The following is a 57,094-nucleotide window of genomic DNA, read 5'->3' on the forward strand; positions in this document are numbered from 1 at the left end:
CCGCGGGCGGACGTCGGTCGCGGTGCGACACGATCCACACTTGCCGTTCGCCGAGGTCTTGCACCGCCGGGCGCAGCCGCACGGCGAAGCGGTCGTCGACCGACCTCGGCGTCGACAGCGCGAGTCCCAATCCCTCGGCCACCAGTCCGTGCGCCATGCCCAGATCGTCGGTGCGCATGAGCACTCGGGGCTCGTACCCGACGGAACGGCAGACGCGCCGGATGGCGCGGTCGCTGGGCTCGACATCGCTCCGGCTGAACACCCAGGGGTGGTCGCGGAGCGCCGCGAAATCGAGGGGGCCGTCGGAGGGGAGGTTCCCGTTCGCCGGCGTGAGCACGTGGTACTGCTCCCCGAGCAGGCGGCGGGTGACGAGGCTGTCGGGCAGCGCGAACGGGTCGACGGCGTAATCGAAGATGATGCTGACGTCGACGTCGCCGTCGTCGAGCAGGCGCACCGCATCCGTCGGCTCGGCCTCCACGATCTCGACGTCGATCGAGGAGCGGCGCTGCAGGCGGGCGATGGCGGAGGGGAGCAGCTGCGCGCCGATCGACGAGAAGGTCGCGACGCGAAGGATGGGCAGCCCCGCCTCGCGTCGCTTGCGCAGCGACCGTTCGGCCGCGCTCATGCGCGCGAGCACGACATCGCCGTCCGCGGCGAAACCGGCGCCCAGGGGCGTGAGCCGCGTGCCGCGTCGCTCGCGCTCGACCAGCCGCACGCCCACCTCCCGCTCGAGCGCGTCGAGGTGGTGGGCGATGCTCGGCACGCTGTAGCCGAGCTGCGCGGCCGTGCGCGTGATGCTCCCCGTGTCGCGCACGGCACTCAGGATGCGGAGCTGCAGAAGCGTCGTCATGTCAGCCTCAGTATGACACTGCGACTGAAATCATGCTCTTCTGCCGAACTCTGCACTGCCCGAAACTTCCCGTATGACCGTGACCACACCGCCCCTCCCAGCGTCCGCGGCGGCGCCGGTGGACCGCTCGCGGCTCTCGGCCGACCAGGTCCGCGCGCCCTACGCCGACGCCGTGTCGCGGCTGGCGGAATACGACTGGCAGCACCTGCACGTGCCGGCGCACAACCGCGATCCTCGGAACGTCCCGGCGCTGACGTCGCTGGTCGGCGAGAAAGCGCTGTCGCTCGAGTTCCCGATGCTCTTCAGCCAGATCGACCAGGAGACCTGGACGCTGGTGAGCCCGGGCCGAAAGACCCCGCTGATGCAGGCGCAAGACCTGGCATCCGAACTCTGGGGGGCGAGCCGTACGTGGTTCCTCACCAACGGGGGATCAGGGTGCAACCACATCGCCACGACGGTCGCCCGTGCGCTCGGACGCGAGAGCATCGTGCAGCGGAGCGTGCACTCGTCGGTGATCGATGGGCTCGCGCACGTGGGAATCGACGCGCACTTCGTGCAGGGGTCGGTCGACCTCGGCCTCGGCGCCGCGCACGGCGTGACCGCCGCGCAGGTGGAGGCCGCCCTCGACGCGCACCCCGACACCGCCTCGGTCTTCCTCGTGAGCCCGAGCTACTTCGGTGCGGTGTCCGACATCGCCGGCATCGCCGCCGTCGCCCACGCCCATGGCATCCCGCTCATCGTCGACGAAGCGTGGGGTTCGCACTTCGGTCTGCACGACGACCTGCCGATCAACGCGATCCGCCTCGGCGCCGACCTGGTGATCTCGAGCGTGCAGAAGACCTCGGGCTCGCTCGCGCAGACCGCGATGCTGCACCTCGGCACGGGCCCTCACGCGCAAGAGATGGAGGCGCTGGTCGACCGCGTCGTGCGGTCCTACCAGTCGACCAGTTGCAGCCCGATTCTGCTCGCCTCCCTCGACGTCGCCCGACAGCACCTGGCCCGTCACGGCGACGCGGCCATCGGTCGCGCCCTCGACTCGGCGGCCCGGCTCCGAAGCGCGCTGGCCGACAGCGCGCGGTTCCGGGACGCCACCGCGGATGTGCGGGCGATGCCGGATGCCGTGACCCATGACCCTCTGAAGATCCCCATCGACCTGCGCGGCAGCGGGATCGGGGGCAACGACGCGCACAACGTGCTGCTGCGCGAACACCGCATCTACGTCGAACTCTCCACCCCGACAGCTCTGCTGCCACTGATCCCGGCCGTCTCGGAGGCCGATGTCGAACGCTTCATGACCGCGCTCGAGAGCCTGCCGGTGCGCGAAACCGGTGCGTCCGCGCCGCTGCCGCTGCCGTCGCCGTGCGTGTCGGCCATGCCGTTGTCCGAGGCGTTCTATGCCCCGGTCGAGCTCGTTCCGCACCGGGAGGCGGCCGGTCGCATCTCGGCCGACTCGCTGGCGGCGTACCCGCCGGGCGTTCCGAACGTGCTCCCCGGGGAGGTGCTCTCGCACGAGGTCATCGCCTACCTGCGCGACACCGCCGCGGCGGCATCCGGCTACGTCCGCGGTGCGGTCGACCCGGCCCTCGAGACGTTCCGGGTGGTCGCGCGATGAGCGGCGCCGGCCCCACCTTCTTCCACGGAGGGGTGGTGCGCACCGGCGCGGGCGACACCGATCGCCTCCTCGTCGTCGACGGGGTCGTACGCCCCGCCCCGCAGACAGCCCCGGCCGGTGCCGAGATCGTCGACCTCCGAGGCGGCTACCTCGGCCCCGCCTTCGCCGACGGACACGCGCACCCGCTTCTGGCGGGGATGGAGGCGGCCGGCCCGACGCTGCGCCATCTGGGCAGCGTCGCGCAGATCGCCCGCGCCGTCGAGCGCTGGGCGGACGAGCATCCGGATGCCACGTGGATCACCGGCGCCAGCTACGACGCCACGATCGCCGCCGACGGCCTGTTCGATGCCCGCTGGCTCGATCACACCGCTCGACCCGTCGTGCTGCGGGCGTGGGACTACCACACGGTGTGGTGCAACTCCGCGGCGCTCCGGCTCGCCGGAATCGACCGGCACACCCCCGACCCGCCCCTGGGACACATCGTGCGGCGGCCAGACGGCGAGCCGCTCGGAACCCTGCGCGAGGCCGCGGTGTCGCTCGTCTGGAACCTGGTGCCCCAGCCCGGACCGGAGGAGCGCGCAGCCCGGCTCGGCGAAGCCAGCCGCACCCTCGCCGCGTACGGCATCACCTGGGCGCAGGAAGCATGGGCCGAACCCGACGATCTCGACGCGTGGGCGCACGCGGCCGAGCGTGACCTGCTCGCGATCGACGTCGATCTCGCCCTGCGCGCCGACCCGCTGCGCTGGCCGGGACACCTCGAAGAGCTGGTCGCGGGCGCTGCGCGCATCGAGGGGCTTCCCGGGCTGACCGCCCGCACGCTGAAATTCTTCGTCGACGGCATCGTCGAGAACCGAACGGCCTCGCTCCTCGACGACTACGCCGACACCTGCACGCGCGGACTGCCGAACTGGCGCGACGGCGACCTGGCTGCCGCGCTCGTGGACGCGCAGCGTGCCGGATTCGACATCCATCTGCACGCCATCGGCGACGCCGGCGTGCGCACGGCCCTCGACGCCGTCGCGCACCTGCGATCGGTCGAGCAATCGCGGCCCGCGCGCGTGACCATCGCCCACGCGCAGCTCATCCACCCCGACGACCTCCAGCGCTTCGCGGCGCTCGACGTCACCGTCTGCTTCCAACCCCTGTGGGCGCAGTACGACGCCGTCATGCGGGATCTCACCCTTCCGGCGGTCGGGGTGAACCGTGCCACGCAGTATCGGATGGCCTCCGTTCTGGCATCCGGCGCCCGCCTCACCTTCGGCAGCGATTGGCCCGTCACCAGCCCCGACGTGCTGGCCGGTATCGCGACGGCGGTGACGCGCCAGACGCCCGACGGGATGCCGGAGGGCGGGTGGAGCCCCGAGGAACGGCTCACCATCACCGACGCGCTCGACGCGGCGAGCCGCGCCGCCACGGCGCAGGGTCGCCGGGGGACACCGGACGCCGCGCTCGCACCGGGGGCGGCCGCTGACCTCGTGTGGCTGTCGGACGACCCGCGCACGACGCCACCGACCCAGCTCCGCGACATCCAGGTGCTCGGCACCTGGCGGCGCGGACGACGTATCCACGCCTCCGCGGAGGCTCGTTCTGCGAAGGAGCAGAGATGACTGTTCGAAGGAGCACCGATGCGTGACCTGACCGCACGGAAGGAGGAGTTGACCGCCTCCGAGAAGCACAGCGGCCTGCGGCGCACGCTCAGTCGCCGTCACATCCAGATGATCGCGATCGGCGGCGCCATCGGCACCGGCCTCTTCCTCGGGTCGGGCCGGACCATCGGCTACGCCGGCCCGTCGATCATCTTCATCTACATGATCATCGGCTTCTTCGTCTTCTTCATCATGCGCGCCCTCGGCGAGATGCTGCTGTCGAACCTGCACTACAAGACCTTCGCCGACCTGGCGAAAGACCTCATCGGCCCGTGGGCCGGATACTTCGTCAACTGGAACTACTGGCTGGCGTGCGTGGTCGCGGGGATCGCCGATGTCGTCGCGATCACGGCGTACATGAAGTTCTTCGACGAGGACGTCCCGGTCTGGCTCGTCGCGGTCGTCACATCCGCGGTGCTGCTGTTCTTCAACCTGCAGCCCGTGAAGTGGTTCGGCGAGCTGGAGTTCTGGTTCGCCGTGTCGAAGGTCGTGACCATCGTCGCCCTGCTCGTCGTGGGCAGCATCATGATCGTCACGGGGTTCACTCCGGCGGGCCGATCGCCTGCGTCGCTGACCCACCTGTGGGACGCGGGCGGCATGTTCCCGATGGGCGCCGCAGGTTTCGTGCTCGGGTTCCAGATCGCCATCTACGCCTTCGCATCCGTCGAGCTCGTCGGCACGGTGGCCGCCGAGGCGAAGGAGCCGCACAAGACGCTCCCCAAGGCCGTGAACTCGGTCGTGCTGCGTGTGCTGTTGTTCTACGTCGGAGCCCTCATCGTGATCATGTCGGTGACCCCGTGGAACCAGATCGACCCCAACCAAAGTCCGTTCATCACCGTGTTCTCGACGGCCGGATTCCAGGCCGCGGCCGCCGTGATCGGTCTCGTCGTGATCGTGTCGGCCGCATCGAGCGGCAACTCGCAGATCTACGCCGGCGTCCGCATGCTCTACGGCCTCGCCCGAGACGGGCACGCCCCCGCGGTCTTCGCGCGCCTGAGCAGGGGCAGGATCCCCGTCGCCGCGGCCGTGCTGACCGGCGGACTGGTCTTCCTCTCCGTCCCCCTGCTGTATGCCGGCGACTCCGTGCTGAGCGCCTTCTCGTTCGTGACGTCGGTGTGCTCGGTGCTGATCCTGTTCACCTGGAGCTCGATCCTCGTGTCGTACCTGCGGTACCGCCGCCGCCACCCCGACCGGCACGCGGCCTCGGCATTCAAGATGCCGCTCGGCAGGGTCATGCCCTGGGTCACGTTCGGGTTCTTCCTGTTCATGCTCGGCGCCATCGCCTCCAACCCCGACACGCTTCCGGCGCTGCTCGCCGCGCCGTTCTGGTTCGCCTTCCTCGCTGTGATGTGGACGCTGCGCCGTCGCGCGCTCGCGCGGAGCGGCCGACCCATCACCGGGCACATCCCCCTGCCCGACTTCGACCCCGACCGTGCGCCGTCGTCGGCCCGCCCGTCGGACCACCGCTCGGAGGACGCATCATGAGCGACACCACGACCACAAGCGACACCACGACCACGGACTGGCTCCGCGCGCGTCCGGAGGTCGACCCGACGCAGGCCGTAGCCCTGGCGCGCGAGCATTACGCGGTAGAAGGGCACGCCCGCGAGCTCGGCAGCCAGCAGGACCGCAACTTCGCCGTGGGGACGGCGGGCGACGGCATCCTGCTGAAGATCAATCACCCGTCGGTCACCGATGCCGAGCTCGACCTGCAGATACACGCGTCGGACGTGCTGCGCCGAGCGGGTGTGCGCACCCCCGCGGTCGTGCCCACCCTCGACGGTGCGCGTCGCTTCGCCTGGAACGCCGGGGGCGACACGCCCTCCGCCGTCTGCGCCTTCGAACTGATCCCGGGCACCTCGCTCTTCGATGCGGGCGCGCTCACCGGGGCGCAGGCGGAGGAGCTCGGTCGGCTGTGCGCCCGGGTGGATGCGGCGTTCGCCCCGGTGCGCCACCCCGCCGCCGAGCGCACGCTGCAGTGGGAGATGGGGCAGGCCTTCGAGGTCGTGCAGGCCCTCGCGCCCAGCCTCCCCGACGCGGAACGCGCGTATGTGCAGGCGCAGACTCGCGAGGCGTGGGCTGCCGTGGCACGTCTCGCCGACGACCTGCCGCGTCAGTTCGTGCACGGCGATCTCACCAGCGACAACGTGATGCAGGACGACTCCGGGCGCCTTTGGGTCATCGACCTGGGCGACGCGGTCGAGTCGTGGCGGGTCGCCGATCTGGCGATCCTCGTGGCCGACGTCTTCGGACGAACGGGCAGCCTCGCCCACGCCGCCCGCGCCGTGCGGGGCTACTCGTCGACCACGCCCCTGACCGAGGCGGAACTGGCGGTCCTGTGGCCGATGGTGGTGCTGCGCGGCGCGGTGCTGTGCGCGAGCGGCTGGAGTCAGCAGGAGATCGACCCGGACAACGCCTATGCGAAGTCACGGATGCAGCACGAATGGAACGTGTTCGCGCAGGCCGCGCGTCGGGATGCCGATGAGGTGACGGCGCAGTTCCGGCTGGCCGCCGGACTCCCGCACCGCGCGGACATCGAGGCGTATCGACCCCTCGTCGAGGGGCTCGCGCTCGCGGAGCCGGTGGATCTCGGCATCCGCAGCGCTCTTCTCGACCGTGGGGAGTGGACCGACCCGTCGACGGAGCTCACTGCGGCGCGATCGGCGTTGCGCCGCGGGGTGGCGCTGTTCCGCTTCGGCGAGATGCGCCTCACGCGCGTGTCGTGGGACGTCGCCCGGCCTGCGCCGGCGCGCGCCCGCATGGTCGACGTGTGGACCCGCCCGGGTGCGATCGTGCGTGCACCGTTCGCCGGGGTCGTGAGCGTTCAGGGCCGGCGCCTCGACCTGGCCGACGCGGGGGTTGTGCTCGGCATCGAGGGCGTCGACGACCCGGCCTCGGGGCCGGTCGAGGCGGGACAGGTCATCGGGTCCGTCGCGGCGACGGCCCCCGGGGTCGGGCGACTGCGGGTGACCCGGCGGATGCTCGGCGCACCGGCCGACGCCCCCTTCGTCGACGCGGACGGTGAATACGAGACGGACGGCAGCGCAGACCCGTCGGTCTTGCTGGGCACCCGTCCCGTCGCCGATCCGGTGTTGGCATCCCGCGAGCAGCAGCAGCGCCGTGACCGGGTGATGGCCAGCTCGGCCGAGCGTTACTACGACGACCCGCCGCAGTTCGAGCGCGGGTGGGACACCCGTCTGGTGTCGACGACCGGTCGCGCCTACCTCGACATGGTCAACAACGTCACCGCGATCGGGCACTCGCACCCTCGACTGGCGGATGCCGTGGGGCGGCAGTTGCACGTGCTCAACACGAACTCCCGCTTCCTGTACGAGGCTTTCGCAGACGTGTCGGAGAAGCTTCTCGCGCACGCACCCGACCCCTCGCTCGACGCCGTGATCCCGGTCAACAGCGGGTCGGAGGCCGTAGAGCTGGCCCTGCGGCTCGCGCGCGCGGCGACGGGACGGCGGGACGTGATCGCCGTCGACGAGGGCTACCACGGTTGGACGACGGGCGCGGACGCCGTGAGCACGTCGGCCTTCGACAATCCGCACGCGCGGGGGTCGCGGCCCGACTGGGTGCACCTCGTGGACGCTCCCAACGCGTACCGCGGACCGTTCGGCGGCGAGGACGCCGGTGCCCGCTACGCCGCGCAGGTGCGGGAGGTCGCCGCGCGGCTGAGCGCGGAGCGCGAGGGACCGGCGGCGTTCATCTGCGAGCCGGTGCTGGGCAACGCCGGTGGAGTGGTTCCGCCCGCGGGGTTCCTGGCCGCCGCCTACGCGGCCGTCCGCGCCCACGGCGGACTCGCGATCGCCGACGAGGTGCAGGTGGGCTACGGGCGGCTCGGCGCCGCCTTCTGGGGTGCCAGCACACAGGGCGCGGTGCCCGACATCATCACCGTGGCGAAGGCGGCGGGCAACGCCTTCCCCTTCGGTGCCGTGATCACGAGACGCGAGATCGTCGACGCGCTCGCGCGGGAGGGGATGTTCTTCTCCTCCGCCGCCGGGGCGCCGGCCAGTGCCGTGGCGGGGGCGGTCGTGCTCGACGTCATCCGCGACGAAGGGCTGCAGCGCAACGCCGCCCGCGTCGGAGAACACCTGTTCGACCTGCTCGAAGGGTTGCGCCGACGGCATCCGCTCATCGGGGCCGTCCACGGGATGGGTCTCTACCAGGGGGTCGAACTCGTGCGCGACCGCGACACCAAGGAGCCGGCGACCGAGGAAGCGGCCGAGATCTCGCGGCGCCTGCTCGCGCGCGGGATCATCGTGCAGCCGGCGTCGGAGCGGCAGAACGTGCTCAAGGTGAAGCCGCCGCTCACCTTCTCGAGGGAAGACGCCGAGACGTTCGTCGAGGCGCTGGACATCGTGCTGAAGGAGTACGCGCGGTCGTAGCCGGCGACGTGAGAGCGGCCGACGCACGGCGCAGCCGCGGCTCGAGGCGGATGATCCTCGAGTCGCGGCCCGTCGTGCGGCCGTCAGCGCCGCGCGCCTCCTGCGCAACCCTCATCCGCGGCCCCGCGAACCGGTCCTACGGTGTCCGGCGTGACGACGCAGCACCACTCCGTGACCAATCTCGCCTTCCGCTCCTTCTCGACCCGGCGGCCGGGGGCTCCGGTGTACGTGCTCGTGCATGGCATCGGCATGTCGCACCGCTACTTCCGGCGCCTCCAGGCCGAACTGGCGACGGATGCCGAGGTGCGCGCCGTCGATCTGCCCGGCTTCGGCGGGGTGCCGAAACCCGGACGGACCCCCGGCATCCGCGAGACCGCCGATGCCCTCGGCCGCGTGCTCGACGAACTGGGAGTGCGTGACGCCGTGATGGTCGGGCAGTCGATGGGTTCGCAGTGGGTGGTCGAGCTCGCCCGTCTGCGCCCCGACCTGGCGCGGGGCGTCGTCGCGCTCGGGCCGGTGGTCGACAGTGCGCGGCGGGAGGCGGTCACGCAGGCGCTGCTGCTGGCCCGCGACTCCGCGCTCGAACCCCCGCGGCTGAACGGCATCGTCGTCAGCGACTATCTGCGGTGCGGACCCGTCTGGTACGCGCGGCAGGCGGTGCACATGCTGCGGTACCCGATAGAGGAGCGAATATCGGGCCTCGGGGTGCCTCTCCTTCTCATGCGCGGTTCGAACGACCCGATCGCCTCGCAGGAGTGGGTGGAGCGGCTCGCCGCACGGGCGCCGATCGCCGAGGTCGCGGTGATCGAGGGCCACCGGCACCTCGCCCACTTCACCGCACCGCGCGAGACGGCGGAGCGGATCCGCGACTTCAGCTCTCGTGCACGACGGCGGTCAGCTCCGGCAGCAGGTCCCGCGCGAGAAAGCCCACACCCACCCGCTCGGTGAGCCGGTCGCCGGCGCGGGCGTGCGTCCACCCGCCCCAGACGGCCGCACGCTCCGGCTCCATGCCGAGGGCGGCGAACCCCGTGATGGCGCCCGAGAGCACGTCGCCGCTGCCGGCGGTGCCGAGACCCGACCCACCCGGCTCGGCCTGCCAACACCGCCCGTCCGGGTGCGCGACCGTGCCGAAGCAATGTACGACGGCGTCGTACCGTCGTGCGATCTCCACGATGTCGGCCTCGCGATCGGCGCTCAGGTCGCGTTCGAGCAGCAGCTCCGCTTCCTCTTCATTGGCGTTGATGAGCAGGTCGGAGGGCAGGATGCCGCGATCAAAGGACGGCAGGATGCCGAGCGCGAACGCATCGAGCACGAGGCGGTCGATGTCGGCGCCGGCCACGGTCTGCAGCGCCGCGCGGGTGGCATCCGGATCATCGAAACCCGGGCCGAGGAGCACGGCATCCGCCGACTCCAGCCCCGAGCGCAGGGCGTCGTCGAGGGGGCCCGACCCGGTCGGCAGCTCGTACACGCCCGCCTCGGGCATGGCGGGGCCGAGACTGGGGGCGAGTGCCGCGGGAACCGCGAGGCCCACCCGGCCCGCGCCCACGCGCAGGGTCGCCTCGGCCGACAGCAGCACCGCGCCGGGGGAGCGGGGCGAACCGCCCACGACCACGACCTGTCCGCGCGACTTCTTCGAGCCGCCGGCGTCGGGCAGGCCCCACTCGCGCAGCAGCTGCAGGGTTACGGGTTCAGACATCGTCTTCTCCGGAGTGCACGGTGACGTCGGCACCCTGGCTCTCGAGGTGGTCGACGGCCGAGAAGGTGACGAGCTTCCACCCCTCGTCGTCGCGGACCAGCTCGGTCACCGAGGCGTTGCGCACGGTGTGGCTGGAGGCGAAGGCGAGCAGTTTCGCCTCGTCGAGCGGCAGCAGGACGTACAGCATCAGCATGATCACGGCGTCGTGGGCGACGACCACGACGGTCGGCGCGGGTCGCTCGAGCGCGTCGCGGAAGAACGACCGCAGGCGCAGGGCGACATCGGCCCACGACTCCCCGCCCGGCGGCCGGTGGTAGAACTTGCCGAGGTGGCGCCGGCGTGCGGCCTCTTCGGGGTGCAATTCCTGCACGCCCTGCCAGGTGAGCAGATCCAGGATGCCGAGCTCCCGGTCGCGCAGCCGCTCATCGACGAGCGCCTGGGATGCCGCGGGCACATCGTTCAGCGCGATCGCGAGGGTCTGCCGTGCGCGGCGGTAGGGCGACACCCAGTACTCGTCGACGTCGTCAGCGACGGAGCGGAGCCACGTGCCGAGGGCTCCGGCCTGCTCCCGGCCGGTCGCCGACAGCTCCACGTCGGCATCGCGGATGTCGAGCGCGATCACGGGGGAACCGGCCCGCTCGGCCTCCGACGCAGCCACGTTGCCTTCGCTTTCGCCGTGTCGGATGAGCAAGAGTCGCGTCACTGCCATGGCGGCACGTTACGTCGCGGAGTGGATGCAGCGCTCGGGCGTTGACAGGGTCGGCGGGGCTGACGAAGGGGCGGGGTCGCGGTCCGCCGGAACCGGCGCGCGGGCGGTGACCGCCCGGGCCGCTCGCGGGGACGGGAGGAAATCGTGGGAAGGGAGGATGCCGCGCGGCCGGAACGTCCTCCCAACGCCGGATCACCTCCCCGCGCGCTCCCCGCAACGCCGCGGACGCGCCCCCCGCCCAGGGCCCTGTGACGCAGCGCCGCGACCGCCGGGGAGGTGGCGGTCGCGACGCGGTGCTCTCCTGGTGCGATGGGCACCCCAGCCGGATGCCGTCACGCGGCGAACCGGATGACGCCGGCGATGATCAGCGTGATCACGGTCGTCCAGAGCGCGATCGCGGCCGCCTGCCACGCGATCACGCGCGCCGGGGAGACCCCGGTCGAGGTGAGGGCGGCGGCGGTGAACTGGGTGGGCAGCAGCAGCGGGCCGAGCAGGCTCACGCCGGGGGTGCCGTAGCGGTGGTACGCCCGTTCGAACTTCTGGCGGCGGGCGGTGACGGGCTTCTCGGGCGCCCCGCGGCGAGTGGTGACGGCGGTGCGCACCCGCGAGGTCGCCAGCACGACGATCGCGACGCAGATGAGGTTGCCGACCGCGCCGGCGACAGCGGCGACGAGGGGGTTGATGCCGCCGATGATGCCGATGGCCGCGGCGCCCTCGCCCTCGATGAACGGCACCGCGCCGGCGAGGGCGACGATGAGCGGCTGCACGAGGTCGGGCACGTCGGCGACGAGGCCCTGGAAGCCGAGGACGAGATCGCTGATGGGGTTCGACATGACTGCTCCTGGGGGATGGGCCGCGGCGTGTTCCGCGGTGATTCCATCCCACCGATCCGGGCCTGTCGGCGGCAGTGTCGCGGTGTCACGACCGCGCGGGAGGATGCGCCGGGGCGTGCATGACGAATGTCACGGCGCCGCGGATGCCGTGGCGCCGGTGCTCCGGACGTTCGCGGAGGGGAGGACTTTCGGGGAGGGGAGGACGGTGGCGCGGGGTTTTCTCCTCCGCAGCGCGAATCTCCTCCCGCCGCCGCGGGCGCGGGGTGTGGGGAGGAGTCTGGGCGAGGGGAGGACGGTGTAGCCCGGGATTCTCCTCCGGCCGCGGGTTCACTCTCGCGGCCGGGGCCGCAGGAGCGGAGGAGTTTCGGGGAGGGGAGGACTCGACCGCGCGGGGTGCTCCTCCGCGACGCGAATCCCCTCCTGCCGCCGGGGTTGCAGGAGCGGAGGAGTTTGGGCGTGGGGAGGACTTTCGGGGAGGGGAGGACCCCGCCACGCAGTCTTCTCCTCCGCAGCGCGAATCTCCTCCCGCGGACGCGGACGCGGGCGCGGGCTCTGAAGGAGCTGGGGCGAGGGGAGGACTTTCGGGGAGGGGAGGACCTCGCCGCGCAGGATTCTCCTCCGCAGCGCTAATCACCTCCCGTCGCGGAGTCGCAGCCGATCGCGAACCGGGCGGGTGGGCCCCCAGGCCTAATCCCTCCTGCAGCCGCCGAAGGCCGCCGCGCTACCGCACGACGCGCAGACCGGGTAGCGTCGCTCACCCGCAACGGTTGCGGCGGAAGGAGGACACAGCATGCCCCCCGCCTTCGCCTGGATCGAGTACGCCTTCTGGGGCGTGCTGGCCGTCGGCATCCTGGTCCGCCTGTCGATCGCGCTGTTCCGCCGCCGCGCGGGCCTCCGGAAGGACGCCGTGCGTTCCGCCTTCGGGCCCGTCATGAGCGCCGGTGCCGCCCAGTCCGCGGCGTACGGATGGACCCCGCCCCGGTCGATGGATGCCACTCCGATGGACCGTTCCGCCGAGACCAGCGAGTTCTGGGACCGCGCACCGACGGACCTCCCCGACAATCACCGCGACCGCCCGTTCCCGAGCTGATCCCCGACCCGACCGATGCCGCCCAGACCCCTCCCACCCTGGCCCACGACGCCGCCCGCGCACGGTGGCATCCGGTTGCGAGAGGTCGACGATCGCGACGTGGCGATGGTGCTCGAACTGTCGACCGACCCCTACATCGCGCAGACGGGCACGCTGTCGCCCGACGCCACCGAGGCGCACGCGCGCGCCTGGATCGAACGTCAGCGCGGCCGCCACGGCGAAGGTGTCGGATACTCCTTCGCGATGGTGGATGCCACGACCGGCGACGCCGTCGGCCACTGCGGGCTGTGGCTCGCCGAACTCGGTGAGGGCCGAGCGACCGCGGGCTACGTCGTCGCCCCCTCCGCCCGCGGGCACGGTCGAGCGGCCGACGCGCTCACCGCCCTGACCGCCTTCGGGGCGACCGTTCCGGGCCTGCACCGCATCGCGCTGTACATCGAGCCGTGGAACGCCCCGTCGATCCGCACCGCCGAACGCGCGGGCTATGAACGCGAGGGATTGCTTCGCAGCTACCACCGCATCGGCGGGCAGCGGCGCGACATGCTGCTGTACGCGACGGTTCTGCACAGCCCCTGACCGTGACGAATGTCACGGCCGTACGATGGCCGGGGTGAGCACTCCCTCCGCCGCCACCTATGCCCGCGACGTGCGCGTCACGTGGTGGTACACCGTCGCCTCGGTCCTGTCGCTGCAGGTGTTCGGCCTCGCGATCTGGGCCGTGGCCGTCGTCGTGAACGACGCTCCGCTCGCCGTCGCGCTGTACCTGGTCGGCGCGGTCGGGTCGACGGCATCCGCCGTGCTTCTTCTCCTGCGGTACCGCCGGGAGCCGCTCGACGACGGCGACGCCCGTCACCCCGTCTGGCCGTCGCTCGTGCTCGGCATCGCGTCCGGATCCCTCGCCGGCGCGGCCGTCGGCTCGCTGCTGCTCGCGGTGGCCCTCGCCGCGCAGGCGCTGTGTCTGGTGCGGTGGCGGAACGGCATCCGCCTGCGCCTCGTGATGCTGCTGATCGTGGTCATCGTCGCCACGTGGATCATGGATGCCACCCGCCTGAACCCCGGTGGCTACGTCGCCGCGGTCTTCGGGCTCGCGCTGTTCGTGGCGATGCTTCCGCCGCTGTCGGCGACGTCGCTGTGGTGGTGGGACATCGTGCGCGAACTCGACCGCGCGCGCCGCGCCGAGGGACGTCTGGCCGCCGCGCAGGAGCGCCTGCGCCTCGCGAGCGACCTGCACGACCTGCAGGGCCACCACCTGCAGGTGATCGCCCTGCAGCTCGAGCTCGCCGAGAAGATGATGGGGCGCGATCCGGATGCCGCGGTCGAACAGGTGCGGGCGGCCCGCGCCAGCGTCGACGAGGCGCGCCGGGGCACGCGCGATCTCGCCGCACGGTTCCGCGGGGTTCCGCTGCCCGACGAACTCGCCAACGCCGCCGATCTGCTGCGCGCCGCGGGCCTGACCGTCGACCTGCTCGTCGACGCCGAGGCCGGCCGCGCGCCCGCCGACGTGCTCGGCCCGGTCGTCCGCGAGTCGACGACGAACGTGCTCAAACACGGCGGTGGGGGCTCGGCATCCCTCTCGCTCGCCCGCCACCGGGGAGCGTGGGTGCTGACGGTCGAGAACGACGCGCGCGGCGCGGCCTCGCCCGTGGGCGACGGCGCGGGGCTCTCGGGCATCGCCGAGCGCGTCGGTACCGTCGGAGGAACGATGGATGCCACCCGCCTCGGCGACCGGTTCCGACTCACCGTCCACGTGCCCGAGGGGGTGACGGCATGATCCGCGTGCTCATCGCCGACGACGAAGACATGATCCGTACCGCGCTCGCCGCCCTGCTGCGGCTCGAAGACGACCTCGACGTCGTCGCCGAGTGCCGCGACGGCGAGAGCGCGCTCGCCGAGGCCGAGCGCCTGCGGCCCGACGTCTGCCTGCTCGATCTCGAGATGCCCGGCCTCGACGGCGTCGACACGGCCGCGCGGATCCTCCGGCGCGTGCCCTCGCGCTGCGTCATCGTCACGCGCCACGCCCGACCCGGCGTGCTGCGGCGCGCGCTCGGTGCGGGCGTCGACGGCTTCCTGCCGAAGTCACGGCCCGCGGATGACGTGGCCGCGGTGATCCGCGAGGTCGCCGCCGGGCGTCGCTACGTCGACCCCGAGATCGCCGCGGATGCCCTCAGCGATGAACGCAGTCCCCTCACCGACCGCGAGCTCGACGTGCTGCGCGCCGGTGCGCGCGGGGAGACGGTCGCCGAGATCGCCGCGATGCTGCACCTGTCGGCCGGGACGGTGCGCAACCACGTGTCGTCGGTGCTCGGCAAGCTCGGTCTCGCGAGCCGGCAGCAGGCGACGATCCACGCGCGCGAGCGGGGGTGGATCTGATGGACGGCAACCTCCCTCACATCGAATTCGTGTTCCCCGGCCCGACCAGGGACAGGATCGTCGCCGCCGTGCAGGCAGGTGACAAGACGGCGACGAGCTCTCTTCTGCGCGAATACGAGATCGCGGGCGATCCCGTTCCGTCAGTCGGAGACACCGGCGCGGTCCTCGACTCGGCCGGTGAGCCCGTCTGCGTGATCCGGACCGTCGACGTCGACATCGTGGCGCTTCGCGACGTCCCCCTCGCCCACGCTCTTGCCGAGGGCGAGGGGTACGAATCCGTGCGTGATTGGCGTCGCGGTCACCTCCGGTTCTGGACATCCAAGGCGATGCGCAGAGAACTCGGGACCGAATTCCCGGTCGACGGCGACACGCTTGTCGTGCTCGAGCGGTTCGTCGTCATCGGCTGACACGGAACCGCTGGAGCTCAGTCGACGACCGCGGCCACCGCCTCGATCTCGACCAGCTGGTCGTCGTATCCGAGAACGGTCACGCCGAGCAGGGTGCTCGGCACGTCGTGCGCACCGAATGCGTCGCGCACGACTTCCCACGCCGCCACGAGGTCGGCCTGTCGTGTGGAGGCGACGAGCACGCGCGTACTGATGACGTCAGTGAGCTCTGCGCCGGCCTCCGTCAGAGCGGTGCGCATGTTCTCCACGCACATGGCCGCCTGCGCCGCAAAGTCGCCGACGCCGACCGTCGCGCCGTCTGCGTCGAGCGGACAGGACCCCGCGAGGAAGATGAGGCGGGCGTTCGCCGGTGCGGTGGCGGCGTAGGCGTACTCCGCGCTCGCCGAGAGCGAAGACGACCGGATGAGCGTGACGGCGGTTGGCATGCGGAGCCTTTCGTGTGGGTGGCAGTGGTGATGGTGTCGCGGTTCGGGGGATGGGGCGCAGAGGTCGGGGGACGAAACCGGGGCGGTGGCACAGCCCGCCGGGTGCTTTACCGGTCGAGCAGTGCTGGCGCTGGGCAACGCTTCACGTCACGATGCCCAGCGCACGGCGTGCTGATAGTGCCCCCGCCCGAGGCGGGGGCGCGTGTACGTGACGCCTCTGACGCGGGCGAGATGGTTGTCTGCGAAGACGCGGAGCAATTTGATCGAAACTCCCAGCTCGTCTGCGATGGCCTCATCATCGAGGCCGATCGACTCGAGCTCGGCGAAAAGGACCGGATCGACCAGAACCGCGGCGGCGAAGGCGTCGGCCGCGGCCTCTGCATCGGGGTCGTCACGGCCCTGATGGCCGTAGAACGCATGCCCCAGTTCGTGCGCCAGCACGCAGGCTCGTTCTATGGGAGTGAGCGAGAAGTCGTAGACGACCCGGCGTCGACCGTGGTCGTAGAAACCTCGGAAGGGCTCTGGCAGGTGGGCCACGTGAACGGAGACCTCGAGGCGCGCTGCCAGCGCGAGCAACTCCTTCACGGATTCTCCTTCAGTCTGACGTCGGCCTTCGTTCATCGGTGTTCGCGGCATCGCGCGCCGCGGGGGCGACGTGGCCGATATAGGTCACGTTGTCCGCGTCGTCGATGGTACGAGGGGCATCCGACACCGATGCGAGGAGCTTCCGCAGGCCGTCTTGAGGACCGCCTGGTCGATCGGGTTCGTGCGAGGCGTAGTCGCTGAGTGCCATGTCGACGATCTCCCGCGCGGGAACTCGGAGGACCGCAGCGATGCGCTCGAGTTCGGAAACCGTCGTCTCGTTCGCCCCGTCCTCTCGACGCTTGAGATTGGACAGGGCGATCCCCGTCTGGGTCGAGAGCACCTCGCGACTGACGTCTCTGCGCGCCCGTGCCGCGCGTATTGCTGCGCCGAGATGCCTGTCGAACGGGTGAGGCGTCTTCTTCGCGCGAACCATGTGCCCAGCGTAGGTCAGCCCCTCACGGCTTCGACCGGGTGAATTGGCTTTGAAAGGCCAAACATGACTGGTTAGCATCCATTCATGGGCACGTCAGGTCGCAAGATCACCCGCGTAGACCTCGGCGCGGTCGATCGTGACCAGCGCGAACCGGAGCGTCGAGCGAACGACGTTTCTGTGCGCGAGTTCCTTACGGCTGGGGCGGAACGGGGGTTGACGACCGGCCAGATGTTTCCGGGTCACGCCGCGAGTGGCGCCCGGCCGCCCGAATCGGGTGCCCCATCGACACCGTGAGGCGGCGGACGCCGACGTCTCGCGACTCCCGGAGAGACTGCTCGGCGGTGTCCCCGGTCCCATTCACCACACAGCAAGCAGGAGTAGTCCGTGTCTATCCAGGTGGAACACCTCCGAAAGAGCTACGGCTCGCTCGAGGCCGTTCGCGATCTATCTTTCGACGTCCCCACGGGGTCGCTGTTCGCGTTCCTTGGGGCGAATGGTGCGGGCAAGAGCACGACGATCGGCTGCATCACGACAGTTCTCCGTCCGACTTCCGGTCGGATCCGCGTGCATGACCGTGACGCGGTAGATGACCCATACGGGGTACGCGGGGTCATCGGCGCCGTCTTTCAACAATCGCTTCTGGATCCATTGCTCTCCGTTCGCGAGAACCTGGCGACCCGGGCAGGCTTCTATGGACTCCGCAGGCGTGAAGCATCGGCGAGGATCGGCGAGCTGGCCGAATTGATCAACCTGGGAGACTTCCTCGACCGGCGCTACGGCGTGCTCTCCGGCGGCCAGAAGCGCCGGGCCGACATCGCGCGTGCGATCATCCACCGCCCCCGCGTCGTCTTCCTCGACGAGCCCACCGCGGGCCTCGACCCGCAGTCGCGGGAACAGATCTGGTCTGCAATCGACCAGCTCCGCGCAAACCATGCGACGACTGTTTTCCTGACTACTCACTACATGGAGGAGACCGAGCGGGCCGATCAGGTCTGCATCATCGCGCGGGGCGAGATCGTCGCAGAGGGGAGTCCGGCACGACTCCGTTCCGCTTACAGTCGCAGCGTGCTCACCGTGAGCGCCTCCGACGTGGCATCCGTCCTCGCCGAGTGCGAAACGCGGGGCCTCGTCGCGGCACGATCCGGTGACCTCGTACGCGTACACGTCGACGACATCGAGCAGGCCCGGTCAGTCCTGGTCTCGCCGTGGGTCACGGACTTCGAATTCCGACACGGAACGATGGACGACGTCTTCCTCAACGTGACGGGGGGCCAGGCGGCATGAGAACGATCGCGATTCTCACCGGGCGGAATCTGCGCCTCTTCTTCCGAGACCGCGCAGGGGTGTTCTTCTCTCTCCTGTCGGCCCTCATTCTCATAGCGCTGTACGCGCTGTTCCTGGGCAACCTGCAGGTCGACAATCTGACCGAGCGCTTTCCGGACGCAGCGAGCAGCGACATCCACTGGTTCGTGAACGCGTGGGTCTTCGCCGGAATCACCATGATCACGACACTGACGACGGCATTGGCCGCCTTGACGGTCTTCGTCGACGATCGCGCGAGCGGACGCTTCAGCGACTTCCTGGTCTCACCCATTCGCCGCGTCGAGCTGATCCTGGGCTACCTCTTGTCGAGCTTTCTCATCTCGCTCAGCATGACAGTGGTCATCCTCGCCGTGGGGCAGGTCTATCTGCTCACGCAGGGCAGTCCCATGATGACCGCGAGCGAGGCAGCAGAGACGCTCGGCTACGTCGCTCTTTCGAGCGTGGCGTTCGCCGCGCTGTCGAGCTTCGTGGTCACCTTTCTGCGCACCGCCGGCGCGTTCGCCGCGCTGTCGACCGTGGTGGGAACGGTCATCGGCTTCCTCGCCGGAGCGTACATCCCTGTCGGGACGCTCCCGGACGGCATCGTGAATGGGATCAACGCGCTCCCCTTCGCGCAGTCGGCGATGCTGATCCGTACCCCCATGACCGCGCAGGCACTATCCGCGCTGGCTGGCGAAGAGGGGCAGGCGGCCGACGCGGTGAAGGCGTTTTACGGCATCTCGGCCCACGTCGGTGAATTCGAGGTCACTGCCGGCTTCGCCGTCGCAGTTCTGGTCGCGGTGTTCGTCGTCTTCGCGTCACTCGGGGCGCGTCAGCTCGCTCGCCGGATCCGCTGATGTCGGGGACTTTTCTCGCCGTGCCAGGGCAGGGTAGCCAGTCCCTCGGGATGGGAAGGCAGCTGGCCACCCGACATTCCGCCGCGCGGGCGGTTTTCGACGAAGCCGCGGACGCGCTCGGCTTCGATCTGCGCGACGTGATGTGGGGTGATTCCGCCAGCCGACTGATGGCGACCGATCATGCTCAACCCGCCATCGTCCTCCTCGCCATCGCCGCCCTGCGAGCGTGGGACGCTTCGACGTCGTCCGCCCTCGACATCCGGTGGGCCGTGGGTCACAGTGTCGGATCGATCGCCGCGGCGATTGCCGCGGGGGCCCTCGCTTTCGCTGACGGGATGCGGCTCGCACGCACCCGGGGTCTCGTGATGAGTGCCGCTCCCGGACCGGGGGCGATGCTCGCGGTCGCGGTCACCTCTTCACACGCTCACGGAGACATCGCCCGCGTCGCCGCCGCGCTGGGGCTGGACATCGCATGCATCAACGGTCCTCGGCAGATCGTGCTCGCGGGACCCCGCGCGGGCATTCTCGAAGCGCGCACGACGTTCGGGGCGCGATCCCGACTCCTCGATGTGAGCCACGGCTTCCACTCCTCTCTGATGGACCCTGTCGCGCAGCGATGGGCACGGGAAGTGGCGACCACACCATTCCGCGACCCTCGGGTGCCCTTGCTATCGGCGATCTCGGGGGAGCTCCTCCACACGGCCGAGCACATCGCCGAGGACGTCCGCCGGGGAGTTCGCGAGACCGTGAGGTGGGATCTGGTCACCGCGGTCGCACACGACAGCGGATGCTCAGCAGTCATCCTCGGTAATGGCCACACCCTGATTCGCTTCTGGCGGGGGGATGCCATCGCGGACGGGGCGATCGTCGTCGACGACGCTTTCCGTGGAGGCGTTCGTGCAGCCTGACCGGAGCGTCGTCGTCACCGGCGGATCCCGAGGCATCGGCCGGGCGTGCGTCGAGACTCTCGCCGACGCGGGATGGCATGTCATCGTGGTCTTTCGCCGAGCCGCCGACGAAGCCGCGGACGTCGTGCGCACCGTGACGGAGCGAGGGGGGTCCGCGTCGGCGGTGCAAGCCGATGTGGCATCCGAGACGCAGGTCCGCGACGTGTTCCGGGCCATGCGCGCTGAGCACCCCCGCCTGGCGGGGGTCGTGTCGAACGCCGGGATCACGCGTGACGGGCTGACACCGATGATGTCTCTCGCGACGTGGAACACCGTCGTCGAGACGAATCTCACAGCCTCGTTCCTCGTCGCCCGAGAGTCACTGAAAGCGATGCGCCGGACCGGGGGATCCCTCGTCTTCATGAGCTCGGTATCCGGCTTGCGCGGTCAGGTGGGACAGGCGAACTATGCCGCCAGTAAGGGCGCGGTGAACGCGATGACACGTTCACTGGCGCGCGAGGCCGCGGCGGTCGACATCCGCGTCAACGCGGTCGCACCCGGGTTCACCGACACCGATATGGTCCGCCGGATGCCGCGCGGGGACCTCGAACGGCTCGTCGATGCCGTCCCGCTTCGACGGATGGCGCGGCCGCATGAAGTGGCATCCCTGGTTCGCTTCCTTCTCAGCGATGACGCCTCGTACATCACCGGACAGACCATCTCGATCGACGGCGGATTGACCGCCTGAGGCCCCTACGGAGACGAAACATGGAATACCGAGAACTGGCGCAGCAGGCTGTCACCCGGCGCGAGTTGAACGACCGCGTCAAGGCGCTGATAGCCGAGGGGCTTGGGCTGCCCATCGACGCGAGCCTCATCGACGACGATCAGCCCCTCTTCGGGCGTGGACTCGAACTCGACTCGCTCGACACCCTCGAAATCGTGAGCCTGATCGACGAGAACTTCGGCGTTTACATCACCGACGACGACAAATTCGTCTTCGGTTCGATCAACACCATCGCAGACTTCATCGAACAGGCGCGAGCGCGGTGACCGGCCGACGAGGTGTCGCGCTCGCGTCTGCCGAGGTCGCGCGGCGACTCCCGCACCGGCACCCGTTCTTACTGCTGGATCGCGTCGATGATCTCGAGGTCGGTATCTCTGCGGTGGGCACGAAGAACGTATCCATCGCTGATCCGGTGTTCGCGGGCCATTTTCCGGGCAACCCGGTCTACCCCGGCGTTCACATGGTCGAAGTGGCGGCACAGCTCTGCGGTTTGATCGGTTCCTCCGACGAGCCGGAGCCCGTCCTGGGGTATCTGGCATCGATCAAGCGGTTCAAGTTCGTCGCGGTAGTCGTCCCGGGTGATCAGATGAGAATCTCGGCGCGAGCCGGAGCGTCCATCGGCGCGCTGACCGAGTTCGCCGTCGAGATCACTGTCGCCGGCCGAGTCGTGGCGAGCGGCGTTCTCGCCATCGCCCGCGCCCGAAGGTGAGAGCGTCGTATGTCCGCAGAGATCCGTGAACTCACCGGCGAAGACGACCTCGGGCGAGTTGCTGACTTCTTCATCCGGAATCACTACGGCCCTACGGGCGTGGTCCTGTCAGGACACGCGCTCGAACGCGTGTTTCGCGAGCGTGGTGTTCGCCTCTTCCTCGTCGCAGAGGAACGGGGCGAAATCGTCGCAACCATCGGATACGCGACCATGTCGGGCCGCCGGGTGGCCCCACCGGGTCAACTCTTCGCCGGGATGTTCGTGATCGCGCCGAGCCACCGCACGGGGATGCTGGCGGGGCGTCTCTTCTCCGATTCCTTCGAACGACTGGTCGCCCGCGGGATTCGCGGTCTTCGCGTCGAGGTCGACCCGGCGAACTCTCGGGCTTTCCCGCTCTACGTCAGGGTGGGATTCAGAGCCCTCGAGGGAATGACCCCGGACGAGGACGGCTATGTCGAGCTCGTCAGTGTCCTTCCGGGGGTGACGACCGATCTGTCGAACAACGCCGTCGCCTGGACCGGTCGGTCCCTCAGCGGCGACAGGCGCAACTGGCGATCGATCCGCCGCTCACGGACGCAATCCGTCGACAGCGGGATCGTCCGGCTCCCTGGGTGCGGTGATGCGATCCGATATGACTTCGAGCTCCCCGGCCTCCTCGTCTCGGCGGTCGGACGTGTCGACGATGCCGCGCTCGTGACGCTCTCCGTGAACGGCTCCGCCGCGCCGGGATTCCCGCCGCCCGGCGACTGCGAGCAAGCGCATCCAGCCCGAATCGTAGTGTCGAGGGCGCTCGGGCTCTTCACGGTGACGCTCGACGAACGTGGCACGCTCGTCGTTTCGCACCCCGGGCACCTCGGCTCTGTCGTCGTCGATCCACATCCGGTCGCATCGGGCGGAACCGCGGGCCCGCGACGACCCTCCTCCCGTCCTCTTCACGTGGATGCCGCCGACGAGATGTGGCGAATCGACGACGGAGACGTGGAGCGCGTGGTGGAATTCCTCCCCGCGGGAGTGCGAGTGACGGCGATGAGTCGGAGCGCGAGCGAAGTCGTCTGCTTCCCCTGGATGGGACTACGCGTCGCACGTCTCGCGCTGTCGCTCGAGGGCGTCGAGGCGCGCGCCGCACACGCTGTGCGCGGACGCTGGCCTGTCGATCTGGTCGACTTCGAGGCATCCGCCGACGGGGAGAGTTCGTGGCCGGCAGCGGGGACCGAGGTCGTCTGGAGTGACGGTGCATCCGGCGTCACGATCGCCGCCACGCGGCTTCGTGCGGAGAAGGCGCGCCTCGAGGGATGGCACTTCGTGCGCCTCTCGGGCGAGACGAGCGTGGGATACGACCTCTCGGTGTCGTCATCCGGGTGTTCATCGCGGGTCCGCAACGGACGCGGTGGGCGAGTGATCGACACGTGGTGGCGCTCGCGACGAGCGCTGGCCGATGTCCTCCAGACGACAACGGATGCCGGAACACTCATCGTCGCGCCAGAGGCGGGTCTCGTGGAATGGCGTCGTGACGGTCGCCCGGTAGTGTGCTCGTCCTTCCCTTCCCGGCGGGCGATCGGCCCGCTCACGACGGTGTCAACAGCGCTCTGGGCGTGCGCAGAGCCGGATCGTACGGACCTCGACCTGGGCGCTGCATGGCCGACCGACGACGCCCGGCTCCCGTTCCAGCCGAGTGGCGACACCCAGGGTGCGGGGTGGTCGTTGACCTCGTTCGACTCGCCGAGCGAGCTCGGCGTGCGGGTGATCGCGATCGCCGAGGAGCGCAGACTGGAGGCGGTCGTCTTTCTGGCGCTCGCCAGGGCCACTCGCGTCAGAATCGCGGATTCCGACGGCGGGGTGCTCGAACTCGACGTCTCGCCGGACCCGTGGCGCACATGGACGCGCGCAGCCAGCTTCTTCATGGACGGCGGCTGGCTCCACTTGACGTCCGTCCGCGGCATACACCCCGAGATCTTGATTCGTTCTACCGCGCAGGGCCTGATGGTCGCCGCCTACTCGCGACTCGCCTCAGAGCCCACGACGACGGTCTGGAGCGTCCGATGGGACGCCCTCTGACGCCGTCGTCCCCTTCCACGACCCACGCAACCCGACCGATGATCATCTAAGGAGACCGATGTCCACGAACTCGGAGTATCACGCACTTCGTCGATCCGCCGGCGTCTACGCGCGCGGCACGAGCATTCATTCGATCGGCGGCGCAGGTCGTGAGGCCCTCCTGTCTCACGTCATCGCCCGGCCCACAGAATTCGCGCAGCCAGGATCGGTCGTCGATTCGCTCGTGCTCGACGACGCCGGCCGTGTCATGGACTTCGTGCTCGCCGTCGTCGACGAAGACCGCACTCTCGTGATCTCGGAGAACAGCAAGAGTGCCACCTCCGACATGAAGGCGGTTGCGATCGCACTCGGCATGCGCGACGTGACCATCGACGCCCTTCCAGGATGGGGAGCAATTGCCGTCGAGGGTCCCCGCGCGTGGGAGGTCGTGCGCGGTCTGATCGCGGACGACATCGCGAGCCTGCTATTAAACGAATGGCAGTCCGTGGAGATCCCCGGGGCTTCGTTCGCGCTCCTCGCGCGCACCGGCACCACGGCCGAGTACGGGTACGTCGTGGTCGCAGACGTCGCCTCGGACGTTCTCATCGACAGCCTCCGGTCACCCCTCGAAGACGTGGATGGTGCCCTCGTCGGTCCGCCGGCCCTTCAGCGCGCGCGGATCGAAGTCAACCACCCGGTGGTACCCGACCAGTTCACCGGCGTCACCGCGCTCGAGGCGGGGGCCGGGTGGGCCGCGGGTATCGGTCGAGAAGACTCATACCGGGGGGCCGGTCACGCTGAGCGGACGCATCGTCGCCTGGTCGCCATTCGATCAACGCGTCCCCTCGAGAGCGGACGCACCGTCGAGGCGGGCGGGGTGACGGTCGGTCGCGTCCACCTCTGCGCGGCCGAGATCGACGGCGAGACCAGCTATGCGCTGGCGTTGCTCGACGCACCCTTCGACGTGCCGGGACTCGAGCTCGCCGTCGATGGCGAGACGGTGAGAACCGTCTCGCGACCGGCGGTCCAGCCCGTGTCCTGGACCGAGCCGATCGGATGACCCGCTCCGATGTCGCTGTGACCGGCGTCGGGTTACTGGCGGCGGTCGGTCTCGACGCGCGAGACAGCTGGAACGCCATCAGACGGGGCTCCTCGGGCATCTCCCGGGTGACGTCGGTCGATGCCAGCGGGTTCATCTCGCAACTCGCGGGGGAACTGCCGGGCGGAGCCGACTGGAAGGGTGCGGCGCCCCGTCGAGAGGGGAAGGGGATGGTCGACCGATGCCACGCCATGGCCTTGGATGCCACCACCGAGGCGATGGCAAGCGCCCGGCTCGGGGCGGAGGAGTACTCACTGGACCGTGTCGGCATCTCATTCGGGACATCGTTGGGCGGCGCGCGCTCCGGCGAATCCTTCCATCGCCAGTGGCTCGAGCAGGGGTTGCGCCGCGCGGATGCGAGCCTTCTCCGCCAGTACCCCCTGCACTCGGTCGCGGATGACATCGCCGAGCAATTCGGCTTCACCGGGCCGCGCACCGTGCAGTCGAATGCGTGCGCCGCGGGTGCCGTCGCCATCGCCTACGGCGTGGAACTCATCGAGAGCGGGCATGCCGACGTCGTCATCGCGGGAGGAGTCGATCCCCTCGCGTACTTCTCCTTCGGTGGGTTCTCGTGCCTGGAGGCGCTGGACCCCCTGCATTGCGCCCCCTACACGCGCAGCAGCGGACTCAACCTCGGCGAGGGCGCGGGTGTCGTCGTGCTCGAGAAGCGGGCCGCAGCCCACGCTCGCGGCATCCCCGTTCTCGCTGTCGTCCGTGGGTACGGCCTCAGCGCGGACGCGCATCACCCCACGGCGCCGGATCCGACCGGACGGGGGGCGTTGCGCGCGATGAAGGCCGCGCTCGACATGGGCGGGCTGGCGCCCGACGATGTGGACTACGTGAACGGGCACGGCACCGGAACCCCGGCGAACGACAGCACGGAAACGCGGGCCGTCGCTCAGCTCTGTCCGGCAGCCCCGCCTCCCCTCAGTTCGACCAAGTCGATGATCGGGCACACGCTCGGTGCGGCCGGAGCGGTGGAAGCCGTCACAACGGTGCTCGCGCTTCGCGACGGCGTGCTCCCGCCGACGGTCGTTCCGCCGGATGCGATGGATGCGCCGCACGGCCTCGATATCGTCCCCGCCGCCGGGAGAACGGGCACCGTGGAGGTGGCCCTGTCGAACTCTTTCGCCTTCGGGGGCAACAACGCGTCCCTTCTGCTCACCCGTGACGCCTCCACGGCACAGCGGGAGCGGTCCGATCCGACGGGGCGGGCCGTGCTGATCACCGGCGCCGCGGCCATCGCGGCCGACGCGAAGGACTCCGACGACGTGCGGGCTGCTCTTCGGGCCTGGACACCGGCGTACGGCGCGCGACACGTCACGCTGGACGGATACGGTGACTTTCCTGTCGCCGAGATTCCCGAGAAGCACCTCACCCGCGGCGTGAATCCACAGATGCTGCGCCGAATCGACAACCTCGGACGCCGTGCCGCCGTGGTCGCTGCGGACCTGCTGCGCGAGCGCAAGCTGAGCCGAGAGGAAGCCTCTCGAACGGGTCTCATCTTCGCCACGGGGACCGGCCCGCTGTCGACGGTGGAGGCTTTTCAGCGCGAACTCGTCCGAACGGGTTCCGGCAACACGAGACTCTTCCCCAACACCGTCATGAATGCGGCCGGCGGTCACGTCGCACTGCTCAACCGGCTACAGGGGCCCACAGCGACGATCTGCGCGGGTGGGACCTCCGGCATCACAGCCCTGCACTTCGCGACCCGACTGATTCAGCGCGGCGCTGCCGACCGAGTCGTCGTGCTGTCGGCTGACGAGGCGCCCGTGGCGATGCTGGCCGCGCACGCTCGCATTCCCGGCTTCCTCTCGCGCGAGCGCTGTCTGCCGTTCCAGGATTCGGGCAAGGTCTTCGGTGGAGCCGGCGTCGCTCTGCTTCTGGAGGCAGCCGAGGCGGCCCCGCCAGGGAGGACGATGGGACGCATCGAGGGATTCGGCATGACCGGCGACACGAGCGGCCCCGGGCGCCTCGACCCCTCGAGCGACGGCTGGTTACGAGCGTTCCAGGAAGCCCTGATCAACGCCGAGGTCACCCCGCGCGGCGTGGACCTCGTCGTGTCCGCTGCGTGCGGTCGCGCGGCGATCGACAACATTGAGGCGGCGGCCCTGCGGGACGCGGGTCTGGGCGCGGCCGTCGTGTCAGCCCCGAAAGAGATCTTCGGCGACGCGGGATCGTCGTCGGCGCTGCTGGGCGTCGTGCAGGCGCTCTGGATGGGCCGAGAGGCGGATGCCGACACCTTCGGTCGCACAGTGTCGGAGCGCCGGATCCGTCCGACCTTCCGGAGTGCGCTCGTGTCTTCGTACGAAGTGGGGGGCAGCTATCAGTCCGTCGTGGTTCGAGCTCACGACGCCTGAAGGCCTGGCGGTGGCGGTGTGGTCCGTGACGATTTCGTCGTCTGCGACCGACACGCTCGGAAGAGCTCTCGACCCGTCCGCGACGCAGGTCCTGCGGCGCATCGTCGAGGCGACTTCGTGCGCTCGCGGAGGTCACTGCCGGCCATCGGGGACGAGCACCGGACGCTGGGTGTGTCCCGGGTGCGCCGCTCACTGGAGCACGGCGGCGACTCCCGGGCGGGCCATGGTGAGCCGATCGGACATCCCGTGCGGCATCGACGTCGAGTGGGCGTCCCGTCATCGACCCGCCGCGTTCCGAGCTGCAGGCAGGTGGTGTGGAACACCGGTTCGGAGTGCGCGCCAGTGGACTCAGGCCGAGGCGATCTGGAAGGCGGCACGTCCCGCCCCGCGGCTCGGATCGGATCTCATCCCGATACCGACGTCGACCGGCGAGGGGTGGCAGTTGAGCGCCGACTCATCGTGGTGGGTCTACTCGCCAGCAGTGGACGGCGATTTCGTCTGGACGGTGGCTGTCGCGCGACAGACCCCTCGACGCGCGTCCGGCGGTCGGCCCTCGTGCTGACCCTCGTGTCGGTCGTGATGACGTGCCGCGCGCGAAGGCATGAAGGCGGCGACCCGAGCGAGGAACCCGCGCCGGCCCGTCGAGCACTGGCCGAGGCCGATGCCGGCTCCCAAGCGTCACCGCATGGGCGAGACGGCGACAGAAGACGCAGGACTCACGCGCTCCCTCATCATCGGTGTCGTCGTCGGCACGATCGCCGGCCCCGTCCTCGGCCTGCTCGTGCCCTCGATCGGCGTCGGCTGCGGCATCTCGATCGGGTTGATGGTCGGCATCCTGGGCGCCGTCACCACGTGGTTCGTGGTGCGTCCAAAGAAGGAGCGTCCGGCACGAGCACCAGGCGCCCGACGAAACGGCCAGCGGTGCGCGGCAGGTCGCCCGCTTCCATGCGGCGATGGGCCTCGGCGGCATCCGCGAATCCGCGCACCTGACCGACGTGAGCGGTGAGGGGTCGTCCCTCCGCCCAGCGTGCGTTCACCTGGTCCGCGACCTCCCGCAGTTCTGAGGCGTCGAGCGCGCTGAGAATGAACCCCTCCACCCGCAGTTCGCGCACCTGCAGTGTCCACAGGTCGAGCTCGGCCGAGGTGCGTCCGGCCAGCACGATCGCCCGTCCGCGCGGGGCGAGGCGTCTGACGGCGGAGGCCGTGTCCGCACGACCCGTGGTGTCGATGAAGACGTGGATGCCACCCGGCCGGCGGTCTGCAATGGCATCGGCCGCCGACCCCGCCTCGGCGACGACCACCTCGGCGCCCCACTCCTCGAGCGTGGCGACGCAACGGGCATCGCGGACGACCGCGATGACGTCGGCCCCGGATGCCACGCCCTCCTGCACGAGCGCCGCGCCCACCGCGCCGTTGGCTCCGACCACGACGAGCGTCTCGCCCGGCTGCAGGTGTGCGCGCAGGTGGAGCGCGGCGACGGCCGTGGTCGCCGGGTGCAGCGACGCGACGAAGGCGACGGGATCGGCGGCATCCGGAACCGCGTACACACGGTCGCGCTCGACGGCGACCAGCTCCGCCGTCGCTCCAGGGCGCCCGGCGTAGCCGGCCGAGCTCGTCCAGACGCGGTCGCCTTCGCGCAGTCCGGTCACGCCCGGCCCGATCGCGTCGACGACCCCGACCAGATCGCGGCCCACCGCGACGGGAAACGTCAGCGGGGTGCTCCAGCGACCGGAGCGCACCAGCGCGTCGACGGCATCCACCGCCACCGCCAGCGTGCGCACCCGCACCTGGCCGGGACCGGGCGCGGGATCGGGGAGCTCACCCCACTGGATGACGGACGGATCGCCGGTGCGCGAAAAGAAGGCAGCGTGCACGGTGGCTCCCATCGTCGGTGGGGGAGAGGCTAGTCCCGGGCGGTCCGCGGCGCACCGTTTTCCAGTGCGCGAGGTGCTTGCATCCCTCCGTTCGAAGGGGCAAGGGGCGGGGGGTTTCAGCCCCGTCGGGTAGGGTGGACGATTGGCGCAGATCTCTTGATATCGAGAGACTTTCGCCTCCTCCCACCACCGATCGCCCAGCGAAGGATTGTCCGTGGATCTCTACGAGTACCAGGCACGTGATCTGTTCGAAAAGTACGAGGTGCCGGTGCTCGCCGGCATCATCGCCGACACCCCTGAGGAGGCGAAGGCGGCCGCAGAGAAGCTCGGTGGTGTCGTCGTCGTCAAGGCTCAGGTCAAGACCGGAGGCCGCGGCAAGGCCGGCGGCGTGAAGGTCGCCAAGACCCCCGACGAGGCCTTCGAGGCGGCTCAGGCCATCCTCGGTCTCGACATCAAGGGCCACGTCGTCAAGCGCGTCATGGTCGCCGCCGGCGCTCGCATCGCCAAGGAGTTCTACTTCTCGGTGCTGCTCGACCGCGCCAACCGCTCCTACCTCTCGCTCTCGAGCGTCGAGGGCGGCATGGAGATCGAGGAGCTCGCCGTCGAGCGTCCCGAGGCGCTCGCGCGTATCGAGGTCGACCCGATCGAGGGCATCACGCCCGAGAAGGCCCTCGAGATCGCCAAGGCCGCGAAGTTCGACGACGAACTGGCCCCCAAGGTCGCCGACGTCTTCGTCAAGCTCTTCAACGTCTACAAGGGCGAAGACGCCACGCTCGTCGAGGTGAACCCCCTCATCCAGAGCGAAGACGGCGACATCATCGCCCTCGACGGCAAGGTCTCGATCGACGAGAACGCCGGCTTCCGTCACCCCGACCACGAGGCGCTCGAAGACAAGGATGCCGCTGACCCCCTCGAGGCGAAGGCGAAGCAGCACGACCTGAACTACGTCAAGCTCGACGGCCAGGTCGGCATCATCGGCAACGGCGCGGGCCTGGTCATGTCGACCCTCGACGTCGTCGCGTACGCCGGTGAGAAGCACAATGGCGTCAAGCCCGCCAACTTCCTCGACATCGGCGGCGGCGCCTCGGCGACCGTCATGGCCGCCGGTCTCGACGTCATCCTCGGCGACGAGCAGGTCAAGAGCGTCTTCGTCAACGTCTTCGGTGGCATCACCTCGTGCGTCGCCGTGGCCGAGGGCATCGTCAAGGCCCTCGAGATCCTCGGTGACACCGCCACCAAGCCGCTCGTCGTGCGCCTCGACGGCAACCAGGTCGAAGAGGGTCGCGAGATCCTCGCCGCCGCCAACCACCCGCTCGTCACCCTCGCCGCCGGTATGGACGAGGGCGCCGACAAGGCCGCCGAACTGGCCAACGCGTAAGGGATAGGGACAGAAACATGTCGATCTACCTCAACAAGGACTCCAAGGTCATCGTCCAGGGCATCACCGGCGGCGAGGGCACGAAGCACACCGCCCTCATGCTGAAGGCGGGCACCCAGGTCGTCGGAGGCGTGAATGCCCGCAAGGCCGGCACCACGGTCTCGCACAAGGATGCCGACGGCAACGACGTCGAACTCCCCGTCTTCGCGTCGGTCGAAGAGGCCATCCGCGAGACCGGCGCCGACGTGTCGATCGCGTTCGTGCCCCCGGCCTTCACCAAGGACGCGATGGTCGAGGCCATCGATGCCGAGATCCCCCTCCTCGTCGTGATCACCGAGGGCGTGCCCGTCGGCGACACCGCCGAGGCGTGGGCGTACGCAAAGTCGAAGGGCGAGAAGACCCGCATCATCGGCCCGAACTGCCCCGGCATCATCACCCCCGGCGAGGCGCTCGTGGGCATCACCCCCGCGAACATCACCGGCAAGGGCCCCATCGGCCTCGTGTCGAAGTCGGGCACCCTGACCTACCAGATGATGTTCGAGCTGCGCGACCTCGGCTTCTCGACCGCCATCGGCATCGGCGGCGACCCGGTCATCGGCACCACGCACATCGACGCCCTCGCGGCGTTCGAGGCCGACCCCGAGACCAAGGCCATCGTCATGATCGGTGAGATCGGTGGAGACGCCGAAGAGCGCGCCGCCGCCTTCATCGCCGAGAACGTGACCAAGCCGGTCGTCGGCTACGTCGCCGGCTTCACCGCCCCCGAGGGCAAGACGATGGGCCACGCCGGCGCCATCGTCTCCGGCTCGGCCGGCACCGCCCAGGCGAAGAAGGAGGCCCTCGAGGCCGCCGGCGTGAAGGTCGGCAAGACGCCGTCCGAGACCGCCGCCCTGATGCGCGAGATCATCGAAGCGCTCTGACGTTTCGCATCGAAAGGGCCCGGATGCCATGGCATCCGGGCCCTTCCGCGTTCGTTGGGGACGGCGGGTGGCGCGTGCGGGTCGCGCGCACGCGCCGCGAAACCGCACGCGATCGCCGAGAACGCAGGGGATCCGCGACAAACGCATGCGGCCTGGGCAAACGCGTGCGATTTCGGCGCTTTCTGTTGCGCGCTGGCCACCGAGCAGCGAGGAAGAAGGGCCTGGATGCCATGGCATCCAGGCCCGTTCTGCGTTCGGTCGCGGGCTGGCGCTGAGATGACCGGTGATTCGCGAACTGACGCGCGTTTCGCGGTGATCACGCGTCATCTCGGCGAACGGCGGTCATCTCGGCAGCGGGCGCGCTCGAACTCCTACATGCCGTCGGCGACCATCGCCTCGACGAGGTCGACGTGGCGGTCGGCGTTGAGCTCCGACCACTCGTTGTCGTAGTTCAGGCCGTACGGCCAGAAGTGTCCGCCGCCGCACGAGATGGTGGCATCCGGACCGTCCCAGCTCTTGATGAGGGCGTTGGCCTGGGGGCCGGTCCAGGTGCCGGAGCCGCACAGGTTGAAGAACCCGCCGCTCTGACCGACGCCGATCGTGTGCGAGATCTCGTGCAGCGCCGTGCGCTCGGTCATGTACGACCGGTTCTCGCCGAAGCGCAGGTCGCCGTTGATGTTGGCCTCGGCGGTGGGGACGCCCGGGGCGTAGTACACGTTGATCTGCTTGGTGAGGTCGGACAGGTTGTTGTACCGGCCGACGGCGGCGTTCATCGCCGCGGTGATGCGGCCGTAGGCGTCCTGCTCGTCGGCCGACGGCGTGCTGTTCTGATGCAGCGTGTAAGTGATCTCTCCCTCGGCGGCGATCGCGGGTGGGGCGGCGAGTGCTCCCGTTCCGAGGATCCCCGCCACCGCGAGCGCGGCGGCCAGGGAGGTGCGACGACGACGGGGGGACATGTTCGTCTTCTGCATGGGTCTTCTCCTTCGAAGCGGCGGACGCGGTCATCGCGTCCGTGCGACGACGCTAGATCCGGATGGCCGCGTTAGCGCAAACATGAGAGACGTTTCACGCACTTCTCATGAACCGCGAGCATGTTTGAGGCGGGCGGCCGGATCCATCGCCTGCGCGCCCAGCCGCTCGCCGCTGCGGGATACGGTTGCAGCGGCGAGCGGGGGAGCGGGCGGCGCGGCCCCCGCCCGATTCTCACTTTCGCGGCGCGCGCAGCGTGGTGTGGTGGGCCCCGTCGCCGCGAGCGGACGCTGGCGACCGTAGTAAGCGGGGCGCTCGGCGAGCGCTGCCTGCGTCTGGACGGGTGAGCCGGTCCCCTCTTCCACGGCCTGAGGGGGTGAGAACGCCCTGCCTGCAGCGGAACGGGAACCGGTTCGGTTCCTTCAGCGTCATAGCATCGGCGAGAGTCACATCGGAAGGGTGTTCGCGCGCATGTTCAGAAGCGCCTGGCAGCTGTTGAGCCCGGGACGACGGGCTTTGATCGCCCTCCCCGCGTGCGCGTGTTCGGTGACCGATTCGGTGTCGACGCTCCTCGGGCAGCCCGCTAGCTACTGGTCTGATCCTGCGACCGGTTACGAAAACAATCCGATGTTCGCTTGGCTTCTGCACGCGGGGCCGGGGTGGTTCATCTTGGGAGAGCTCGTCTAACGCGCCGTCATCATCGGCGTGGTGACGATGCTGCCAGGCGTCCTGAGTCTTCTCGTCGCGGTGGCCGTCTCGATCGGGCACACCTACGGAGCGCTGACCTGGATCATCACGGTGGTGCCGATCCTCGGGTTGTATCCCGTATTCGGCTTGTTCGGGTTGGCGCCGATTGTACAGACGGCGATCTATCTCCGACGGCACCGCCGAGACGCGCACGGAGTCCCCGCGACGCGCACCTAGCGGCATGCTCGAGCCCGGCCTCGCCCGGATCACGTGCTCTGGTCGTGTTGCCGCCGCGGCGCGTCTGCGCGCCTGTCATCGCCGTCGAATGTCCAGAACACGCCGTTTATGCGACGCGGCTTTGCGGCGTGTTCTGGTCACTCGACGGCGTTGCAGCGGAGCCGCGGTGGGAGGCGGGACGACATGCTCGCGGAACGGGGAAGGGGCCCGGATGCCATGGCATCCGGGCCCTCCGCTTTCCTGAAAACGTGCGGACGGCACGGGCGGGCCGCGAAACCGCACGCGATTGCCGGGAACGCACGCGATTGGCGGCAAACGCTTGCGGTCTCGGCAAACGGGTGCGGCCTCGGCGCTCGTCGCGGCCGGCGCCCGCCCGCGTACCGCGCGCTCAGCCGAGCAGCGCCTCCACCGGACCGCGGGCGAAGAAGACGACGAAGCCGATGGCGACGATCCACAGCAGCGGGCTGACGCGGCGCGCGCGGCCGGAGAGGGCCTGGATGAGCACCCAGCTGACGAAGCCCGCACCGATGCCGTTGGCGATCGAGTAGGTCAGGGGCATGACGGTGACGGTCAGGAACACCGGGATCAGCACCGACAGGTCGCTGAGGTCGACGTGACGGATCTGCGCCATCATCAGCGCGCCGACGATCACCAGGGCCGCGGCGGCGATCTCGGTGGGGACGACGCTGGTCAGCGGGGTGAAGAACATCGCCAGAAGGAACAGGCCGCCGGTCACCACGTTCGCGAGGCCCGTGCGGGCGCCCTCGCCGATGCCGGAGCCCGACTCGATGAAGACGGTGTTCGACGATGCCGAGGTGGCGCCGCCGGCGACGGCGCCGATGCCCTCGATCACCAGCGCGGAGCGCAGGCGCGGGAAGGTGCCGTCGGGGGCGGCGAGGCCGGCCTCGCGGGAGAGGCCGGTCATGGTGCCCATCGCGTCGAAGAAGTTCGTGAACACGAGCGTGAAGACGAGCATGAGGGCCGCGAGCACGCCGATGCGGCCGAACGAGCCGACCAGGTCGACCTGTCCGACGAGCGAGAGGTCGGGCAGGCTGACCAGCTGCGCGGGCAGCGTCGGGACGCTGAGTCCCCAGCCTCCCGCGTTGCCGTCGGCGCGCGAGCCGAGGTGCGCGACGGCCTCGACGATGACCGCGCTGATCGTGCCCGACAGCAGGCCGATGAGCAGGGCGGCCTTGACCTTGCGCACGAGCAGCACGGCGGTGATGACGAGGGTCAGCACGAACAGGGCGGTCGGGACGGTGGCGATCGACCCACCGACGCCGAGGCCGACCGGCGGAGAGTTCAGGCCGGTCGAGGTGACCAGGCCGCTGTCGACGAAGCCGATGAAGGCGATGAACAGACCGATGCCGACGGTGATCGCCGTCTTGAGGGCGAGCGGCACCGCCTCGAAGATCATGCGGCGAAGGCCGGTGACGGCCAGCAGCACGATGATGAGGCCGTTGATGACGACGAGTCCCATCGCCTCGGGCCACGTGACGCCGCCGACGATGCCGACCGCGAGGAACGAGTTGATGCCCAGGCCCGCGGCGAACGCGAACGGCATCCGGGTGACGAGACCGAACAGCATCGTCATGACGCCGGCGGTGAGGGCGGTGACGGCCGCGACCTGCGGGAAGCCCAGGGCGTTGCCGGCGACGTCGGGGGTGCCCGACAGGATGATCGGGTTAAGGATGACGATGTACGCCATCGTCACGAACGTGACCACGCCACCGCGGATCTCGGCGCCGACGGTCGAGCCGCGGGCGGTGATCTCGAAGAAGCGGTCGAGTGCGTTCTTCGGTGCGGGGGCGGCGGTGGTCTCGGGAGCGGAAGCGCTCATGAAGGCTCCAGAAAAAAGGGGGAGGGGGCTAGACCGGAGGGAAACACGCCGACGTATCGTGGGAGACATGTCGCTCTCAGGAGAGTATCTGCCCAGCACCAGCGAGTGGGCCCGTCAGCAGGCCGAGACGTTCGAGGCCTCGGGAGGCCAGGAGTCCGCCGAGCTGCGGGGCGTACCCATCATCGTCCTCACCACCGTCGGCGCCAAAACGGGCGGCCTGCGCAAGACCGCTCTCATGCGCGTCGAGCACGACGGGAAGTACGCGGTCGTGGCATCCATAGGCGGTGCTCCCGAGCACCCCGCGTGGTTCTACAACCTCGTGAAGAACCCGCGCGTCGCCTTGCAGGACGGCGACACGAAGAAGGAGTACGACGCGCACCAGGCCGAAGGCGCCGAGCGCGACGAATGGTGGGCGCGTGCCGCCGCCGTGTGGCCCGACTACGACGAGTACCAGAAGAAGACCGAGCGCCGCATCGAGCTGTTCGTGCTGGAGCCGGTCGACTGACCCATCCCCATCTCGCGCGTGAGTCGCCAGATTGTGTCGCTTCGATGGGTGCCGGAGCGACGTTTTCTGGCGACTCACGCCCGGAGGGGGAGGGATGCCACGGCGCAAACCTCACACGAACCCCGCCGCCGCGTGAGAGAAACGTTCGCGGGGAGTAACGCCGGGGCGACGGCGGGGGAAACCTCGGCTGCTTAGCGTCGGGGCATGGCCCGATCACACACCGCAACCGGCACGAAACGTGCTGCTGACGCCGACGCAAAGTCCGCCGCGTACCGTGACGGAATGCTCCACCCCGCGTCATCCGGCTCCGTCGTCGTCGTCGGCGCCGGCATGGTGGCGCACCGCTTCGTCGAGAGCCTGACCAGCCGCGACACCGACGGCCGCTGGTCGATCACGGTGCTCGGCGACGAGTCGCGCGGCCCCTACGATCGCGTCGGGCTCACCGGCATCTTCAGCGGCAAGACGCCCGATGACCTCGCCCTCGACCCGGCCGTGCTCGAGCACGAGCGGGTGACGGTGCGCACCGACGCGCGCGTCACCAAGATCGACCGCGCGAAGCGCACCGTCACCACGGCGGCGGGTTCCACCTACGACTACGACCGTCTCGTACTCGCCACCGGCTCGTACGCCGCGCGTCTCGCGCTCGACGGCTTCGACCACCGCGGATGCTTCGTCTACCGCACGCTCGACGACGTCGCCGGCATGCGCGAATGGGTCGCGAAGCGCTCGGCTCAGCTCGGCCGGCCCCTGCGCGGCGCCGTGGTCGGCGGCGGGCTGCTCGGCCTCGAGGCCGCGGGAGCGCTGCAGGCCGAGGGCGTCTCGCCCTTCGTGCTGCAGTCCAACGAGCGGCTCATGTCGGCGCAGCTCGACCTGGGCGGCGCGAAGGCGCTGCAGCGGCTCATCGAGGCGCGCGGCATCGAGGTGCGCACGCAGTCGGTGACGACCCGAGTGGATGCCGACAAGTCCGGCGCCGTGTGCGGCCTGGAGCTGCGCGACGGCACGTGGGAGGCCGTCGACATCGTCGTCTTCACCGTCGGTGTGCGCCCTCGCGACGAGCTCGCCCGTACCGCCGACCTCGCCGTCGACGCCCGCGGCGGTGTCGTCATCGACGCCGGCTGCGACACGTCGGACCCCGCGATTCTGGCGATCGGCGAGGTCGCCAGCTTCGACGGGCAGTGCATCGGTCTGGTCGCCCCCGGCTACGCGATGGCCGAGGTCGCCGCGACGCGTCTGCTGGGCGGCGAGGCGGCGTTCGACGGCTTCGACACCTCGGCCAAGCTCAAGCTCTCGGGCGTCGAGGTCGCCAGCTTCGGCGACGCGTTCGCCGAGACCCCGAACGCCCTCGACGTCACCTACGCCGACCCGGTGTCGGGCGTGTACAAGAAGCTCGTGTTGAGCGATGACGCGCAGACGCTGCTCGGTGGCATCCTCGTCGGCGATGCCTCGGCGTACACCTCGCTCCGCCCGCTCGTCGGCCGCGCGCTCGGCGGCGACCCGGCCGCCTACCTCATGCCCAGCGACCTCGCGCCGGCCCCGCAGGGCGACCTTCCCGCCGATGCCATCGTCTGCTCGTGCAACGGCGTGACGGCGGGGACGGTTCGCGATGCCGTGACAGAGCACGACTGCGCGGATGCCGCCGAGGTCAAGGCGTGCACCAAGGCGGGAGCGGCGTGCGGTTCGTGCTTCACGCTCGTGAAGAAGCTCGTGGCGACCGAGCTCGCGGCATCCGGAAAGGAAGTCTCGAACGGCCTGTGCGAGCACTTCTCGTTCACCCGTGCGCAGCTCTTCGACGCCGTGCGCGTGTCGGGCCTGAAGACCTTCACCGCGATCGTCGAGCGCTTCGGCACCGGTCGCGGCTGCGACATCTGCAAGCCGGCGCTCGCGAGCATCCTGGCGAGCCTGTACTCCGAGCACGTGCTCGCGGGCGAGCTCGCGACGATGCAGGACACCAACGACCACGTGATGGCGAACATCCAGCGCGACGGCAGCTACAGCGTCGTGCCGCGCATCCCGGGAGGCGAGATCACCCCCGAGGGACTCGTCGTCATCGGCGAGGTCGCGCGCGACTTCGGGCTGTACACGAAGATCACCGGCGGTCAGCGCATCGACCTGTTCGGTGCCCGCCTCGACCAGCTGCCCGACATCTGGAAGCGCCTCGTCGACGCCGGCTTCGAGTCGGGCCACGCCTACGGCAAGTCGCTGCGCACGGTGAAGTCGTGCGTCGGGTCGACCTGGTGCCGGTACGGCGTGCAGGACTCCGTCGGCATGGCCGTGCAGCTCGAGCTGCGCTACCGCGGCCTGCGCTCGCCGCACAAGCTGAAGTTCGGCGTCTCGGGCTGCGCGCGCGAGTGCGCCGAGGCCCGCGGAAAGGACATCGGCGTCATCGCCACCGAGGCCGGCTGGAACCTCTACGTCGGCGGCAACGGCGGCTTCACCCCGCGCCACGCGGAGCTCTTCGCCGAGGGGCTCGACGACGACGCCCTGCTGCGGGCGATCGACCGCTTCCTGATGTTCTACATCCGCACCGCCGACCGGTTGCAGCGCACCGCGCCCTGGGCCGCGGAGTACGAGGGCGGTCTCGAGGCGCTCAAGGCCGTGGTGTTCGACGACTCTCTCGGCATCGCCGAGGATCTCGACCGGGCCATGGCATCCCACATCGACGCCTACGAAGACGAGTGGGCCGCCACCCTCGCCGACCCCGAGAAGCTGAAGCGCTTCCAGAGCTTCGTCAACGCCCCCGAGGCCGCCGACCCCTCGCTCGCCTACGTCGCCGAGCGCGGCCAGGCCCGCCCCGCCACCGACGAGGAGCGCACCTCGGGCGCGGTCTTCATCGGCGGTACGACGCTGGCGGTGCGCTCATGACGATCGTGGATGCCACGAGGACGGATGCCATGACACCCGACGCCATCACCCTGTCGACGCCGTCGGCCGCGACCGACTCGGCGCCCGCCGCTGCGGCTGAGGCGGCAGACGCGGTTGCTCCCGCGCCCGCCCAGGCTGCGCCCGCCGCTTCGGCGCCCGCCGAGGTCCGGCCCGCGCCGGCCGGGGCCGCGGCTCCCGCATCCGGCCAGGCCCCCGCCTCCGGATGGGTCCGAGTCTGCCGCGTCGACGATCTCCTCGTCGAGCGGGGAGCGGCCGCCCTCATCGGCGACCGGCAGATCGCGCTGTTCCGCACCTACGACGGACGCCTCTACGCCACCGACCAGATCGACCCCTTCAGCGGCGCGGCGATCATGTCGCGCGGCATCGTCGGCGATCGCGCGGGGGCCCCTACCGTGGCATCCCCCATGTACAAGCAGGTCTTCGACCTGCGCACCGGGGCCTGCCTCGACACGCAGGGCAAGGACCCCCGGTCGCTCCGCGTGCACCCGGTCGCCGTCGACGGCGACGTCGTGCTCGTCAAGCTGCAAGGAGACCCCCGGTGATCGCTCTCGCCGGCCTCGACCTCACCGACCGTCTCGTCGTCTGCGTCGGCGGCGGCTCCGTCGCCGAGCGCCGCATCGCGCGGCTGCGGGCGGCCGGCGCACGGGTGCGCGTCGTCGCCCCCGAAGCCACCGACGGCCTCTGCGCGCTGGCCGCGTCGGGCGACATCGAGTGGCTCGCGCGCCCGTTCGAGGCGTCCGACCTCGACGACGCCTGGTTCTGCCACACCGCGACCGGTTCGGCATCCGTCGACGCCCTCGTGGTCGACGCCGCCGAGGCGCGCCGCGTGTGGTGCGTCAACGCCGGACACGGGGGCAAGGGCACCGCGCGCCTGGCCGCCGAGACCACCAGCGGCGATGTCATGGTCGGGGTCGTCTCGACCGCCGGCGCCGACCCGCGTCGCAGCGTCGCCGTGCGCGACGCCATCGCCCAGCGCCTCGCCGAAGGCGCCCTTCCGCTCCGCCGCCGACGTCGCACACCCGTGGGGGGTGTCGCGCTCGTCGGCGGCGGCCCTGGCCCGATCGACCTGCTGACCGTGCGAGCTCGCGCGCTGCTGGCCGAGGCCGACGTCGTCGTGCACGACCGGCTCGGACCCACCGGCATCCTCGCCGAGCTCGGCGACGACGTCGAACTCATCGACGTGGGCAAGCGCCCCCAGCACCACCCCGTGCCGCAGCACGAGATCAACGAGATCATCGTCGACCGTGCCGCCAAGGGCATGCGGGTCGTGCGGCTCAAGGGCGGCGACCCGTTCGTCTACGGCCGCGGCGGCGAAGAGGTCATCGCGTGCCGGGCCGCCGGCATCCCCGTCGAGGTCGTTCCGGGCATCTCCAGCGCCATCGCGGTGCCCTCGGCGGCGGGTGTGCCCGTCACGCACCGCGGCGTGGCCGGTACTCTGCACGTTGTGAACGGTCAGGACGCGCCCACCGAGGCCACCCTCGCCGCCCTCCGCGACGACACCGCCACGGTGGTCGCACTGATGGGCGTGAGTGCGCTGCCGCGCTTCGTCGCCGCGGCCCGCGCCGCGGGTGCACCCGACACGCGTCCCGTCGCCTTCGTCGAGAACGGCCACACGCCCGCGCAGCGCACGATCCGCACGACCCTCGGTACGGCGATCCAGGATGCCGAGACCCACCGACTCGCCAACCCCGCGGTGCTCGTGTTCGGCGAGGTCGCCCGCGCCGACCTGCTGCTGCCGGTGGCGGCGCTCCAGGGCGAGGGGATCGGGTGACGACACCCCCGCGGACGATCAGCACGGTGCTCCAGGGGTGCACCGTGCTGCTTCCCGTCGACCGGCGGTCGGGGGAGTTGTCGGCGGCGCTCGAACGGCATGGCGCACGCGTCCGGGTCGCGCCGGCGCTGACGATCATCCCGCACGTCGACGACGAGGAGCTCATCGCCCAGACGCGTCGCCTCGTCGGTGATCCGCCCGATGTCGTCGTCGCCACGACGGGCGTGGGCTTCCGCGCGTGGATGGAGACCGCCGACGAGGCGGGGCTGCACGACGACCTCAGCGCCGTGCTGGAGCGGGCGCGGATCGTCGCCCGCGGTCCCAAGGCGCGCGGCGCGATCCAGCAGGCCGGGTTCGAGGCCGACTGGGTCGCCGAGAGCGAGACGGCGGCCGAGCTGCGCGACTTCCTCGTCGCGGAGGGCATCGAGGGGCTCCACGTCGCCGTCCAGCATCACGGCTCCGGCGCCGACGGCCTCGACGAGGCGTTCGAGGCGGCCGGTGCCCGCGTGACGAGTCTCACCATCTACCGGTGGGGTCCGCCGCCCGACCCCGAGGTCGTCGCCGCCTCCACCCGGCAGGTCGCCCGCGGCGAGGTCGATGCCGTTCTGTTCACTTCGGCTCCCGCGGCCCGAGAGTGGATCGTCGCCGCCGAACGCGCCGACGCGCTCGAGGGCGTGGCATCCCGTGCTCGCGACGGACGGGTGCTCGTCGCCGCCGTCGGTCCCATCACCGCCGGCCCCCTGCTGGATGCCGGCATGGTGCCGCTCGTGCCCGATCGCGGACGCCTGGGCGCACTGGTGCGCGCCGTGGTCACGCATTACGGCGGACCGGATGCGCCCGTGATCCGCACGACCGTCGGGCGTCTCGGCATCCGCTCGTCCGGCATCGTGCTCGACGGGGCGTTCACGGCCCTGCCGCGGACGGGCGTCGAGATCCTGCGGGCGCTCGCGCGCAATCCCGGGGCGGTCGTCTCGCGCGCCGACCTGGTGACGGCGCTCTCGAATGCCGAGGCCAGCGGACACGCGGTCGAGGTGGCGGTCGCGCGCACCCGTGAGGCGCTCGGCGGAATCGACCTGATCCGCACGGTCTACAAGCGCGGCTACCGGCTCGACGTCGTCGACGAGGAGGACTGATGACCGCCGTACTCATCGCCTGCGCCCATGGCACGCGCTACGAAGAGGGGCGCGTCGTCGTGCGCGCCCTGCTCGACGTGCTGCGCGAGACGGCGCCCGAGGGCGTCGAGGTGCTCGAGGCGTACGTCGACGTGCACGGGCCGTACGTCACAGACGTGGTCGCCGCGGCGCGCGAGCGCACGGACGACATCGTCATCGTGCCCCTGCTGCTGTCGACCGGTTATCACACCGAGGTCGACCTCGTGGAGGCCGCCGGCGGTCTGCCGATCGCCCGGGCGCTCGGACCGCACCCCGTGCTCGCCGAGATCCTCGCCGACCGGGTGCGCGCCACCGGCGCGGACGCGACCGACACGGTCGTGCTCGCCGCGGCCGGGTCGACGCGTCCCGGCGCCGTCGTCGACGTCGAGCGCATGGCCGCGCTGATGACGGACGCAGGCGTGACAGCGCCCATCGTGACGGCGTACGCCGCGGCATCCGAGCCCACGATCCCGGATGCCGTCGAGGCCGCGCGCTCCGCCGGGCGGCGCACCGTGGCCGCGAGCTACGTGCTGGCGCCCGGACACTTCTCGCGAGTGATCGAGAGGGCCGAGGCCGACCTCACGTCGGCACCGATCGGCGCCGACCCGCGGTTGGCCGCGGTCGTGTGGGAGCGCTGGCGCTGCGCCCGCGGGGCGGGCGCGCGGTGCGCCGGGTGCGATTCGAGCTGCCCCTTCGGCGCTCCCGGACGTGCGGTGGCTGAGCCTGTCGAAGCCACCGCGCATGCGGCGTCGGAGAAGGCCGAGCCTGTGGATGTCGCCGGGGGTGCGGGGTCGGAGGTGGCTGAGCCTGTGGATGTCGCCGGGGGTGCGGGGTCGGAGGTGGCTGAGCCTGTCGAAGCCACCGGTCGCACGGCGGGCCCCGACCCTTCAGCGGGCTCGAGGTCGTCAGCGCGGAGGCTGCTCGCGAAGATCGGCGCGTTGCTGCCGAGCCGACGATGACCGCCGCGGATGCACTCTTCGCACGACGCTCCCTCACCGTGATGATCGGGTCCGTGCTCTCGGTGGGCGGTGCCGTCGTGGCGGCCACGTTCTTCCTCCAGCCCTGGCGTTCGTGCGAGGGCGAGGACACCTCGGTGGGGTGCGCCATGCTCCCCGGCGACGCCGCCGTGATGCAGGTGGCGGGCCTGGTGTTCCTGACCGGCGTGATCGTCGTCGCGGCGGGCCTGCTCGCCCCTCGCCCCGAACGGCGGTGACCCCGCCGCGCCTGAGAGGCGGGCTGGGGCGGCGCGGGTAGGGTTCCTCTCGCCCATGCATCGCCTTCTCGTCGCCCTCCTCGCCGCCCTCGACGCCGTGCTGGCCGCCGCGGGCGGCATCGCGGTGATCCTCGCGCCCCTCGCCCTGCTGTGGGTGTTCGGCGTGGGAGATCCCGACTGGGGCGCCCTGTGGCCCGCATCGGCCGCCGTGTGGCACCTGGGTCACCTCGTGCCGATCACGGTCACGCTCCCCGACACCTACCTCGCCGCGACGGGCATCGACCCGAGCCTCTCGACCTTCACGCTGTCGCTCGCGCCGCTGGCTCTCGCGGCCTTCACCGCCCTGTTCGCCGCGCGCTCGGGAGCCCGCGCGGCCGAGGCGGGAGCCGCCGTCACCGGCTGGCTGTCGGGCTCGGTCGTCTTCGCCGGGCTCGCCGCCCTCGTGGGGGTGAGCGCCAACGCCGAGCTGGTGGCATCCGAGGTGTGGCTGGCCATCCTGCTGCCCTCTCTGCTCTTCTTCGTGCCGTCGTTCATCGGCGCCTTCGTCGGCTCGTGGCGGGTGGGCGACGACGGACCGGTCGACGTCCTGCGCGAGCGCATCGAACGCCTTCCGCACGCCTGGGCGGAGGTTCCCGCCCTCATCGCGCGGGGTCTCGCGCTCACCACGCTCGGCCTGATCGCCGTCGGCGCGGTCGTGGTGGTCGCCGGGCTCATCGCCGGTTCCGGGCAGGTGATCGGGCTCTACCAGGCGAGCAACGCCGACGCCATCGGTGCGATCGTCATCGCCCTCGGACAGCTCATGTACCTGCCGACGCTGGTGCTGTGGGCCGTGGCCTTCACCGCCGGCCCCGGCTTCGCGCTGGGCACCGACACCGCCGTCACCCCGGCGGCGACGCAGGTCGGCGCGCTCCCCGGCATCCCGGTGCTCGGCGCCGTGCCCGACACGACGTCGTCGTGGCTGCTGCTGCTCGCGCTGCTGCCCGTCGGCATCGGCGCGACGACGGGGTGGATGCTGCGATCCCGGATGCCGCGCACCACCGGCCCCGAACCCTTCGGCCCGCGACTGGTGGTGGCGGTCGCCGTGTCGGTGCTCACCGGCGGCGTCGGCGCGCTCTTCGCGCTCGCGTCCACCGGGTCGATCGGCCCCGGACGCCTCGCCGACACGGGCCCCGAGCCCGGCCCGCTCGCCCTCGCCTTGGGCCTTGAGGTGCTCGTGGGTCTCGCGATCCTGTTGCTGAGTCCGCGGCTCGGCGGTGACACCGACGAGCCGTCGCAGAGCGCCTTGGTTTCCGGCGTCGAGTCGGCGGGTTCTGACCTGTTGCCTTCGGCGCCCAGGGCCGATCGTGGAGTGCCGGCTCGGCTCGCCGCGCCGGGGGGTTCTGACCTTTGGCCTTCCGCGCCGAGGGCAGACCGTGACGTGCCGGCTCGGTTCGCTGGGCCGGGGGCCGGTCGCGAGATGCCGGGATGGTCGTCCGCCGCGGCGTCTCAGCATGACTCGGATGCCCGTCCCGCCACGGACGAGCGGCCTGACTCCGCCCGCCCCGTGCCCGGGGCGGGCGCGGCATCCACCGACGCCGCGGGCGAGGAGCTCGGCGAGTCGGCATCCGTGTCCGATGACGACGACGTCCACGCGCGCATCCGTGCCGCGTGGGCCCGCGAGCCGGACCGGGGTATCGACGACGGCCCCCTCGCACCCTGACCGGCGTCAGCGGGTCTCCTTCCCCGCTGACTCGCCGGCCCCCGCGCGCCCTGACCGGCGTCCGTTTGTCCCCTTCCCCGCTGACTTGCGCCTCGTGTACGCCGCGAAGCGTTCTTCGCGTGCACAAGGCGCAAGTCAGCGGTGGGGTAGGGGCGGCGTCGGGCGCCGGGGCGGCGTCGGGCGTCAGGGCGGGCAGGGGCGCGAGGGCTCGGGGCTGGGGCGCTCGGGCCGAGCACGCCCCCGGCTAGACTGACCTCCGTGCTCACGGTCGCCGTTCTCATCTCCGGCACCGGCTCCAACCTCCGCGCCCTGCTCGAGGCGGCTTCCGCCCCCGACTTCCCGGCGCGCGTGGTCGCGGTCGGTGCGGATCGCGAGGCCGACGGCTTCGCCCACGCCGAGCACTTCGGCATCCCGACCTTCCTCGTGCCGTTCAGCGCCTTCGCGTCTCGCGAGGAGTGGGGCGCCGAGCTGGGTGCGCAGCTGTCGGTGTGGAACCCCGATCTCGTCGTGCTCAGCGGCATGATGCGCCTGCTGCCCGCCGATCTCGTCGCCGCGTGGGAACCGCGCATCATCAACACCCACCCGGCGTACCTGCCCGAATTCCCGGGAGCGCACGGGGTGCGCGACGCCCTCGCCGCGGGCGTCGAGCAGACCGGCGCGAGTGTCATCGTCGTCGATTCCGGCGTCGACACGGGGCCGATCCTCGCGCAGGAGCGCATCCCCGTGCTGCCCGGTGACGACGAGCACGCCCTGCACGAGCGCATCAAGCCCGTCGAGCGACGTCTGCTGATCGACGTCGTGCGGCGCATCGCCGAGGGCGAGCTCGACCTCGCCGCCGCGGCATCCCGAACCGCCTGACCCGCGAGGCGGGCGCCGGCCCGTCTCGTACCCGAACCCGACTCGAGACACAGGAGCCGTACGCCATGGCCGGACCCCGCCACGACCCCGCCGACTATCGTCCCCGCGACATCGTCCCGATCCGCCGCGCGCTGGTGTCGGTGAGCGACAAGACCGGCCTGCTCGAGCTCGGCCAGGCCCTCGCCGCGGCCGGTGTCGAGATCGTCTCGACCGGCGGCTCGGCCACGCTGCTGCGCGACGCCGGCTACGAGGTCACCGACGTCTCCGCCGTCACCGGCTTCCCCGAGTCGCTCGACGGCCGCGTGAAGACGCTGCACCCGAACGTGCACGCGGGACTCCTCGCCGATCTCCGCCTCGCCTCGCACGAGTCGCAGCTCGACGAACTCGGCATCCGCCCCTTCGAGCTCGTCGTCGTGAACCTGTACCCGTTCGTCGAGACCGTGGCATCCGGTGCCGAGGGCGACGACGTCGTGGAGCAGATCGACATCGGCGGCCCCGCCATGGTGCGCGCGTCGGCGAAGAACCACGCCAACGTCGCCATCGTCGTCTCGCCCGAGTCGTACCCGGCGATCATCGACGCCCTCGGCACGCAGGGCGGCACCTCGCTCGTGCAGCGCCGCGAGCTCGCCGCACGCGCCTTCTCGCACACCGCCGCGTACGACACCGCCGTGTCGACGTGGTTCGCGGAGGGCACCCTCGGCGATGACATCGACCTGCCCGCCCACCTGACGATCCAGGCGGAGCGCCTGTCGACGCTGCGTTACGGCGAGAACTCGCACCAGCGTGCCGCGATCTACTCGCGCGTCGGCGGCCACGGCATCGCCCAGGCCACGCAGCTGCAGGGCAAGGAGATGTCGTACAACAACTACGTCGACGCCGACGCGGCTCTTCGCGCCGCTTTCGACATGGTCAAGCCCGCGGTGGCGATCATCAAGCACGCGAACCCCTGTGGCATCGCCGTCGCCGCCCCCAACGCACTCGACCCCATCGCCTCGGCGCACCTGCGCGCGCACGAGTGCGACCCCGTGTCGGCGTTCGGTGGCGTGATCGCGGCCAACCGCACGGTGACGCTGAAGATGGCGGAGAACCTGCGCGACATCTTCACCGAGGTCATCATCGCCCCCGACTTCGAGCCCGAGGCGCTCGAGGTGTTCAAGCTGAAGAAGAACCTGCGCGTGCTGCAGCTGCCCACCGATTGGCAGCAGGAGCGCATGGACGTGCGCCTTGTCTCGGGGGGGCTGCTGCTGCAGGACGCCGACCGCTTCCCCGACGACATCGAGTCGGTCGCGAAGAACTGGGAGCTCGTCTCGGGCGAGCGTCCGGCCGACGCCGACATGGAGAGCCTGATCTTCGCGTGGAAGTCGTGCCGCGCGGTCAAGTCGAACGCCATCGTGCTCGCCCAGGGCTCGGCCACCGTCGGCATCGGCATGGGCCAGGTCAACCGCGTCGACTCGTGCCGCCTCGCCGTCGAGCGCGCCGGTGACCGTGCGCGCGGCTCGATCGCGGCATCCGACGCGTTCTTCCCCTTCGCCGACGGCCCGCAGGTGCTGATCGACGCCGGGATCTCGGCGATCATCCAGCCCGGCGGTTCGGTGCGGGATGCCGAGGTCATCGACGCCGCGCGCGCCGCGGGCGTCACGATGTTCTTCACGGGGGAGCGCCACTTCTTCCACTGACACCCGCTGCCCCGCGTCGCGGGGCCGGTCACGTGAGGCGCCGCCGCGACTTCGGTCGTGGCGGCGTCGTCGCGCGTGCGGGGTGTGCGGGGTGTGCGGGGTCGGGCGGGGCGGGGCCGTCGTCTGGTCGCTGTGCTGCGTGTGGTTCTCGGGGCGAGAAACGCTTTCCGCGTCGAGAAACGGCATACGGGCGCGTTTCTCTGTGCGGATGCCGTTTGTCGCGGGGGTTGCGGCCGGGTGGGCGTCGTCGTCTTGTCGCGGTCCTGCGTGTGGTTTTCGCGCGAGAAACGCTTTCCGCGTCGAGAAACGGCATACGGGCGCGTTTCTCTGTGCGGATGCCGTTTGTCGCGGGGGTTGCGGCCGGGTGGGCGTCGTCGTCTTGTCGCGGTCCTGCGTGTGGTTTTCGCGCGAGAAACGCTTTCCGCGTCGAGAAACGGTGTGTGAGGGCGTTTCTCTGTGCGGATGCCGTTTCTCGCGGAGCGATCCAGTCGCGCGGGCCCCCGGCCGGGCGAAACTGGCGCTCCGGGGAAACGCTCTCCCGGCACACGGTGGGCGATCCCGTGGTCACCGCCTGCGCGGCGATGCCAGAGACGATCGCTCAGCGTGCGACGTCCGTCCCTCTCGTCGCGCCGGAAGCCGCTGCGCTCACCGGCTCATTTCGACGAGCTTGGCGACCGTGTTCGCGTTGCGGGCCGTGCCGGTGACACCGAGTCGCTTCTCGAACCATCCGGCTTGCAGCTTCGAGCCGCCGATGCCTTCGGGGTAGCGCACGAAGATCTCGCGACCGTCGAGCACGGCGTCTTCGGGGGAGTCGGCCGGGATGACCACCGTCGTCCCCGCGGGCGGAGTCTCGGAGAGGAACACCGTCTGCACCCACCGACCCTCGGCGGCATCGGCGAACGGGTTGCACGCGTGGGCATCGGCGAGCTCGGCGTGCGTCCGCACGATCACGGGCAGGTCGAACCCGAAGGCCCCGCGCACCGCTTCTCGCACGGCGCCGGCGATCTGATCGGGGGACCGCCCCCCGTCATCGAGCACGACGTTCCCCGCGACCTGCAACGTCTCGACCTCGCCAAGACCCGCGGATGCCAGGACCTCGCGCAACGCGGCCATCTTCAACGCCGTGGGTCCTCCGACTCCACGGATCAGGGCGATCGAGCGTGACATGGTGCGACCCTATGCCCTCGGCCGACCGGGCCGACGGCTCCGCGGTGCAAGACGCCGTTGGGGTTCAGGCGGAGTCGCGCCCCAGCGTCTCGAGCAGACGCAGCCACACCTCGCTGACGGTCGGGTACGACGGGACGGCGTGCCAGAGACGCTTCACCGGCACCTCGCCCACCACCGCGATCGTCGCCGAGTGCAGCAGCTCGGCGATGTCGGGACCGACGAACGTCGCGCCGACCAACACGCCCCGGTCGAGATCGACGATCGCCCGGGCCTTGCCGACGTAGGCGTCGGACTGCTCGCTGGAACCGGCGATGCTCGCGAGGTCGTAATCGAGTACCTTCACGTTCAGGCCCTTCTCCTCGGCCTTCTTCGCGGTCATGCCGACGGATGCGACCTCGGGGTCGGTGAAGGTGACCTGCGGCACCGCGTCGTGGTCGGCGGTGGCGACGTGCGCGCCCCACGGGGCGTCATCGATCTCGTCGCCCTTCGCCCGGGCGGCGATGACGTCTCCGGCGGCGCGGGCCTGGTATTTGCCCTGGTGCGTGAGGAGCGCGCGGTGATTGACGTCGCCGACGGCGTAGAGCCAGTCGGAGCCCCGCACGAGCAGGGTGTCGTCGACGTCGAGCCAGGCGCCGGCCTCGAGCCCCACGGCATCCAGCCCCAGGTCATCGGTGCGCGGCGTGCGACCGATCGCGACGAGCACCTCGTCGGCCGTCACGGTGGTGCCGTCGGAGAGTTCGAGCACGACCCGGCCGTCGTCGTCACGGCGCGCGGACGTGGCATCCGCGCCCGTCTTCACCGTCACGCCGCGGTCGCGGAGCGAGGACGCGACGAGCTCACCCGCGAACGGCTCGTTGCCGCCGAGCAGACCCGAGCGCGCGATGATCGTGACCTCGCTGCCGAGACTCACGAACGCCGTGGCCATCTCGGAGCCGACGACTCCGCCGCCGATGATGGCGATCGAGCCGGGGATCTGCTGCACGGCGGTGGCCTCGCGACTGGTCCAGGGCGACACCTCGGCCAGGCCGGGGATGTCGGGCAGGAGCGCGGCCGACCCGGTGCAGACCGCCACCGCGTGACGGGCGACCAGGTCGGTCGTGGCGCCGTCGTCTGCGGTGACCCGCACGGTCTTCTGCCCCGTGAGGCGCCCGTGTCCGCGCACGAGATCGATGCCCGCGCCCTGGAGCCACTCGACCTGGCCGGAGTCGTTGTAATCGCTCGTCATGGCGTCGCGACGACGCAGGACCGCTTCGACGTCGAGACCGCCGGTGACGGCCTGCTTCGCGCCATCGACGTCGCGGGCGGCGCGCAAGGCCGCGGCACTGCGCAGTAACGCCTTCGACGGCATGCAGGCCCAGTACGAGCACTCGCCGCCGACTAGTTCGGACTCGACGATGACGGCGGTGAGACCGGCCTGCACGGCGCGGTCGGCGACGTTCTCGCCGACGGGGCCGGCGCCGATGACGATGAGGTCGTATTCGCGTTCGCTCATGCCGCCACGCTACCCACGGCCTCCGACATCGCGCGGGGGTTGCGCGACGACTGTGCGGGGGCGACCTTCGGGAGGGTCGAGGTTCTCACGCTGGCCCGGCGTCGCGGGTACAGCGTGGTCTCTCCGTCGACGGGAGGCCCGGCGCGCGTCCCCCACGGTCGTGTCCGATTTCCGCCAGCCGATGTCGGAGGTCGGTGGCAGGGTGGATGCCATGACCCCCACGACCGTCGACTCCCCGGCCTTCGCCGAGCGATACCGCGTCATCCAGTCGCGCGATCGCCGCTTCGACGGGCAGTTCGTGACGGCGGTGCGTTCGACCGGCATCTACTGCCGTCCGAGTTGCCCGGCGCGCACGCCGAACGAGGCGAACGTCGCGTTCTACGCCACATCGGCCGCGGCGCACGAGGCGGGTTTCCGCGCGTGCAAGCGGTGCCTGCCCGAGGCCGCGCCCGGGTCGCCACTGTGGGACGTGCGCGGAGACGTCGCGGCGCGAGCGATGCGACTCATCGCCGACGGCGTCGTCGACCGCGAGGGCGTGCCGGGCCTCGCCCGCCGGCTGGGCTACTCCTCGCGGCACCTGACCCGGCTGCTGCACGCCGAGCTCGGCGCAGGACCCCTCGCTCTCGCCCGGGCGCACCGCGCGCACACGGCGCGAGCCCTGCTCGTCGGCACCGATCTGTCGTCGGCCGACGTCGCCTTCTCATCGGGGTTCTCCAGCATCCGCCAGTTCACCGAGACCATCGGCGAGGTGTTCGGGATGCCGCCGCGCGAGCTGCGGGCGCGCCGCTCGCGGTCGGCGGGGGCGGAGGTGTCCGCCGGCGAGATCGATCTCGCTCTTCCCATCCGGGGGCCCATCGACACCGTCGGACTCTTCGGATGGATGCGTGCGCACGCGATCCCCGGGGTCGAAGTCGGTGACGACCGATCGTTCGCGAGGGTCGTGCGACTGCCCGGCGGGCCCGCGTGGTTCGAGGTGCGCCGTGCCGACGACGGCCGCCTGCGCCTCCGTGCCCGGTTGGCGGCCCTCGCCGACCTCGGCACGCTCATCGCACGCGTCCGACGGCTGTTCGACCTCGACGCCGACCCGCAGGCTGTCGACGAGGAGTTGTCCCGACACCCCGAGCTCGCCCCGGCCGTCGCGGCCATCCCGGGCGTCCGCGTGCCGGGAGCCATCGACGCGCACGAGATGCTGCTGCGCGCGATGATCGGGCAGCAGATCAGCGTCGCGTCCGCGCGCACCATGCAGGGGCGGCTGGCGGCCGAGCTGGGGCAGACGGTCGAGGTCGGACCCGAGGCGATGACCCTCTTCCCCGAGCCCGCCGTGATCGCCGAGCGGGGACTCGAGGTTCTTCGCGGTCCCGCCGCGCGCATGCGGGCGATCGTCGAGGCCGCGGCGGCGCTCGCCGACGGGTCACTCGACCTGGGCCCGGGCGACGACGGCGCTGCGCAGCGGGAGCGGCTCCTCGCGATGCGGGGGATAGGGCCGTGGACCGCCGATTACGTGCGCATGAGGGTCCTCGGCGACCCCGACGTGCTGCTGCCCGGAGACGTCGCCGCACGCGCGGGGGCGGCCGCCCTCGGCCTGCCGTCCGACCCGACCGGCTTCACCGCCTGGTCGGAGCGACTGGCGCCGTGGCGCAGCTACGCCATGGCGCACTACTGGTACGCCGCGCCGGTGACCCAGGCGTGGCGTTCCCCGGCCGAGACCGCGGCGGCTGCGACCGTTCCCCGACGGCGACGACGATCGGATGCGACGCCCGTCGACGTCGTCGCGAGCGCGGTGACGGTCGAACGGCACGCTGCCGGGGCCGTGGTCCCCGGTGACGCGACCGCCGCCGTTCCCGGTGCGGTGCCTGCGGTCGACGGATCGCGCGGGGACCCCGCGGCCGGCGTCGCCGTTCCCGCCGGTTCTCCCACCGCCGCCGCTTCCCGCGGCTCACGCGCCGCCGCCGATGCGGTCGGTTCTCCTGCCGCCGCCGCTTCCCGCGGCTCCCGCACCGCGGCCGTTCCGGCCGGTGCCGGCGCTGCCACCGCTTCCCGCGGCTTCCGCACCGCCGTTCCCCGCGACTCGCGCGCCGCCGCCGCGCCATCCCCCGATCCCGAAAGAGAGAGCGAGACCCCCGCATGACCCGCGCGACCCTGCAGTTCGTCGACACCCCCGACGGTCCGTTCGCCATCCTCGTCGACGCCGCCGATCGCGTCATCGTGTCGGGCTGGACCGCCGACGCCGACGCGGTGCTGGCGCGTCTGCGTCCCGACCGGCGGCCTGCCGAGGTGACGGCGGGGGAGACGTCCGCCGCCGATGCCGTCCGTGCCTATTACGCCGGAGACGTCGCCGCGATCGACGCCGTCGCCGTCGCCCAGAGCGGCACGACGCTCCAGCTCGCCGGCTGGAACGCGCTGCGCGGCATCGTCCCGGGTTCACCGCTGACCTACACCGGCTTCGCGGCCGCCCTGGGGTCGCCGACCGCCGTTCGTGCCGCGGCATCCGTCTGTGCACGCAATGCGGTCGCGCTGTTCGTTCCATGTCATCGCGTGCTGCGCGGCGACGGGACGATGGGCGGGTTCGCATGGGGAACGGGGGTGAAACGGAGTCTGCTGGCGCGCGAATCCGCCGTCTGATCTGGGCGAGAAGCAGAGCGACTCTTGCCGCGGGCGTTCGGTCGAGGATACGCTGGAGGGCTGCCGTCCCCCCGGCGGAAGCCCCATCGATGAAGGAGGATGCCATGCACCGAATCGACGCCCTCGTCGCTCTGGTCGCCGCGTCCTCCCACGCGACGCGCCCCGTCCGACGCTCGTAGGGCCCCGCGTCGCGCTCCGGCGCAGCCGCATCGCCCCGACCGACGAGCTTCGCCGCGCCTCCGGCATCCCTCTCCGCGCCTCATCCCGGCGTCCGCTTCGACCCCACGAGGATCATGACCACCGCTTCGCCGCCACCCCGCCTCTCGACCCCGCGCGCGCTCGCGCGTCTGCTGCCCATCGCGCGTCCGGTGCTGCCGCGCCTGATCGCCGGCGCCGCCACCGCGCTCGTCGCGAGCCTGCTGGCGCTCGCCATCCCGCTCGTGCTCGAGCAGATCGTCGCCGGCCCCATCGCCTCCCTCGACCCCGCAGCGCTGGTCTGGGGTTCTCTCGCCGTCCTCGGTCTCGGTCTCGCCGAAGCCGCGATGGTGTGGCTGCGGCGCTGGTTCGTGCTCGCCCCCGCGACCAAGGTCGAGTACGACCTGCGCCAGTCGTTCTACTCGCGCCTTCAGCGCCTGCCCGTCGCGTTCCACGACCGTTGGCAGTCGGGGCAGCTGCTGTCGCGCATGATGCAAGACATCAGCATGCTGCGCCGCTGGCTCGCGTTCGGCGTCATCCTGCTCGTGGTCAACCTGCTCACGATCGTGATCGGCGCCGTGCTGCTCTTCCGCTGGCACTGGCTGCTCGGGGCGCTGTTCCTGGTCACCTCGGCGCCCGTCATCTACGTGGGCTTCCGGTTCGAGAAGCGCTACGGGGCGTTGACACGTCAGAGCCAGGACCAGGCGGGCGACCTCGCCACCTCGGTGGAAGAGAGCGTCCACGGCATCCGCGTTCTCAAAGCCTTCGGGCGCGGAAAGCACGCGTTGCAGAAGTTCACGCGCCAGGCCGAGTCGCTGCGCGAGACCGAGATCGACAAGGCGCGCGCCATCGGGTGGATCTGGTTCTGGCTGGTCCTGCTCCCCGACATCGCGTTCGCCGTGTGCCTGGGTGCGGGCATCGTGCTCACGCAGCTCGAGCAGTTGCAGGTCGCCGAGCTCGTGGCCTTCTTCGCGATGGCCACCGTGCTGCGCTGGCCGATGGAGTCGATCGGGTTCCTCTTCTCGTTCCTCCTCGACGCCCGTACCGCGACCGACCGCATCTTCGAGGTGTTCGACGAAGAGAACACGATCGTCGACCCCGAGCACCCGCGCACGATCGCCGTGCCCCGCGGCGAGCTCGCGTTCGAGAACGCGCATTTCCGGTATCAGGATGCCGCTGACACCGAGCCCGACCTGCTCGACGGGGTCGACCTCGTGCTGCGGCCGGGCGAGACGATGGCGCTCGTCGGGCTCACCGGTTCGGGCAAGACGACGCTCACCACCCTGCCCGGACGCCTCTACGACGTCACGGGCGGACGCGTGCTTCTCGACGGCGTCGACGTGCGCGACCTCACGCTCGCCGAGCTGCGTCGACACGTCGGCATGGCCTTCGAAGACGCCACGCTCTTCTCTCAGACGGTGCGCGACAACGTGCTGCTCGGGCGCGAAGACCTCGCGCCGGGCTCGCCCGAGTCCGAGGAGCTCCTCCGCGAGGCGCTCCAGGTGGCGCAGGCGCACTTCGTCTACGACCTGCCCGACGGGCTCGACACGGTCATCGGCGAGGAGGGCCTCAGTCTCTCCGGCGGTCAGCGTCAACGCCTCGCCCTCGCTCGCGCGGTCGCCGCGCGACCGGCTGTGCTCGTGCTCGACGACCCGTTGTCGGCCCTCGACGTCGACACCGAGGCCCTGGTCGAAGACGCTCTGCGCGAGGTGCTGAGCGAGACCACCGCCCTCGTCGTCGCGCACCGCCCCTCGACCGTGACTCTCGCCGACCGCGTCGCCCTGCTCGAGAACGGTCGGGTGACGGCCGTCGGTACGCATTCCGACCTCCTGCGTGAGAGCGAGCACTACCGCTATGTCATCTCGAGCCTCGAAGAGGCCGAGCGCGAAGCGCGCACCGGCGCCATCCCCATCATCCGTTCGACTGACGACGGCACCCCGGATGCCGTCGCGCCCGACGACCGCCCCGACGCTCGCACCCAGAAGGAGGCGACCCGATGACCACCGCGACCGTCTCCGGAACGAGCGGCGAAGACCGCTCCGACTACACGCGTGAGGAGAGCCGCGCGATCCGTCAGCGCTCGTTGCGTCTGCTCGGTTCGCTCGTGTCGCCCCTGCGCTGGCAGCTCGTGCTCGCGGCATCCGTGCTCGTGGTGTCGACGGCGCTTCGCGTCGCCGGACCCGCCCTCATCGCCTACGGCATCGACAACGCGCTGCCCGCCGTGATCGAGCGCAGCGACTGGATGCCGACCATCGGCGTCGTCGGCATCTATCTGCTCGCGGGCATCGGCGGTGCCGTCCTCATCGGCTGGTACGTCGTCGTCGCCGCGCGCCTGACGCAGGCGGTCATGCTCGACCTGCGCAAGCGCATCTTCCTGCACACGCAGCGGCTCAGCCTCGAGTTCCACGAGTCGTACACCTCGGGCCGCATCATCTCGCGTCAGACCAGCGACCTCGACACCATCCGCGAACTGCTCGACGGGGGGCTCAACGAGCTCGTCTCGGGCGTGCTGTACGGGCTGTTCACCCTGATCGCGCTGTTCCTCATCGACTGGCAGTCGGGCCTGATCCTCACCGTCATGGGAATCCCGATGTACCTGCTCATGCGGTGGTTCTACATGCGCTCGCAGGTGATCTACCGCGAGTCGCGTGTCATCAGCGCCCAGGTCATCGTGAAGTTCGTCGAGACGATGACGGGTATCCGCGCCGTCAAGGCGTTCCGTAAGGAACCTCGCAACGACGACGAGTTCGGCTCGCTCGCCGCCAGCTACCGCGACGTCAACATGCGTTCGATCAAGCTGTTCGGAACCTTCGAGCCCGGCATCATGGCCGTCGCCGCCGTCTCGGTGGCGGTCGTTCTGCTGTGGGGCGGAGGGCGCGTCATCGCCGGACCGCTCGAGATCGGTGTGCTCACAGCGGCGGTGCTGTACGTGCGCAACTTCTTCTCGCCGCTGCAGGAGGTCGCGTTCTTCCTGAACTCCTACCAGTCGGCGACGGCAGCCCTCGAGAAGGTGTCGGGCGTCCTCGAAGAGGAACCCACGGTGCCCGACCCCACCGACCCGATCGACCTGTGGACGGCGAAGGGCCACGTGCGCTTCGACGACGTCACGTTCGGATACTCCGACGATCGCGTCATCCTGCCGCACTTCTCCCTCGACATCCCCGCCGGACAGACGATCGCCCTCGTGGGCACGACCGGCGCCGGCAAGTCAACGCTCGCCAAACTCGTGTCGCGCTTCTACGACCCCACGCGGGGAGCGGTGACCCTCGACGACGTCGATCTGCGCCGCCTGCACCCGAAGGATCTCCGCCGGGCGATCGTCATGGTGACGCAGGAGGCGTACTTGTTCAGCGGGACGGTCGCCGACAACATCGCGCTCGGAAAGCCGGATGCCACGATGGACGAGATCCGCGCGGCCGCTCGCGCCGTGGGTGCCGACGGCTTCATCTCGAAGCTGCCGGACGGCTACGACACCGACGTGAACAAGCGCGGCGGTCGCGTCTCGGCGGGCCAGCGCCAGCTGATCTCGTTCGCCCGCGCGTTCCTCGCCGATCCGTCGGTGCTGATCCTCGACGAGGCGACCGCGTCGCTCGACATCCCGAGCGAGCGCCTCATCCAGGACGCTCTGCAGACCCTGCTCGCCGACCGCACGGCCATCATCATCGCCCACCGTCTCTCGACGGTGGCGATCGCCGACCGGGTCCTCGTGATGGAGCACGGCCGCATCATCGAGGACGACACCCCCGCCGCGCTCATCGCGGGCACCGGCAAGTTCGCGCAGCTGCACGCCGCCTGGCGGGAGTCGCTCGTCTGATCATTTGGATGCCACGCCCCTGCCGTGACGGGGCGTGGCATCCGGATGATCACTACCGGCCGTGGGTTCTGCGTCGGCGGGCCGCCCACATATCGAGCACGCCACGAGAGATCGATATGGTCGCCGCGGCGCCGAGCATGATCGTGGTGGTGATGCTCCACCATTGCGGGTTCGGTCCGAGCTGGATGACGGCGAAGACCGCGAGGGCGATCCCGAACGGGAGGGAGAACCAGGGCCCTGTCATGCGGCAACCGTAGGCACGCGAGCGTTCCACCGACAGCGGGATCGACGACATTCACCCGCCGTCAGGGAGCTTTTCGCGTCAGACGCCGATGCGCGCGATGACCTCGCCGTACTCGGTCTCGCCGACGGCCGTGAAGCCGACGCGCTCGAAGAAGGCCTCGGGGCCGCCGACGCCGGGTTCGTAGATGACGTCGACGTGGTCCATGCCGCGGTTGCGGGCCTCGTCGAGCACGGCGGCGAGAGCGAAGCTGCCGACGCCGCGGCCCTGCTCGTCGGCGTCGACGTTGATGCGCCACAGCACGGAGCGGAAGTGCTCCTCGTGCGCGTCGGGGTCGAAGTTCGCGCTGACGAAGCCCACGACCTCGTCGCCATCGAGGACGACCCGCTGCCACGAGGTCTGCGGATTGCTGACGGTCGCGGCGATGCCGTAGCTGACAGGAGCGAGGAACTGCTCTTGCCCGGGCTTGAGCGACAGGGTGTTCACCGCCACGATCGTGGCGGCGGACAGTTCGACGAGACGCAGGTCAGCCATGCGCCCAGGCTAGCGGCACGCCCCCTCAGTCCCAAGATCGCATGCCCGAGCATGCGTTCGGCGTCACCTGCGCGTCGCCAACGCGCCGCCCCGCGTTCACCCGCAGCCCGCCGTGAGCACACGGCGGGAAGGCCCCCGAATTATCTCGACATCAAGAGACTTTGCCGCGGTGCGATAGGCTGGGGAGCAACCCTGGCCGCCTCTACGGAGAGATCTGACGTGCCCGATTCCACCATCATCTACACGTACACCGACGAGGCGCCGGCTCTCGCCACCGCGTCGTTCC

52 protein-coding genes and 1 pseudogene (2 of these 53 cut by a window edge) are annotated in these 57,094 nt (G+C 70.7%); 38 read left to right on the forward strand and 15 right to left on the reverse strand.

Going from position 1 to position 57,094, the window contains the following annotated elements; all coding sequences use genetic code 11:
* Positions 1-850, reverse strand: the 5' portion of a protein-coding gene (locus tag AS029_RS02715) for a LysR family transcriptional regulator (RefSeq protein WP_058231032.1). Its footprint begins 41 nt before the window's first position; only the first 850 of its 891 coding nucleotides appear in the window; it begins with the start codon at positions 848-850; its stop codon lies beyond the left edge, outside the window.
* Between the two features lie 73 nt (positions 851-923).
* Between AS029_RS02715 and AS029_RS02720 the strand changes: the two genes are divergently transcribed.
* The 5 genes from AS029_RS02720 to AS029_RS02740 all read left to right on the forward strand — a co-directional run bounded on the left by AS029_RS02720 (position 924) and on the right by AS029_RS02740 (position 9,447).
* Positions 924-2,462: an aminotransferase class I/II-fold pyridoxal phosphate-dependent enzyme gene (locus AS029_RS02720; RefSeq protein WP_058231033.1), complete on the forward strand. Its 1,539-nt coding sequence runs from the start codon at positions 924-926 to the stop codon at positions 2,460-2,462.
* The gene (locus AS029_RS02725) at positions 2,459-4,069 is read left to right on the forward strand and encodes an amidohydrolase (RefSeq protein WP_058231034.1); all 1,611 of its coding nucleotides are present in this window, start codon (positions 2,459-2,461) and stop codon (positions 4,067-4,069) included. The genes AS029_RS02720 and AS029_RS02725 overlap by 4 nt, the downstream gene beginning before the upstream one ends.
* A gap of 18 nt (positions 4,070-4,087) precedes the next feature.
* A complete protein-coding gene (locus AS029_RS02730) occupies positions 4,088-5,593 on the forward strand; it encodes an amino acid permease (protein WP_074615805.1) in 1,506 nt (501 codons plus the stop codon).
* The gene (locus AS029_RS02735; protein WP_058231035.1) at positions 5,590-8,499 is read left to right on the forward strand and encodes an aminotransferase; all 2,910 of its coding nucleotides are present in this window, start codon (positions 5,590-5,592) and stop codon (positions 8,497-8,499) included. Before AS029_RS02730 ends, AS029_RS02735 begins: the two co-directional genes overlap by 4 nt.
* A gap of 150 nt (positions 8,500-8,649) precedes the next feature.
* On the forward strand, positions 8,650-9,447 hold the full coding sequence (locus tag AS029_RS02740; RefSeq protein ID WP_139167997.1) for an alpha/beta fold hydrolase: 798 nt from the start codon (positions 8,650-8,652) through the stop codon (positions 9,445-9,447).
* Here AS029_RS02740 and AS029_RS02745 read toward each other — a convergent pair.
* The 3 genes from AS029_RS02745 to AS029_RS02755 form a co-directional block, all read right to left on the reverse strand.
* The gene (locus tag AS029_RS02745; protein WP_058231036.1) at positions 9,371-10,195 is read right to left on the reverse strand and encodes an ADP-dependent NAD(P)H-hydrate dehydratase; all 825 of its coding nucleotides are present in this window, start codon (positions 10,193-10,195) and stop codon (positions 9,371-9,373) included. The genes AS029_RS02740 and AS029_RS02745 overlap by 77 nt on opposite strands.
* Positions 10,188-10,904 (reverse strand): histidine phosphatase family protein, encoded by a 717-nt coding sequence (locus AS029_RS02750; RefSeq protein ID WP_058231037.1) that lies wholly within the window; start codon positions 10,902-10,904, stop codon positions 10,188-10,190. The genes AS029_RS02745 and AS029_RS02750 overlap by 8 nt, the downstream gene beginning before the upstream one ends.
* Before the next feature lie 332 nt (positions 10,905-11,236).
* Positions 11,237-11,737, reverse strand: coding sequence for a hypothetical protein (locus tag AS029_RS02755; protein WP_058231038.1), 501 nt, complete (start codon positions 11,735-11,737; stop codon positions 11,237-11,239).
* A gap of 790 nt (positions 11,738-12,527) precedes the next feature.
* On the opposite strand from AS029_RS02755, the gene AS029_RS02770 reads away from it, so the two are divergent.
* From AS029_RS02770 to AS029_RS02790, 5 genes are read left to right on the forward strand one after another with little or no spacing between them, the layout of a single operon-like run.
* A complete protein-coding gene (locus AS029_RS02770; protein WP_058231041.1) occupies positions 12,528-12,827 on the forward strand; it encodes a hypothetical protein in 300 nt (99 codons plus the stop codon).
* A 15-nt stretch (positions 12,828-12,842) separates the two neighbouring features.
* Complete coding sequence (locus AS029_RS02775) at positions 12,843-13,403, forward strand: GNAT family N-acetyltransferase (protein WP_058231042.1); 561 nt, start codon at positions 12,843-12,845, stop codon at positions 13,401-13,403.
* A 34-nt stretch (positions 13,404-13,437) separates the two neighbouring features.
* Positions 13,438-14,598, forward strand: a complete 1,161-nt coding sequence (locus AS029_RS02780) for a sensor histidine kinase (protein ID WP_058231202.1) — start codon at positions 13,438-13,440, stop codon at positions 14,596-14,598.
* Positions 14,595-15,197 (forward strand): response regulator transcription factor, encoded by a 603-nt coding sequence (locus tag AS029_RS02785; protein WP_058231043.1) that lies wholly within the window; start codon positions 14,595-14,597, stop codon positions 15,195-15,197. The genes AS029_RS02780 and AS029_RS02785 overlap by 4 nt, the downstream gene beginning before the upstream one ends.
* Entirely contained in the window at positions 15,197-15,604 is a 408-nt protein-coding gene (locus AS029_RS02790; protein WP_058231044.1) for an ASCH domain-containing protein, read from the forward strand. The genes AS029_RS02785 and AS029_RS02790 overlap by 1 nt, the downstream gene beginning before the upstream one ends.
* A 17-nt stretch (positions 15,605-15,621) precedes the next feature.
* Here AS029_RS02790 and AS029_RS02795 read toward each other — a convergent pair whose 3' ends face one another.
* From AS029_RS02795 to AS029_RS02805, 3 genes are all read right to left on the reverse strand, one after another.
* Positions 15,622-16,029 carry a RidA family protein gene (locus AS029_RS02795; protein WP_058231045.1) on the reverse strand — a complete coding sequence of 136 codons (408 nt, stop codon included), beginning with the start codon at positions 16,027-16,029 and terminating at the stop codon, positions 15,622-15,624.
* Between the two features lie 147 nt (positions 16,030-16,176).
* A complete protein-coding gene (locus AS029_RS02800) occupies positions 16,177-16,614 on the reverse strand; it encodes an ImmA/IrrE family metallo-endopeptidase (RefSeq protein ID WP_058231046.1) in 438 nt (145 codons plus the stop codon).
* 10 nt (positions 16,615-16,624) lie between these two features.
* Positions 16,625-17,125 (reverse strand): helix-turn-helix domain-containing protein, encoded by a 501-nt coding sequence (locus tag AS029_RS02805; protein ID WP_082642108.1) that lies wholly within the window; start codon positions 17,123-17,125, stop codon positions 16,625-16,627.
* Positions 17,126-17,431: 306 nt separating this feature from the next.
* Here AS029_RS02805 and AS029_RS02810 point away from each other — a divergent pair, with 306 nt between their 5' ends.
* The 7 genes and pseudogenes from AS029_RS02810 to AS029_RS18070 form a co-directional block, all read left to right on the forward strand.
* A complete protein-coding gene (locus AS029_RS02810; RefSeq protein WP_058231048.1) occupies positions 17,432-18,331 on the forward strand; it encodes an ABC transporter ATP-binding protein in 900 nt (299 codons plus the stop codon).
* Entirely contained in the window at positions 18,328-19,206 is an 879-nt protein-coding gene (locus AS029_RS02815; RefSeq protein WP_058231049.1) for an ABC transporter permease, read from the forward strand. The genes AS029_RS02810 and AS029_RS02815 overlap by 4 nt, the downstream gene beginning before the upstream one ends.
* On the forward strand, positions 19,206-20,114 hold the full coding sequence (locus AS029_RS02820) for an ACP S-malonyltransferase (protein ID WP_058231050.1): 909 nt from the start codon (positions 19,206-19,208) through the stop codon (positions 20,112-20,114). The genes AS029_RS02815 and AS029_RS02820 overlap by 1 nt, the downstream gene beginning before the upstream one ends.
* A complete protein-coding gene (locus tag AS029_RS02825) occupies positions 20,104-20,841 on the forward strand; it encodes an SDR family oxidoreductase (RefSeq protein WP_058231203.1) in 738 nt (245 codons plus the stop codon). Before AS029_RS02820 ends, AS029_RS02825 begins: the two co-directional genes overlap by 11 nt.
* A gap of 20 nt (positions 20,842-20,861) precedes the next feature.
* Positions 20,862-21,146, forward strand: a complete 285-nt coding sequence (locus tag AS029_RS02830) for an acyl carrier protein (protein ID WP_058231051.1) — start codon at positions 20,862-20,864, stop codon at positions 21,144-21,146.
* Positions 21,143-21,589 (forward strand): 3-hydroxyacyl-ACP dehydratase FabZ, encoded by a 447-nt coding sequence (fabZ, locus tag AS029_RS02835; RefSeq protein ID WP_058231052.1) that lies wholly within the window; start codon positions 21,143-21,145, stop codon positions 21,587-21,589. The genes AS029_RS02830 and fabZ overlap by 4 nt, the downstream gene beginning before the upstream one ends.
* Positions 21,590-21,598: 9 nt before the next feature.
* Positions 21,599-21,991 (forward strand): annotated as a pseudogene (locus AS029_RS18070) (N-acetyltransferase family protein); the annotation flags it as partial.
* 165 nt (positions 21,992-22,156) lie between these two features.
* On the opposite strand, the gene AS029_RS17850 reads toward AS029_RS18070, so the two are convergent.
* Positions 22,157-22,468, reverse strand: coding sequence for a hypothetical protein (locus tag AS029_RS17850; RefSeq protein ID WP_228375859.1), 312 nt, complete (start codon positions 22,466-22,468; stop codon positions 22,157-22,159).
* A 57-nt stretch (positions 22,469-22,525) separates the two neighbouring features.
* Here AS029_RS17850 and AS029_RS17855 point away from each other — a divergent pair, with 57 nt between their 5' ends.
* The 3 genes from AS029_RS17855 to AS029_RS02850 are packed head-to-tail and all read left to right on the forward strand — an operon-like array spanning position 22,526 to position 27,082.
* Entirely contained in the window at positions 22,526-23,644 is a 1,119-nt protein-coding gene (locus AS029_RS17855; protein ID WP_228375860.1) for a hypothetical protein, read from the forward strand.
* A gap of 58 nt (positions 23,645-23,702) precedes the next feature.
* Positions 23,703-24,683 carry a hypothetical protein gene (locus AS029_RS02845; RefSeq protein ID WP_058231054.1) on the forward strand — a complete coding sequence of 327 codons (981 nt, stop codon included), beginning with the start codon at positions 23,703-23,705 and terminating at the stop codon, positions 24,681-24,683.
* Complete coding sequence (locus tag AS029_RS02850; protein ID WP_058231055.1) at positions 24,680-27,082, forward strand: beta-ketoacyl-[acyl-carrier-protein] synthase family protein; 2,403 nt, start codon at positions 24,680-24,682, stop codon at positions 27,080-27,082. Before AS029_RS02845 ends, AS029_RS02850 begins: the two co-directional genes overlap by 4 nt.
* An 845-nt stretch (positions 27,083-27,927) precedes the next feature.
* On the opposite strand, the gene AS029_RS02855 is transcribed toward AS029_RS02850, so the two are convergent.
* Entirely contained in the window at positions 27,928-28,956 is a 1,029-nt protein-coding gene (locus AS029_RS02855) for a quinone oxidoreductase family protein (protein WP_074615832.1), read from the reverse strand.
* Between the two features lie 214 nt (positions 28,957-29,170).
* Here AS029_RS02855 and sucC point away from each other — a divergent pair, with 214 nt between their 5' ends.
* Together sucC and sucD are read left to right on the forward strand one after the other, a co-directional pair.
* Positions 29,171-30,334 carry an ADP-forming succinate--CoA ligase subunit beta gene (gene sucC, locus AS029_RS02860; RefSeq protein WP_058231057.1) on the forward strand — a complete coding sequence of 388 codons (1,164 nt, stop codon included), beginning with the start codon at positions 29,171-29,173 and terminating at the stop codon, positions 30,332-30,334.
* Positions 30,335-30,351: 17 nt separating this feature from the next.
* Complete coding sequence (sucD, locus tag AS029_RS02865; protein ID WP_058231058.1) at positions 30,352-31,254, forward strand: succinate--CoA ligase subunit alpha; 903 nt, start codon at positions 30,352-30,354, stop codon at positions 31,252-31,254.
* A gap of 371 nt (positions 31,255-31,625) precedes the next feature.
* Here sucD and AS029_RS02870 read toward each other — a convergent pair whose 3' ends face one another.
* The gene (locus AS029_RS02870) at positions 31,626-32,225 is read right to left on the reverse strand and encodes a DUF3810 domain-containing protein (RefSeq protein WP_139167998.1); all 600 of its coding nucleotides are present in this window, start codon (positions 32,223-32,225) and stop codon (positions 31,626-31,628) included.
* A 706-nt stretch (positions 32,226-32,931) separates the two neighbouring features.
* Here AS029_RS02870 and AS029_RS02880 point away from each other — a divergent pair.
* Positions 32,932-33,147: a hypothetical protein gene (locus tag AS029_RS02880; protein WP_058231060.1), complete on the forward strand. Its 216-nt coding sequence runs from the start codon at positions 32,932-32,934 to the stop codon at positions 33,145-33,147.
* Positions 33,148-33,535: 388 nt separating this feature from the next.
* On the opposite strand, the gene AS029_RS02885 is transcribed toward AS029_RS02880, so the two are convergent.
* Positions 33,536-34,987, reverse strand: coding sequence for an NCS2 family permease (locus AS029_RS02885; protein WP_058231061.1), 1,452 nt, complete (start codon positions 34,985-34,987; stop codon positions 33,536-33,538).
* A 67-nt stretch (positions 34,988-35,054) separates the two neighbouring features.
* On the opposite strand from AS029_RS02885, the gene AS029_RS02890 reads away from it, so the two are divergent.
* The 10 genes from AS029_RS02890 (at position 35,055) to purH (ending at position 46,743) form a co-directional block, all read left to right on the forward strand.
* Positions 35,055-35,492: a nitroreductase family deazaflavin-dependent oxidoreductase gene (locus AS029_RS02890; RefSeq protein ID WP_058231062.1), complete on the forward strand. Its 438-nt coding sequence runs from the start codon at positions 35,055-35,057 to the stop codon at positions 35,490-35,492.
* Between the two features lie 282 nt (positions 35,493-35,774).
* On the forward strand, positions 35,775-38,354 hold the full coding sequence (gene nirB, locus AS029_RS02895) for a nitrite reductase large subunit NirB (protein WP_058231063.1): 2,580 nt from the start codon (positions 35,775-35,777) through the stop codon (positions 38,352-38,354).
* Positions 38,351-38,917 (forward strand): nitrite reductase small subunit NirD, encoded by a 567-nt coding sequence (gene nirD / locus AS029_RS18020; protein ID WP_323339221.1) that lies wholly within the window; start codon positions 38,351-38,353, stop codon positions 38,915-38,917. Before nirB ends, nirD begins: the two co-directional genes overlap by 4 nt.
* The gene (cobA, locus tag AS029_RS02905) at positions 38,914-40,146 is read left to right on the forward strand and encodes a uroporphyrinogen-III C-methyltransferase (protein WP_058231064.1); all 1,233 of its coding nucleotides are present in this window, start codon (positions 38,914-38,916) and stop codon (positions 40,144-40,146) included. Before nirD ends, cobA begins: the two co-directional genes overlap by 4 nt.
* Positions 40,143-41,279 (forward strand): uroporphyrinogen-III synthase, encoded by a 1,137-nt coding sequence (locus AS029_RS02910; protein ID WP_058231065.1) that lies wholly within the window; start codon positions 40,143-40,145, stop codon positions 41,277-41,279. Before cobA ends, AS029_RS02910 begins: the two co-directional genes overlap by 4 nt.
* A complete protein-coding gene (locus AS029_RS02915) occupies positions 41,279-42,256 on the forward strand; it encodes a sirohydrochlorin chelatase (RefSeq protein ID WP_074615809.1) in 978 nt (325 codons plus the stop codon). The genes AS029_RS02910 and AS029_RS02915 overlap by 1 nt, the downstream gene beginning before the upstream one ends.
* Positions 42,253-42,510: a hypothetical protein gene (locus AS029_RS02920; protein ID WP_058231066.1), complete on the forward strand. Its 258-nt coding sequence runs from the start codon at positions 42,253-42,255 to the stop codon at positions 42,508-42,510. The genes AS029_RS02915 and AS029_RS02920 overlap by 4 nt, the downstream gene beginning before the upstream one ends.
* Before the next feature lie 55 nt (positions 42,511-42,565).
* Positions 42,566-44,209, forward strand: coding sequence for a cell division protein PerM (locus tag AS029_RS02925; protein ID WP_175456617.1), 1,644 nt, complete (start codon positions 42,566-42,568; stop codon positions 44,207-44,209).
* Between the two features lie 258 nt (positions 44,210-44,467).
* Positions 44,468-45,067 (forward strand): phosphoribosylglycinamide formyltransferase, encoded by a 600-nt coding sequence (gene purN, locus AS029_RS02930; protein WP_058231067.1) that lies wholly within the window; start codon positions 44,468-44,470, stop codon positions 45,065-45,067.
* Positions 45,068-45,132: 65 nt separating this feature from the next.
* Entirely contained in the window at positions 45,133-46,743 is a 1,611-nt protein-coding gene (purH, locus tag AS029_RS02935) for a bifunctional phosphoribosylaminoimidazolecarboxamide formyltransferase/IMP cyclohydrolase (RefSeq protein ID WP_058231068.1), read from the forward strand.
* Positions 46,744-47,388: 645 nt separating this feature from the next.
* Here the strand turns inward: purH and AS029_RS02940 are convergent.
* Both AS029_RS02940 and AS029_RS02945 read right to left on the reverse strand, forming a co-directional pair.
* Complete coding sequence (locus tag AS029_RS02940) at positions 47,389-47,910, reverse strand: DUF1697 domain-containing protein (protein WP_074615810.1); 522 nt, start codon at positions 47,908-47,910, stop codon at positions 47,389-47,391.
* 64 nt (positions 47,911-47,974) lie between these two features.
* Positions 47,975-49,402, reverse strand: coding sequence for a dihydrolipoyl dehydrogenase family protein (locus AS029_RS02945; RefSeq protein WP_058231070.1), 1,428 nt, complete (start codon positions 49,400-49,402; stop codon positions 47,975-47,977).
* Between the two features lie 211 nt (positions 49,403-49,613).
* Here AS029_RS02945 and AS029_RS02950 point away from each other — a divergent pair, with 211 nt between their 5' ends.
* From AS029_RS02950 to AS029_RS02965, 4 genes are all read left to right on the forward strand, one after another.
* The gene (locus tag AS029_RS02950; RefSeq protein ID WP_228375861.1) at positions 49,614-51,530 is read left to right on the forward strand and encodes an AlkA N-terminal domain-containing protein; all 1,917 of its coding nucleotides are present in this window, start codon (positions 49,614-49,616) and stop codon (positions 51,528-51,530) included.
* On the forward strand, positions 51,527-52,024 hold the full coding sequence (locus AS029_RS02955) for a methylated-DNA--[protein]-cysteine S-methyltransferase (protein ID WP_058231071.1): 498 nt from the start codon (positions 51,527-51,529) through the stop codon (positions 52,022-52,024). The genes AS029_RS02950 and AS029_RS02955 overlap by 4 nt, the downstream gene beginning before the upstream one ends.
* Before the next feature lie 293 nt (positions 52,025-52,317).
* The gene (locus tag AS029_RS02960) at positions 52,318-54,219 is read left to right on the forward strand and encodes an ABC transporter ATP-binding protein (protein WP_082642110.1); all 1,902 of its coding nucleotides are present in this window, start codon (positions 52,318-52,320) and stop codon (positions 54,217-54,219) included.
* Positions 54,216-56,033, forward strand: a complete 1,818-nt coding sequence (locus AS029_RS02965) for an ABC transporter ATP-binding protein (protein WP_058231072.1) — start codon at positions 54,216-54,218, stop codon at positions 56,031-56,033. Before AS029_RS02960 ends, AS029_RS02965 begins: the two co-directional genes overlap by 4 nt.
* 52 nt (positions 56,034-56,085) lie before the next feature.
* Here AS029_RS02965 and AS029_RS02970 read toward each other — a convergent pair whose 3' ends face one another.
* A complete protein-coding gene (locus AS029_RS02970; protein ID WP_139167999.1) occupies positions 56,086-56,277 on the reverse strand; it encodes a hypothetical protein in 192 nt (63 codons plus the stop codon).
* Between the two features lie 78 nt (positions 56,278-56,355).
* Entirely contained in the window at positions 56,356-56,808 is a 453-nt protein-coding gene (locus AS029_RS02975; protein WP_058231074.1) for a GNAT family N-acetyltransferase, read from the reverse strand.
* A 219-nt stretch (positions 56,809-57,027) separates the two neighbouring features.
* On the opposite strand from AS029_RS02975, the gene AS029_RS02980 reads away from it, so the two are divergent.
* Positions 57,028-57,094, forward strand: partial view of an NADP-dependent isocitrate dehydrogenase gene (locus tag AS029_RS02980; RefSeq protein WP_058231075.1) — the beginning only. It continues 2,153 nt past the right edge of the window; only the first 67 of its 2,220 coding nucleotides appear in the window; its start codon is at positions 57,028-57,030; the stop codon falls past the right edge of the window.

The organism is Microbacterium enclense (genome assembly GCF_001456955.1).
Taxonomy (GTDB): domain Bacteria; phylum Actinomycetota; class Actinomycetes; order Actinomycetales; family Microbacteriaceae; genus Microbacterium; species Microbacterium enclense.

Excerpts from the sequence above, each read along its gene's own strand:
- AS029_RS02720 (WP_058231033.1), top strand. The coding sequence starts at position 924 with ATGACCGTGACCACACCGCCCCTCCCAGCGTCCGCGGCGGCGCCGGTG.
- AS029_RS02725 (WP_058231034.1), top strand. The coding sequence starts at position 2,459 with ATGAGCGGCGCCGGCCCCACCTTCTTCCACGGAGGGGTGGTGCGCACC.
- AS029_RS02730 (WP_074615805.1), top strand. The coding sequence starts at position 4,088 with ATGCGTGACCTGACCGCACGGAAGGAGGAGTTGACCGCCTCCGAGAAG.
- AS029_RS02735 (WP_058231035.1), top strand. The coding sequence starts at position 5,590 with ATGAGCGACACCACGACCACAAGCGACACCACGACCACGGACTGGCTC.
- AS029_RS02745 (WP_058231036.1), bottom strand. The coding sequence starts at position 10,195 with ATGTCTGAACCCGTAACCCTGCAGCTGCTGCGCGAGTGGGGCCTGCCC.
- AS029_RS02750 (WP_058231037.1), bottom strand. The coding sequence starts at position 10,904 with ATGGCAGTGACGCGACTCTTGCTCATCCGACACGGCGAAAGCGAAGGC.
- AS029_RS02755 (WP_058231038.1), bottom strand. The coding sequence starts at position 11,737 with ATGTCGAACCCCATCAGCGATCTCGTCCTCGGCTTCCAGGGCCTCGTC.
- AS029_RS02770 (WP_058231041.1), top strand. The coding sequence starts at position 12,528 with ATGCCCCCCGCCTTCGCCTGGATCGAGTACGCCTTCTGGGGCGTGCTG.
- AS029_RS02775 (WP_058231042.1), top strand. The coding sequence starts at position 12,843 with ATGCCGCCCAGACCCCTCCCACCCTGGCCCACGACGCCGCCCGCGCAC.
- AS029_RS02785 (WP_058231043.1), top strand. The coding sequence starts at position 14,595 with ATGATCCGCGTGCTCATCGCCGACGACGAAGACATGATCCGTACCGCG.
- AS029_RS02790 (WP_058231044.1), top strand. The coding sequence starts at position 15,197 with ATGGACGGCAACCTCCCTCACATCGAATTCGTGTTCCCCGGCCCGACC.
- AS029_RS02795 (WP_058231045.1), bottom strand. The coding sequence starts at position 16,029 with ATGCCAACCGCCGTCACGCTCATCCGGTCGTCTTCGCTCTCGGCGAGC.
- AS029_RS02805 (WP_082642108.1), bottom strand. The coding sequence starts at position 17,125 with ATGCTAACCAGTCATGTTTGGCCTTTCAAAGCCAATTCACCCGGTCGA.
- AS029_RS02815 (WP_058231049.1), top strand. The coding sequence starts at position 18,328 with ATGAGAACGATCGCGATTCTCACCGGGCGGAATCTGCGCCTCTTCTTC.
- AS029_RS02820 (WP_058231050.1), top strand. The coding sequence starts at position 19,206 with ATGTCGGGGACTTTTCTCGCCGTGCCAGGGCAGGGTAGCCAGTCCCTC.
- AS029_RS02830 (WP_058231051.1), top strand. The coding sequence starts at position 20,862 with ATGGAATACCGAGAACTGGCGCAGCAGGCTGTCACCCGGCGCGAGTTG.
- AS029_RS17850 (WP_228375859.1), bottom strand. The coding sequence starts at position 22,468 with ATGTGGATCGACGACGACAGAGCCGAGGTGCCCGGGGTGCGAAACGAC.
- AS029_RS02845 (WP_058231054.1), top strand. The coding sequence starts at position 23,703 with ATGTCCACGAACTCGGAGTATCACGCACTTCGTCGATCCGCCGGCGTC.
- AS029_RS02850 (WP_058231055.1), top strand. The coding sequence starts at position 24,680 with ATGACCCGCTCCGATGTCGCTGTGACCGGCGTCGGGTTACTGGCGGCG.
- sucD (WP_058231058.1), top strand. The coding sequence starts at position 30,352 with ATGTCGATCTACCTCAACAAGGACTCCAAGGTCATCGTCCAGGGCATC.
- AS029_RS02870 (WP_139167998.1), bottom strand. The coding sequence starts at position 32,225 with ATGCAGAAGACGAACATGTCCCCCCGTCGTCGTCGCACCTCCCTGGCC.
- AS029_RS02885 (WP_058231061.1), bottom strand. The coding sequence starts at position 34,987 with ATGAGCGCTTCCGCTCCCGAGACCACCGCCGCCCCCGCACCGAAGAAC.
- AS029_RS02890 (WP_058231062.1), top strand. The coding sequence starts at position 35,055 with ATGTCGCTCTCAGGAGAGTATCTGCCCAGCACCAGCGAGTGGGCCCGT.
- nirB (WP_058231063.1), top strand. The coding sequence starts at position 35,775 with ATGCTCCACCCCGCGTCATCCGGCTCCGTCGTCGTCGTCGGCGCCGGC.
- nirD (WP_323339221.1), top strand. The coding sequence starts at position 38,351 with ATGACGATCGTGGATGCCACGAGGACGGATGCCATGACACCCGACGCC.
- AS029_RS02915 (WP_074615809.1), top strand. The coding sequence starts at position 41,279 with ATGACCGCCGTACTCATCGCCTGCGCCCATGGCACGCGCTACGAAGAG.
- AS029_RS02920 (WP_058231066.1), top strand. The coding sequence starts at position 42,253 with ATGACCGCCGCGGATGCACTCTTCGCACGACGCTCCCTCACCGTGATG.
- AS029_RS02925 (WP_175456617.1), top strand. The coding sequence starts at position 42,566 with ATGCATCGCCTTCTCGTCGCCCTCCTCGCCGCCCTCGACGCCGTGCTG.
- purH (WP_058231068.1), top strand. The coding sequence starts at position 45,133 with ATGGCCGGACCCCGCCACGACCCCGCCGACTATCGTCCCCGCGACATC.
- AS029_RS02940 (WP_074615810.1), bottom strand. The coding sequence starts at position 47,910 with ATGTCACGCTCGATCGCCCTGATCCGTGGAGTCGGAGGACCCACGGCG.
- AS029_RS02945 (WP_058231070.1), bottom strand. The coding sequence starts at position 49,402 with ATGAGCGAACGCGAATACGACCTCATCGTCATCGGCGCCGGCCCCGTC.
- AS029_RS02950 (WP_228375861.1), top strand. The coding sequence starts at position 49,614 with ATGACCCCCACGACCGTCGACTCCCCGGCCTTCGCCGAGCGATACCGC.
- AS029_RS02955 (WP_058231071.1), top strand. The coding sequence starts at position 51,527 with ATGACCCGCGCGACCCTGCAGTTCGTCGACACCCCCGACGGTCCGTTC.
- AS029_RS02960 (WP_082642110.1), top strand. The coding sequence starts at position 52,318 with ATGACCACCGCTTCGCCGCCACCCCGCCTCTCGACCCCGCGCGCGCTC.
- AS029_RS02965 (WP_058231072.1), top strand. The coding sequence starts at position 54,216 with ATGACCACCGCGACCGTCTCCGGAACGAGCGGCGAAGACCGCTCCGAC.
- AS029_RS02970 (WP_139167999.1), bottom strand. The coding sequence starts at position 56,277 with ATGACAGGGCCCTGGTTCTCCCTCCCGTTCGGGATCGCCCTCGCGGTC.
- AS029_RS02975 (WP_058231074.1), bottom strand. The coding sequence starts at position 56,808 with ATGGCTGACCTGCGTCTCGTCGAACTGTCCGCCGCCACGATCGTGGCG.